The organism is Gardnerella sp. DNF01144, assembly GCF_049244245.1.
Taxonomy (GTDB): Bacteria; Actinomycetota; Actinomycetes; order Actinomycetales; family Bifidobacteriaceae; genus Bifidobacterium; species Bifidobacterium piotii.
The window spans coordinates 1,440,918-1,498,588 of sequence record NZ_CP058390.1 but is presented as its reverse complement, the minus strand read 5'-3'; the positions used below and the strand labels follow the sequence as shown (position 1 = coordinate 1,498,588).

General features: G+C 47.0%; 35 protein-coding genes, 1 tRNA gene, 3 rRNA genes and 2 pseudogenes (2 of these 41 cut by a window edge). 2 read left to right on the top strand and 39 right to left on the bottom strand.

The window, feature by feature from the left end:
- From pulA to HXT36_RS06065, 4 genes are all read right to left on the bottom strand, one after another.
- Window positions 1-4 carry the start of a type I pullulanase gene (gene pulA / locus HXT36_RS06080; RefSeq protein WP_421778788.1) on the bottom strand. The gene continues 5,780 nt to the left of window position 1, outside the view, so the window shows 4 of its 5,784 coding nt (coding positions 1-4); it begins with the start codon at window positions 2-4; the stop codon falls past the left edge of the window.
- 338 nt (window positions 5-342) lie between these two features.
- Window positions 343-9,954, bottom strand: coding sequence for a fatty acid synthase subunit beta domain-containing protein (locus HXT36_RS06075; RefSeq protein WP_421778787.1), 9,612 nt, complete (start codon window positions 9,952-9,954; stop codon window positions 343-345).
- A gap of 229 nt (window positions 9,955-10,183) precedes the next feature.
- The gene (locus HXT36_RS06070; RefSeq protein ID WP_421778786.1) at window positions 10,184-11,845 is read right to left on the bottom strand and encodes an acyl-CoA carboxylase subunit beta; all 1,662 of its coding nucleotides are present in this window, start codon (window positions 11,843-11,845) and stop codon (window positions 10,184-10,186) included.
- Window positions 11,842-13,689 (bottom strand): biotin carboxylase N-terminal domain-containing protein, encoded by a 1,848-nt coding sequence (locus HXT36_RS06065; protein WP_421778785.1) that lies wholly within the window; start codon window positions 13,687-13,689, stop codon window positions 11,842-11,844. The genes HXT36_RS06070 and HXT36_RS06065 overlap by 4 nt, the downstream gene beginning before the upstream one ends.
- Before the next feature lie 150 nt (window positions 13,690-13,839).
- On the opposite strand from HXT36_RS06065, the gene HXT36_RS06060 reads away from it, so the two are divergent.
- Window positions 13,840-14,493 (top strand): biotin transporter BioY, encoded by a 654-nt coding sequence (locus HXT36_RS06060; protein ID WP_421778784.1) that lies wholly within the window; start codon window positions 13,840-13,842, stop codon window positions 14,491-14,493.
- Window positions 14,494-14,777: 284 nt separating this feature from the next.
- Here the strand turns inward: HXT36_RS06060 and HXT36_RS06055 are convergent, their stop codons facing one another.
- The 10 genes from HXT36_RS06055 to HXT36_RS06010 form a co-directional block, all read right to left on the bottom strand.
- The gene (locus tag HXT36_RS06055; protein ID WP_421778783.1) at window positions 14,778-15,686 is read right to left on the bottom strand and encodes a biotin--[acetyl-CoA-carboxylase] ligase; all 909 of its coding nucleotides are present in this window, start codon (window positions 15,684-15,686) and stop codon (window positions 14,778-14,780) included.
- A 77-nt stretch (window positions 15,687-15,763) separates the two neighbouring features.
- The gene (gene nusG, locus HXT36_RS06050) at window positions 15,764-16,585 is read right to left on the bottom strand and encodes a transcription termination/antitermination protein NusG (protein ID WP_016802627.1); all 822 of its coding nucleotides are present in this window, start codon (window positions 16,583-16,585) and stop codon (window positions 15,764-15,766) included.
- A 28-nt stretch (window positions 16,586-16,613) separates the two neighbouring features.
- Window positions 16,614-16,829: a preprotein translocase subunit SecE gene (gene secE / locus HXT36_RS06045; RefSeq protein ID WP_004111941.1), complete on the bottom strand. Its 216-nt coding sequence runs from the start codon at window positions 16,827-16,829 to the stop codon at window positions 16,614-16,616.
- 38 nt (window positions 16,830-16,867) lie between these two features.
- Window positions 16,868-16,943: transfer RNA gene (locus HXT36_RS06040), tRNA-Trp, on the bottom strand.
- Window positions 16,944-17,078: 135 nt separating this feature from the next.
- On the bottom strand, window positions 17,079-18,383 hold the full coding sequence (locus HXT36_RS06035) for a pyridoxal phosphate-dependent aminotransferase (RefSeq protein WP_421778782.1): 1,305 nt from the start codon (window positions 18,381-18,383) through the stop codon (window positions 17,079-17,081).
- A 560-nt stretch (window positions 18,384-18,943) separates the two neighbouring features.
- Window positions 18,944-20,089, bottom strand: coding sequence for a glutamate 5-kinase (gene proB, locus HXT36_RS06030; protein WP_421778781.1), 1,146 nt, complete (start codon window positions 20,087-20,089; stop codon window positions 18,944-18,946).
- 10 nt (window positions 20,090-20,099) lie between these two features.
- On the bottom strand, window positions 20,100-21,764 hold the full coding sequence (gene obgE / locus HXT36_RS06025; protein WP_115761708.1) for a GTPase ObgE: 1,665 nt from the start codon (window positions 21,762-21,764) through the stop codon (window positions 20,100-20,102).
- Between the two features lie 355 nt (window positions 21,765-22,119).
- The gene (gene rpmA, locus HXT36_RS06020; protein WP_004106248.1) at window positions 22,120-22,371 is read right to left on the bottom strand and encodes a 50S ribosomal protein L27; all 252 of its coding nucleotides are present in this window, start codon (window positions 22,369-22,371) and stop codon (window positions 22,120-22,122) included.
- Between the two features lie 33 nt (window positions 22,372-22,404).
- Window positions 22,405-22,713 (bottom strand): 50S ribosomal protein L21, encoded by a 309-nt coding sequence (rplU, locus tag HXT36_RS06015; RefSeq protein ID WP_004111933.1) that lies wholly within the window; start codon window positions 22,711-22,713, stop codon window positions 22,405-22,407.
- Between the two features lie 178 nt (window positions 22,714-22,891).
- On the bottom strand, window positions 22,892-26,275 hold the full coding sequence (locus HXT36_RS06010) for an Rne/Rng family ribonuclease (protein WP_421778780.1): 3,384 nt from the start codon (window positions 26,273-26,275) through the stop codon (window positions 22,892-22,894).
- 320 nt (window positions 26,276-26,595) lie between these two features.
- On the opposite strand from HXT36_RS06010, the gene HXT36_RS06005 reads away from it, so the two are divergent.
- The gene (locus HXT36_RS06005; RefSeq protein WP_016636162.1) at window positions 26,596-27,537 is read left to right on the top strand and encodes an AEC family transporter; all 942 of its coding nucleotides are present in this window, start codon (window positions 26,596-26,598) and stop codon (window positions 27,535-27,537) included.
- 47 nt (window positions 27,538-27,584) lie between these two features.
- Here HXT36_RS06005 and HXT36_RS06000 read toward each other — a convergent pair whose 3' ends face one another.
- The 25 genes and pseudogenes from HXT36_RS06000 to HXT36_RS05880 form a co-directional block, all read right to left on the bottom strand.
- Window positions 27,585-27,872: a toxin-antitoxin system antitoxin subunit gene (locus HXT36_RS06000; protein ID WP_421778779.1), complete on the bottom strand. Its 288-nt coding sequence runs from the start codon at window positions 27,870-27,872 to the stop codon at window positions 27,585-27,587.
- 33 nt (window positions 27,873-27,905) lie between these two features.
- A complete protein-coding gene (locus HXT36_RS05995) occupies window positions 27,906-28,199 on the bottom strand; it encodes a hypothetical protein (protein WP_016636160.1) in 294 nt (97 codons plus the stop codon).
- Window positions 28,200-28,301: 102 nt separating this feature from the next.
- Window positions 28,302-28,625: pseudogene (locus HXT36_RS05990) on the bottom strand (KilA-N domain-containing protein); the annotation flags it as partial.
- A 481-nt stretch (window positions 28,626-29,106) separates the two neighbouring features.
- Window positions 29,107-30,537 (bottom strand): Maf family nucleotide pyrophosphatase, encoded by a 1,431-nt coding sequence (locus HXT36_RS05985; protein ID WP_421779247.1) that lies wholly within the window; start codon window positions 30,535-30,537, stop codon window positions 29,107-29,109.
- Window positions 30,538-30,636: 99 nt separating this feature from the next.
- Window positions 30,637-30,990, bottom strand: coding sequence for a hypothetical protein (locus HXT36_RS05980; protein WP_016788531.1), 354 nt, complete (start codon window positions 30,988-30,990; stop codon window positions 30,637-30,639).
- A 10-nt stretch (window positions 30,991-31,000) separates the two neighbouring features.
- A complete protein-coding gene (locus HXT36_RS05975) occupies window positions 31,001-31,309 on the bottom strand; it encodes a hypothetical protein (RefSeq protein ID WP_421778778.1) in 309 nt (102 codons plus the stop codon).
- A 52-nt stretch (window positions 31,310-31,361) separates the two neighbouring features.
- A complete protein-coding gene (gene thrB, locus HXT36_RS05970; protein WP_421778777.1) occupies window positions 31,362-32,441 on the bottom strand; it encodes a homoserine kinase in 1,080 nt (359 codons plus the stop codon).
- An 81-nt stretch (window positions 32,442-32,522) separates the two neighbouring features.
- Entirely contained in the window at window positions 32,523-33,914 is a 1,392-nt protein-coding gene (locus HXT36_RS05965; RefSeq protein WP_421778776.1) for a homoserine dehydrogenase, read from the bottom strand.
- Window positions 33,915-33,991: 77 nt separating this feature from the next.
- Window positions 33,992-35,002 (bottom strand): CPBP family intramembrane glutamic endopeptidase, encoded by a 1,011-nt coding sequence (locus HXT36_RS05960; RefSeq protein ID WP_421778775.1) that lies wholly within the window; start codon window positions 35,000-35,002, stop codon window positions 33,992-33,994.
- A 12-nt stretch (window positions 35,003-35,014) separates the two neighbouring features.
- Window positions 35,015-36,160: a D-alanine--D-alanine ligase family protein gene (locus HXT36_RS05955; RefSeq protein ID WP_421778774.1), complete on the bottom strand. Its 1,146-nt coding sequence runs from the start codon at window positions 36,158-36,160 to the stop codon at window positions 35,015-35,017.
- 174 nt (window positions 36,161-36,334) lie between these two features.
- Window positions 36,335-37,330 (bottom strand): NAD(P)H-dependent glycerol-3-phosphate dehydrogenase, encoded by a 996-nt coding sequence (locus HXT36_RS05950; RefSeq protein WP_421778773.1) that lies wholly within the window; start codon window positions 37,328-37,330, stop codon window positions 36,335-36,337.
- Between the two features lie 279 nt (window positions 37,331-37,609).
- Complete coding sequence (locus HXT36_RS05945; RefSeq protein WP_415695144.1) at window positions 37,610-38,491, bottom strand: lysophospholipid acyltransferase family protein; 882 nt, start codon at window positions 38,489-38,491, stop codon at window positions 37,610-37,612.
- Window positions 38,492-39,111: 620 nt separating this feature from the next.
- On the bottom strand, window positions 39,112-39,993 hold the full coding sequence (locus HXT36_RS05940; protein ID WP_004129803.1) for an anchored repeat-type ABC transporter permease subunit: 882 nt from the start codon (window positions 39,991-39,993) through the stop codon (window positions 39,112-39,114).
- On the bottom strand, window positions 39,993-40,826 hold the full coding sequence (locus HXT36_RS05935) for an anchored repeat-type ABC transporter ATP-binding subunit (protein WP_421778772.1): 834 nt from the start codon (window positions 40,824-40,826) through the stop codon (window positions 39,993-39,995). The genes HXT36_RS05940 and HXT36_RS05935 overlap by 1 nt, the downstream gene beginning before the upstream one ends.
- A gap of 54 nt (window positions 40,827-40,880) precedes the next feature.
- A complete protein-coding gene (locus HXT36_RS05930) occupies window positions 40,881-42,716 on the bottom strand; it encodes an anchored repeat ABC transporter, substrate-binding protein (RefSeq protein ID WP_421778771.1) in 1,836 nt (611 codons plus the stop codon).
- Between the two features lie 25 nt (window positions 42,717-42,741).
- Window positions 42,742-45,117, bottom strand: coding sequence for a choice-of-anchor M domain-containing protein (locus HXT36_RS05925; protein ID WP_421778770.1), 2,376 nt, complete (start codon window positions 45,115-45,117; stop codon window positions 42,742-42,744).
- A pseudogene (locus HXT36_RS05920) lies at window positions 45,113-46,186 on the bottom strand (choice-of-anchor M domain-containing protein); the annotation flags it as partial. The gene HXT36_RS05925 and the pseudogene HXT36_RS05920, both read right to left, overlap by 5 nt.
- Before the next feature lie 68 nt (window positions 46,187-46,254).
- Window positions 46,255-48,558: a choice-of-anchor M domain-containing protein gene (locus HXT36_RS05915; RefSeq protein ID WP_421778769.1), complete on the bottom strand. Its 2,304-nt coding sequence runs from the start codon at window positions 48,556-48,558 to the stop codon at window positions 46,255-46,257.
- 231 nt (window positions 48,559-48,789) lie between these two features.
- The gene (locus tag HXT36_RS05910) at window positions 48,790-49,344 is read right to left on the bottom strand and encodes a cysteine hydrolase family protein (protein WP_004125197.1); all 555 of its coding nucleotides are present in this window, start codon (window positions 49,342-49,344) and stop codon (window positions 48,790-48,792) included.
- 373 nt (window positions 49,345-49,717) lie between these two features.
- Window positions 49,718-49,834: ribosomal RNA gene (gene rrf / locus HXT36_RS05905) — 5S ribosomal RNA — on the bottom strand.
- A gap of 167 nt (window positions 49,835-50,001) precedes the next feature.
- Window positions 50,002-53,059: ribosomal RNA gene (locus HXT36_RS05900) — 23S ribosomal RNA — on the bottom strand.
- A gap of 372 nt (window positions 53,060-53,431) precedes the next feature.
- A 16S ribosomal RNA gene (locus HXT36_RS05895) occupies window positions 53,432-54,958 on the bottom strand.
- The 16S, 23S and 5S rRNA genes sit together here, the layout of an rRNA operon.
- A 190-nt stretch (window positions 54,959-55,148) precedes the next feature.
- Window positions 55,149-55,418, bottom strand: a complete 270-nt coding sequence (locus HXT36_RS05890; protein ID WP_421778768.1) for a hypothetical protein — start codon at window positions 55,416-55,418, stop codon at window positions 55,149-55,151.
- Window positions 55,419-55,435: 17 nt separating this feature from the next.
- Entirely contained in the window at window positions 55,436-56,296 is an 861-nt protein-coding gene (locus HXT36_RS05885; protein WP_421778767.1) for an HD domain-containing protein, read from the bottom strand.
- 147 nt (window positions 56,297-56,443) lie between these two features.
- Window positions 56,444-57,671: the end of a KUP/HAK/KT family potassium transporter gene (locus HXT36_RS05880; RefSeq protein ID WP_421778766.1), read on the bottom strand. Its footprint extends 1,304 nt past the window's final position; only the last 1,228 of its 2,532 coding nucleotides appear in the window; its start codon lies off the right edge, out of view; the stop codon is at window positions 56,444-56,446.

Genomic DNA, 57,671 nt, shown 5'->3' with positions numbered 1-57,671 from the left:
CCATCTGCATATCCTTTCCTCCGTTGGCACAAACATGCTTCTATATTGTTTTATTGCCATGCAAAACATGAAAATTAAGGGTGACACAACTATGTTTCACTTATTATTACAAACCAACTTTGGTTTACGCATAAGATTGCTTATTTTGAACGCAAATCGCCATAAGCACCTTGAATTTTCCGCAATTTTGCACGTAAAGAGCTATTGTAACACTTTTGCAATTTTTACAAAAGTCAAAAATATAGAGTATTTCCCAAAATATAGCTGCGATATTAGCGCTCAGGTAGGTCGTGGCGTTCGCGCGCGAACGCCACGACCTACCTTCAAGATTCTACCTGAGCGTTAGCAATAATAGCCGCTTGCATCTAAGCGAGCATCTGGGTTTAGCAGCATAGCTTTTTCTGCTTCATGCCCATCGTAGCGCGATCCATCTGGCATGCGCGTGCCGTCTTTAAGCAAACGGCGATTTTCCACAGGCTCAAACAGTTGCACATGACCCATCATGCCCTCTTGCAAAAGTCGATGGCCCGCAGCCAAACGCGCATTTGCCTTTGCTTGCCACTCGTTAAGCGCATCCACACCAGCGCTAGCTGCCACAGCAGCCTCAAACGCACCAGGATGTACAAGCGCCACGAATCCGCTAACGTGCCCAAATCCAAGCGATGTAGCAAGAGCCGCTTTAACAGAGCCAATGTGAATCCTCTTTCGCAACCAAACCATGTGGTCGTCGCGCGCAAGCTTAGGATCCACGCAATCAAGCGAAGCATTGATTGGGACCCAACCACTTCTAAACAGCTGAGTCAAGCCATTAATCTGGAACACACATGCGCCACCCTTTGCGTGGCCAGTAAGCGACTTTTGGCTAATCACAAATAGCGGATTTCCGCTTGTGCGCCCAATCGCGTGTGCAAGCGTATTGTGCAACTCAGACTCGTTCGGGTCGTTTGCGTTTGTAGACGTATCGTGCTTAGAAACAACAGCAATATCGTCTGGAGTAACACCAAGCGCCGCCAAATCGTGCACAAGCTTGGAATCGCGGCCGCCCAATCCTGCAGCGAGCGCACCCAATCCTGGAGCTGGAATCGAAGTGTGAATACCATCCGCGTACGAGTGAATAAATCCAACTACGCCAGCAACAGGCAATCCAAGCTTAAGCGCAATATCTCCTCGCGTAATAAGAATCGTGCCGCCGCCTTGCGCTTCCAAGAATCCTCCGCGCCTGCGATCATTAGCACGCGAGAAGAATCGCGGATTTATGCCCTTTTCGTACATTTCCTCGCTGTTTGCAGTGGCATTCATATTTCCAAAGCCAACAACGGACTCAACGCCAATATCATCAATAGCGCCTGTTACAACAAAGTCGGCTTTGCCAAGCGCAATCTTATCAACGCCTTCTTCTAGCGAAACTGCAGCAGTGGCGCATGCCGAAACTGGCTGAATCATGTTTCCATAGCCGCCAATATACGTTTGCATTACGTGAGCTGCAACAACATTTGGCAACGCTTCTTGAAGCACGTCTGTAGGAATTTCGTGATTTAGGAATCTATCCAAATACAGCTTTCGCATAGACGTCATTCCGCCAAATCCTGTGCCTTGAGTCGATGCAACAAGAGATGGATGCACAGCTTGCAAAATTTCCGAAGGCGTAAATCCTGCGCAGATGTAGGCATCAACAGTAGAGACTATGTTCCAAAGCGCAATCGGATCTACGCTTCCAACCATCGAAGCTGGAATACCCCACTTTAATGGGTCGAAGCCCTTAGGCAATTGCCCACCAACAGTACGCGTCATGGCTGCTCGCCTTGGCACGCGAATCATGGATCCAGCTTTGCGCGTAACAATCCATTCGCCAGACTCTGGGTCGCTAGAAATCTCTGTGTGCTCTTCGTCTAGCGCAACATATTCGCGCGCAATTTGCTCTGTAGCAACGTTGAAAGATACATCGTGGTCGAGGAAGATCTCGGCTTCTTCTTCGTTCGCTCCATCCTTGTAGTCGCTGCCCATACCAGTCTCAAACGGCCTTATTCCCGAGCGAGCCACTACCTCATCGCGATACTTTTCTGCAATGTCTTCTTCTGGCACAAGCGTGCCTTCCGCATCGTACCATCCTGGCTTTGGCGAGTCTTGCCAAGTTAGCAAGCCCATGCTCCAAGCCAATTCCAAAACAGCGCCTGCACAAAGCGAAACCGTTCCGTCATCTTGGATTGACTGCTCGGCACTAAAGCGCGTACGACCAGAACCCCAAGGGCCAATCTCGCCAACAGAAACTATAACGATTTGGTCTTGCGGCTTTGCTGTTACGTTCTTCCAATCTTCCAAGTTCACGCTTGCTTGAGTTGGAATATTTGGAGACGGAAGAGCCTTATTTAGAGACTTGACTTCAGACTTGATTGAAGAATCGTTTGCAGCATTCTGATTAGCCTGCTTACGACTATTCTCTTGCAAAGCTTGAGCTTTAAGCTCGTTCAAGTCAAGAGGCTCCGAGCCTAATCCACCTGTTAAATCAACATCTAGAGGTGCCTTTGCAGCAAGCTCGCGCGCATCTTTAGTGCACAAGTCAAGCAAAAGATTTGCCATCTGGCTTGTTGTAAAGGTTTTTAAGCCACGGCTTTCAACAGCTTCCACAAGAGGATCATTGCCTCCCATTAAGCCAGTTCCGCGCACCCAGCCAATCTTTGGATGAGCAAAAGTTACGCGATTCGACCACACTTTTTCTGCATGCGCGCGGTTAACAATGGCATCGAATGCGCTCTTGACTTCGCCATAAGCTCCGTCGCCGCCAAAAATACCGCGATTAGGCGATCCTGGCAACACAACGTGCATACAATGCTTTACATCTGTATCTGCTCCGATTTGCGCAAATCCTGCGATTGCGCGCTCAACACCCCAAAGCATAAGCCTGGATTGCGATTCAAAAAGCGCACCAGAATCCGCCAAAGTTCCACTAACTGGCGGAGCTGCAAATGGGAAGAATAGAGTTGGATTGTAAGCAGGCTTCAAAATGGTAGTTGTAGCGCCACTAACCTTCTTAGAAACTGTGCCAACCCACTTTACAAGAGCGTCAACATCTCTATAACTAGACAAGTTTGCTGGAACAAGCCACAATTTAGCCGAAGCTGTTGCGTGAAGTCTGTAAGCTTCTTTAGCCCACTTTTTTACACTCGGCTTAAAGCTGTGAGAAGTGGCAATAACCGTAGCTCCGCCTTCTAGAAGACCAGTCACAACTCGTGCTGCAATAGAATTTGGCGCAACGCCTGTTACAACAGCAACGTCTCCTTCAAAGCAATTTGAGAAGATTTGCGAATCGTCTCCATAATGCTCATGATTACGCAACTTTGGCAAATCGCTAGTAGACTTTAGAGCATCTTTTGCAACTTGCTCAAAAATAGAAGACAATACGTTGCGATTATTACCGTCGAATTTATTATCTTTGCACTTTTTAGCAAACCACTCAGCTTCGCGAGCGGTTGCGCTCCCTAATCCAACAAAGCTACCGTAGCGGTTCAAAATTTCGCTAACTTGCCCAAGATCTTCGGAATTATTCGCGCAAGAATCATACCCAGAATTGTAGTAGATACGCGCCAAATCTTCGCGAGCGCTAGCCCAGCGGTCGTCGAAAAGAATCGCCTTGCGCTCATCAAATCGAGGCTCCACCTGCTTTGGCCAATCCGCTCCAAGCTCAGCTTCTACAGCTGCAACAACAGCCGCATTTTCATCCGCTTCATCTTTTACTTGAGGAGTCTCAACACCAAGCTTTGATAGCACAAACTTAGCAGTAGCAGCCAAAACGCCATCCGCGCCAACAACCTGTTGCGCAAAAGCGTCAAGTGCTGCAGAATCAACAACCGCGCCACCTGCAGCGCCAGATCCTGCAGAACCTGGCTGAGCAAGAGTAATTCCGTGCTGTTTAGCAACTTGATTAATCGCAGAATCAATCAACGCTTGAGCTGCAGAAGCGTTCTTTGCTGGCTGCGTAGAAAGCTGCGCCAAATCGCCTCCGCGAACGCTTGCGCCAGAGCGCGTTTGCAAAACAAGCGCCGCCAAAACGTGCGCACGCCAGCCTTCGCCAAGCTTATAGACTTCCGTAATTCGCTTATCTACTTGAGCAGGCTTTACACCAGCTGCACCAAAAAGCGACCTTAAACTTTGCCTTACAATGTCGCTAAGAACGGCACCAAAAGCCTTGTAGCGAGGAGCTGCAGAGTTTACTAGCTTGCTAAGAGCGCTCATTGGAGCTTCCGCAGCGCCGTCCACGCTAGGCACGCCAAGCTCGGAGCTTATGTCCATTAAAAGCTGGTTTCGTCTAGAAGATACGCCGTTTGTTAACGTATCCGTTGTGTCGGCAGCGCCAATTTGGTCTGCGCGAATCTTTGCACTGTATGCAATCAGCATCTCAATAGCATCCGACGCCTTAAATGCAATATCTGCAACAGAGCCAGATGGCACATTTGGCACTGCATTTGATGCATTTTGTACAGAATTATTTGCATTATTATTTGCATTTATTTGAGTAGATGCAGAAGCAGATGCAGCACTTGCCGTTGCGGTTGCTTGCGACTTTTGTGCAGCCTCCTGGGAAGAATCGCCAGCCGCCACCTGCTCATTAGCCGCGCTTTCATCGTCTTCAAAAACTTCTGGCACAAGCGAATCTGTGTCTGTTTTATAAACACGACTCTCGTCTCGCCCAACGTTATAAACAGCAACACGCTGACTACTAAACTCTGGCAATGCAAGCGTTTTTGCACCAAGATTTGCCAAAGTTGGAGCATTCGCTAAACCAACTTCAACGTATTCTTCTACACCTAATCCGCCGCAAGAAGTGCTAGAGAACATAAGCGCTTGCGTTTCAATCCAGCGAACAGGGGAAGCAAACTGCCAAGAAAGAAGCTCCGTAAGAAGCAATCTGCCAAGCTTTTGCTCGTCTGCAGCATAAGAATCCCAAGTTGCATCATCTTGTAAAGCCGCTTCAATACGCTCTGAAGGCACAACGTCTAGAATCTTTTGCGCAAATTCGCGCGTAAGCTCAAACGGGCACGCAACCAAGTTTGGAATGTAGCGTCCAACAAGCACTGAGTAGTCAATATGCTTTGGAAGAAGCGAATCCAGCTTATCGCGGAACTCTGGCACACCTTTTCTAAGCAGCTTGGAATGGAATGGCACATCAATTCCTGGAACCAAAATAAACGGCGGCTTTCCACCATATTCTTTAGCACGCTTAGCGGAATCTTCGGCCAAAACTTTAAGACCTTTTATTGTTCCCGCAATCGCATACTGCTGACCTGCCAAATTGTAGTTTACGATTTGCAAGAATTCGCCAGTTTGCTTAGAGATTCCTTCAACGTACGCGTTTACGCCATCGTCTCCTACGCCAAACTGGTTTGGACGCAAAGCTCCCATTCTATAGTTGGATCGGCCTTGCGCATCTCGCTCAATCAAATGATGCATTGTAGATCCGCGATGGAACACGAGTTCCAACACGGTTTCTAGCGGAATAATTTGAGCGAAAGAGCTTAGCGCATTGTATTCACCAAGCGAGTGGCCAGCAAAGTAGGCAGGCCAAATATCGCATCCAGCTTCACGCAAGCGAGCAGTTTGTGCAAAAGCAACAGTAGCGAGCGCAACTTGCGTAAATTGCGTTAAGTTAAGCAAGCCTTCTGGGTGACGATACGTTACGCCATTTGCTGTTAGTTCCTTAGGATTATCTCGAACAACAGCAAGAATTGAGAATCCGAGCTTTTCGCGAGTAAGCTTATCGGCGCGCTGCCAAGTTTCGCGCACAGCTGGCGATTTTGCACGCTCATCTAGCGACATACCTTGCTTTTGAATACCCTGACCTGGGTATACAAAGGCGGCGCGCGGCGAGCCTGTAAGAGCGCTGGCCTTAGAAACAACTTGCCCATTTACGCGGCATGTTACTTCTAGCGCAAGTCCTGCGCGTCGAACTTTTCCTACGCGCTCAACAGTTATCTCAACCTTATCGTTAAGCTGCACCATGCCGTACATGTTGTACGTCCAGCCAATCAACTCGTAGCGCGCGCCTTTTTCATCCAAGGCTTGCGCAACGTGCTGAGCTGCTGCCGAAAGCCACATTCCGTGCACAAGCGGCGCTTTAAGCCCAGATATTGCAGCGCCTCTGTAAGAAGTGTGAATTGGGTTAAAATCGCCAGAAGTGCGCGCAAACGCCGTCATGTCTTTAGGCGCGCTCAAAACAACTCTTCTAAGCATTCTTCTAGGAGTTGCATCTACATCATATTCGTGCAAATCCGCTGCATCTCCGTATTGCGCAGCAGGCTTTGGCAGCGCCGCACTGTAGCTGCGACCGCGAATCGCAAATCGTTCTGTTTCGTGCGCGATTTTTGTTCCGTCTTGTGCATTGTGAATTATGTGTATTGTCACTACTCGACCAGAAGCTGATTCGGCATAATCTTCTGCCCAACCAGTGAGGTTTATGCGTGTTCCAACATATTTTTGCAGGTCGTCTGTAGATACATCTAACTCTATTAAATGGTCTAAATGAACTGCGTTAAGCAATCCTTCGATTACTGGGTATCCGTTTACCATTACGGACCCCAAAGCAGAATAAATTGTTGGCCAAGCAGGACCAACTAGCGCGTCTGGAACAATTCTAGACGGCTGCAATCCGCCAGAAAGTCGCCCAGCTGTAGCAGATTCGTGATCGATTCCAAGATTTCTAGAAAGCGTGTACGAAGACTTTACTACGCCAAATGGCGATTCTTCGCTTTGCTCGCTTTCATCTACTTTAGGCATTTCGCTTAAAGCATCTCCCGTAATCGCAACGTTTCCAATGCCTGCTGTAGCTGCAAGCATCTTATAAACGTGCTTTGGCAAGCGATCTCTATCTACTACTGGCACGCCTCCTGCGCGATTTGCATCTACAATAAGCGGAATCACAATGCTTCGCACAGCATGATTCTTATTGCTATTATCAGCCTTACTTGAATCGTTAGCACTTGAATCGTTGCCGCTTAAATCATCCCAGAATGTGTCTAATTTAATATCTAAATCAAGCTTAATTACGCTATCTTCTTCACTAACAACGCTTATAACGTAGTTTTCGCTATCATTTTGCGTTTTATAAGCAGGATTAGAAGTTAGGTGACCAATCCAAGAGATATTCGGGCATGCGCGCACGTATTCTTCAACGTTTTTTGCGCACGCGATTTGGCTAAACGCACTTTGACCAAACGCATTCTTATTGCAATTTTGCGGCAAATCGCCAGCAGCCGAACGCTTTATAACCGCATCTTCAAATCTTCCCAAAATATCTGCGATTGGCTCATCCATTGTTGTTATTCCAGCAACAGAAATCGGCCCAGGAATTACGCGAACAGCGTCTGCCGAGTAGCGCGAATCTTCCGACTGCCAAAGCTGATCTTGGCCCCACCAGCGAAGCAAATCGTTGTCGATTACTGGCACAAACGGCATTGGCTTAGGGTATTCGCGCACCAAAGTTGGGAACCATGCGGCATCCATTGGAATAACGTTTGTTTGCGCTGCATCTGGGAACTTTTCAATAAGATTGTTCAAAGCTTCTTGAGGATTTTCAAAAATGATTTTAGAAGAAGGCAAGCTTGACTCAAATTCGCCAGAATCTTGCAACGCAAAACGCGCTTCGATTCTTTTAAGCAAATGAGCATATCGATCCGCATACGTGGAATCTGCCCACGGGTAGCATAAGTCGAGGAATCGCTGAGCAAATTGCTTGTATGTCATGCTTTCAACATTGCCAAAATACGGCTTTGCTGTTGTGTTAAGAGCAGCAATAACCTCGTCTTTACGTAACTCAAGCTCTTCTGGATGCTTCATCATGTGCACAAGAAGCCTTCCACAGCGCGCAGATGCATTCTCAATCTCGTAAATATCTGCGTGCAAATGGCTTAATCCGCTTGTTACTCCGCCAACAACCTTTCCAGAAGGCACCCAGCGCTCGCCAATCGGAGCAAACGGATCTTCACTTGCGCCAAGACCTTCCACACACGCATCATTTGCTTCTGTAATTCCAGGCGTCTCCACCAACATGCGCTTAACTTGCGCGCTTGTGTGCGCTTCCTTTGCCGTCATTGCTGCAGTGCCAATCATCACAGCATCTACTGGCATATTTGGCAAGTCGTACTTATTGGACCATTCGCCACTAATGTAGTCGGCAGCTCGCGAAGGAGTGCCGATTCCGCCACCTGCTACAAGCACCAAATTATTGCATTCGCGCACTTGAGCATAAGTGCTAATAAGCAAATCGTCTAGCGACTCCCAAGAGTGGTGGCCGCCTGCAGATCCGCCTTCTACTTGCGCAATAATCGTTGCTGGCTTAACAGCTTTTGCAATGCGAATAACTTGACGAATCTGATCTACTGTTCCTGGCTTAAAAGCAACATACGGGAATCCATCTTCTTGAAGAGTTTTAACAAGTTCCTTCGCTTCGTCTAGCTCTGGGATTCCTGCAGAAATAACAACGCCGTCGATTGGCGCTCCCGAAGCGCGCTTTTTTGGAACTATACGCTTGGCGCCAAATTGCAAATTCCACAAATAGCGGTCCATAAACATGGCGTTGAATTCTACAGTTGCTCCCTCTTTTAGCTGCTTTTGGAGCATTTCCACATGCTTGTTAAACACTTCTTCTGTTACTTGGCCACCGCCTGCAAGCTCCGCCCAGTATCCCGCGTTTGCAGCAGCCGCAACGATTTGCGGGTCTACGGTTGTTGGAGTCATGCCTGCAAGAAGAACAGGAGCCTTGCCCGTTAGCTTGCTAAACTTTGTAACTACTTTGCGCCCTAATGGCGTTTCTACTACGCGTGGTGCAAAATCCGCCCAGCATCCCGTTCGCAGAGAATTTGCGGAAGAAGCATCCATTGTAGACGCATTAGCGCGATACGCCATTGTTCCAGCTTCTACGATTCCAGCGCCACTTCCCTGAACTAGCACGCTTGTAAGCTTTCCAAGCACTTCTCCAGGACCCATGTCGATTATCCACAAATCTTTAGCAGATTTGCCCAGATTTGCCAAAGTTTTTTTGATTTGACTTGCCCAATCCACTTGTTCTACTAAAACTTGATTTGCAAGACTTCTAGTAAGCTCGGCATTTAATCCAGCTTCTTTTGCCCATTTTTCAGCGTTATCTACCGCTTTGCTCATCATTGGCGAATGGAATGGCACTGTAACGTCTAAGTACTCTGCGATTGGCGCAAAAACCGATCCGCCGCGCATCTTCATATCTCGTAATTTTTTAGAATGAGCCGCTTCTTTTTGTGCTTCGCTTAAAACGGCCTCCATGTCTTGCGGATAGCCCGATAACACCATGTGATTTCGCGAATTTTTAACTGCTATCGAAACTTCGGCACGCTTACGATCCACGCGAGAAATCAAAACTTCTGCCTGTTTTTGAGTTACGCCTTTTAAGGAAAGCATTGGAGTAGCATTGCCGTTTGCGCTTATTTCCAAAAGCCGCGCTTCGCGATCTGCAGCCGCTCCGATTATGTACGCAATCGCCAAAAGTTCCGCGATTTTGCTTTGCGCTGCCTGCCAAGAACTAGCCTCTAATCGCGCTTCTACCATTTTTGCAGCAATCACACCTTGAGAATGACCAAGACTTGCGATTGGCTTGCAAACTTCAAAATTGTACCCAAGATTCGTAAAATCGCTAACAGATGCAAGCTGCGCCAATGTGATTCCTGGAACGCTTATTTGAGCGTCTTGCGTGCGCTCGTTTGCAGATTCTAAAGCGTCGAATACGTTTATGTCTTTTCCTGCGTTTGCTAAAAGCTGCGCATATATGTTGTTTAGAAGTTTTTTGGCGCAATTGTTATACTCGCGAAGCTGCGCGTTTAAGTCTTCATCTTTTTGCGCGTCTTTTAACGCTTGAACCCACGGCGTGGATTGCCCTGCAAAAACTAAAATATGTGGATTTTGTGCAAGCTCATCAAATAAGTATTTTGTCATTTTATTTCCTTTGTTTGTGGGTTTACGTTTTATTTTTAAGATTTATGTTTTGTGTTTTGATTATTTGTGACTTTGATTATTTGTGACTTTGATTATTTGTGACTTTGATTATTTGTGACTTTGATTATTTGAACTTGTTGCTAGTCGCGTCCGCGGCTGCTTGCGACTTTTGCGCGGCTGCCAAATCATTCTCAAATCACCCTAAAATCACCCTCAAATCACCCTAAAATCACATTGGCTGGTTTCCATGATGCTTCCCCGTTCTCGAAACGCGTTTTTTACTTCTTAAAATCTTCAAAGAATTAGCAATAACATCTCTTGTTTGCTCAGGATCTATCATTGCGTCAATCTGGCCAGTTTCCAGCGAAAGATTCGCGTTTACAGTGGTATTTTCGTAATTCTCAACAAGCTTTTTTCTTAAAGCGTCAACATCTTGACCGCGCTCTTTTGCTTTTTGCAAATCCTTGCGATGAATAATGTTCACAGCTCCTTGAGCGCCCAAAACCGCTATCTGGCTGGTAGGCCAAGCATAGTTAAAGTCTGCGCCCATAGACTTTGAGCCCATTACAATGTATGCTCCACCAAAAGCCTTGCGCAAAATCACGGTAACAAGCGGAACTTGCGCGTTTGCATACGCGTAAATCACCTTTGCGCCTCTGCGAATGATTCCAGCGTGCTCCTGGTCCGACCCTGGCTTGTATCCAGGAGTGTCTACAAGAGTTACAACAGGAAGATTAAACGCGTCGCACAATCGCACAAATCGCGCTACTTTTTCGGAAGAATTAACGTCTAAAATTCCCGCGTTTACCTTAGGCTGATTTGCCACTATTCCAACAGGATGCCCGTCTATGCAAGCAAAACCAACCACTGCGGACGCCGCGTAAAGCTCTTGAACTTGCACAAATTCGCCATAATCTACGATTGCGCGAATAACGTCTAAAACGTCGTACGGCTGGCGATCGTTGCTCGGAACAATAGTCGCAAGCTGCTTAGCGGTTTCTCTATCTGCGCGAGTGGCAGCGTATGCGAATGTTGGCGGATTTTGATTGCAATTTTGCGGCAAATAAGCGAGGACTGTGCGCGCGTAGTCAATGGCGTCTGCCTCGTCTTCGCCCAAATAGTGAGCAACGCCCGAAGTGGAGTTATGCACATATCCACCACCTAAATCGTCCATGCTAATCGACTCGCCTGTGGCAGCCTTAACAACATCTGGACCAGTTACAAACATGTTGGAATGCTCGCGAGTCATGATTATAAAATCCGTAAGAGCAGGGCAATAAACTGCGCCACCAGCACAAGGTCCTAAAATCAAGGAGATTTGCGGAATTAAACCGCTTGCTTCACAAGTTTTTTTGAAGATTCTGCCATATTGCGTAAGCGCGTTAACGCCTTCTTGAATGCGAGCGCCACCCGAGTCGATTAGCGCAACAACTGGAACTGCAAGCTGCAACGCCATGTCTAAAAGATGGCAAATTTTCTGGCCTTCAGCGCGCCCAAGCGTGCCGCCACGAACGGAAAAATCCTGCGCATACACGGCCACTTTTTTGCCGTACACTTCGCCAAAGCCAGTGATTACAGCACATCCTGCAACATCGTTATTTATGTCTCCGCCGTTAAAGCGGCCGATTTCTTCAAACGTACCCGTGTCAAAAAGCAAATCCAAACGCTCTCTGGCAGTGGATTTTCCTTTTGCATGCTGGCGCTCTAAAGCATTCTGCTCGGCATCTCTAGCAAGGCGAGCCGCGTGTTCTACGGCTGCTTTTCCGCGCTGAGGCTGCGTATTTTGCGTAGTTTGAGTAGACTGAGCAGACTGCGCATTTTTATTAACTTGCATATCATCTCTATTAACATCTTTTGCAACTTGTGTAGCATCTTTAGTAAGCGCACTCATTTTGCACTACCGCCTTTAGTTACGTCAATTGTTACAAGCTTTTCGCCTGCTTCTACACCATCTCCAGGCCCTACAAAAATGCCAGTAACTACGCCAGCTGCAGGTGCGTAAACGTAGTTTTCCATTTTCATGGATTCAAGAACAGCAAGTAGGTCGCCTTTAGCTACGCTCTGACCTTCTGCAACGTTTACGCGCGTAATCACAGCTTGCATTGGAGCAGAAATCACGCCAGGAGCGTCCTTTGGCATTTCCGACTTGTGAGTATCTCCTCTTAAGCCTCGCCCTCTAAGCGGCTGCGATGCGCGAACCGTGCTTCTAACTCGTGCAGAGCCAGTAAGATTGTCTACAATATCTTGCGGAATCGTAAGTTTTACGCGCTTATTATCTACTTCTATTACAAAAGACTCCATTTTAGTTGGCTTATTTTGCGCGTCTTCACCATACTTATTGGAATCCAAAGAAGCAGGCTGTCCGCCATTTGCCGCTGCAGCAGTGCGGTTCAAATACTTGCGCTCAAGCCATTTTGTAGAAATATCAAAATCGTGATCTTGCGCTGTAAAATCAGGGTCGTTAAAAATCTGATCAAAAAGCTTAGCAGGAGTAGGCACTCCCTCAATGCAAAGCTCCTTAAGCGCGCGCCTTACGCGAGCAATCGCCGCATCGCGATTTTGCGCCGTAACAATAAGCTTGCCCATCATGGAGTCGAATTTTGGAGACACGCTATCTCCAACTTCTACGCCAGAATCCACGCGGATTCCAGGACCAGATGGCCACTCTATTTTTGTTAGCGTGCCTGCGCTAGGCGTAAGATTCGTTGCTGGGTCTTCCGAAGTGATTCTAAGCTCAAAACTGTGCCCGCGCGAAGGGTGATTTTGCGTAAGCTCGCCGCCGTCAGCAATCGTAAGCTGTTCGCGCACAAGATCTAGTCCGCTAACTTCCTCACTAACTGTGTGCTCCACTTGCAATCGTGGGTTCACTTCCAAGAAGTAGACTTTATGTTGAGATGTCACCATATATTCACACGTGCCCAAACCAACGTAGTCAACAGCTTCAAATAGGTTACGAGAATATCGGTGAAGCTGCGCGTTCTCGTCATCGGTAAGGAATGGCGCTGGTGCTTCCTCAACCAACTTTTGGTTTCGGCGCTGCACCGAGCAATCGCGCGTGGAATATATGGTGAAGTTTCCATGTGAATCGCGGCCAACTTGCGTTTCCACATGCCTGGCCTTGTCTATAAAACGCTCAATAAAGTACTCGTCAAGGTCGCCGCCTTGCAAAGCGTCGTGGTTCATGTAGAATCCGCGAAGCTCGTCATCGTTGTGCACAACGGTTATTCCGCGGCCGCCGCCGCCATCCGTGCGCTTCATCATAACTGGGTAGCCGTGCGTTTGCGCAAAAGTCAGCAATTCTCTAATGTCTTTTACAGGCTCCGATATGCCTGGTACGGGCGGCACTTTAGCGCGAGTTGCAACGCGGCGCGCGGTTATTTTATCCCCCAAATCAATAAGCGCTTCTGGCTTCGGGCCAATCCACACAGCGCCAGCATCAATCACCTTTTGCGCAAAACTCGCTACTTCCGATAAAAATCCGTAGCCTGGGTGTACAGCATCTGCGCCGCTTTTATGTAAAATGTCTATAATAGCGTCTTCGTTTAAATAGGTGTCTCTGTACGTGTCTCCAGAAAGCGCGTACGCTTCGCTTGCCATCTCAACAAACTGTGCTTGACGGTCGGATGCCGCATAAATAGCAACAGTTGGGATTCCCATCTCTTGAGCAGTGCGAATCACTCTAAGCGCGATTTCGCCGCGATTTGCCACAAGTATTTTTTTGATATTCGTAACCATACGTTACAAGTTATAGGAAATTTGGCTTATAGTATCCGTGAATCTGAACAAAACATTATGCGATTTTTTGTAAACTTCTCCAACGCGCGGCTGGTGATTTTTGTCTAATCTTTGATTCAGCAACGAAAAACAATACGAAAGAAGGATATCGTGGCTAATTTTGAATCTAACTCTGGTGCAAACTCTAGCGCAGTTGCATCTAAGGCTTTTGACGTTAATCGTTTGGCTGTTCCATTTGCTAAGGCGTTTTTGTTTACTGTTCTTATTAGCGCTGCCACTATGGCTGGCGCATTGCCAATTCCTGGAACTCCTGTTCCTGTAACTTTGCAAACTTTGGTTTTGGCTTTGGCAGGTCTTACTTTGACTTGGCGCCAAGCCGTTAGCTCTGTGCTTATGTACCTTGCGATTGGTGCTGCTGGAATGCCAGTGTTTGCAGGCGGAAAGAGTGGCGTTGTGGCTTTTGCAGGCCCTAGCGTTGGATTCCTTGTTGGATTCGTGTTCGGTGTAGCTGCGATTGCGCTTGTAAAGTCTGCGCTCGAAGGCGTTGTTAATGCCGCTATGCCAGAGGATTCTGTTGCTAAGAAATTTGCACGATTTGGCGCGTATTTTGCAGCATCTGTTGTTGGTTCTCTTGTGATTTACGCATTTGGATTTGTAGGCCAATCGCTTATGATGCACTTGCCTGTTTGGGCAATCGCCGTGGCTTCTACTGGCTTTATTGTGGGCGATATTATTAAGGCTGCAATCGCTAGCGGAGTTTGCGCAGGATTGTATGGCGCGTTTAAACGCAATCACAATGCATGATCGTGAAGCGTGATTATGCGTGATTATGCGTGATTATGCGTGATTAATCGCAAGCGTAACGCGCTAACTATTCTAAGGCCGCAGTCTCGTCACTGCGGTCTTTTTGTATCAAAAGCAAGCGAAGACGTGAGCGCGGCTAATCCGCGCGAGCGACACGACCTGCCTTTTCCGCTTTTTGTACCAAATTTGACCCGAAAATGGTACAAACTCGGGAAAAAACTTCCGCACTTTGTACCACATTTGACCTAAATCACGTACAAAATGCGGAAATATCGTTCGCGCGGTCAAAGCGCGCAAACATCTCCCGTGTGCACAATCGCAGATTCTCCCGAGTCTTTAAGAATCAAAAGCGAAGCATCATCATTAATGCTCTGCGCAACGCCTTCTACGCATTCACCGTTATTTAGCTCACTATTAACTTCTGGCGCATATACGCTAACTTTGCGCCCAAGAGTCCAACAAACTGCGCTAACTTCCTTACGCAAGCACAATGCGCTTTGCGCAGGATTTTGCACAAAACTCGCGAGTCTATTGTTTAAGTTTTTCGCTAAACGCTTAGCAATAATATCCCTTAACTCCATAGCGTCTGGAAGATTCGCGTAATGCATTTGCAAAGATGTTGCCTGCTCAATTGGAAGCGACTCTTTAGACACATTAAGATTAAGGCCGATTCCAAAAATCACGCCAATATTTTGTTGCGAAGATTCATGATTTTCAACATAGCTATTATTTGCAATAGCTGCGATTTCGGTTAAAATTCCGCCTTCTTTGCAATCGCCAATAAAAATGTCATTTGGCCATTTGATTTTTATTTCTTGACCAAAATCGCAAATTTTACTTTCTACTTTGCCAACTTCTACGACTTCGCCGATTTTGCGCGCACCAACTTCTTTAAGCGCGCCAATCAGCGCATCTCTTGCGCAAAGCCCTGCAATCATAGGCAGCCAACCGTTGTATTTTGAATCCATAACAACGCTTTTTGGCAAAATAGCACCATAAGACGCTAGAAAGCTTTGCCCCGATTCGCTAACCCACTTGCGACCAAGACGGCCTCTGCCAGCACTTTGATTGTTTGCAATAATCGCACAAACAAGCGGATTCAAAATTGAAGAGCTTTCAAAATCGCAATTAAGAAGCTCTTTTCGCGCAATATTTTGCGTAGAATCAACAGAGTCTAAAAAGATAAAATTCATCGAGAATTAAATCCCTTAAAATCCATAAAATCGCCTAAAAGCCTAAACCTATTTAATAGCTATTTAAACAACAACTATCAAACAATAGGCTCTACCTGGTCAAAGCCAAGCTCCACAGGAGTCTCTCTGCCAAAGATAGAAACAAGAACTGTAAGCTTTTGCGTTGTAGGATCTACGTCCGAAACTACAGCAGCCATAGTTGCAAATGGGCCGTCTGTAACTGTAACTTGATCGCCAACCTTGTAGGCAACTTCCACCTTGCGCTTGCGAGCAGCAGCTGGCTTATCTCCAGCCTTCTTCAACGCCTCAGACGCAATCATAGGAGCCATCATATCAATAACTTCCTTGCGGCTAAGAGGCGCTGGTTCCTTAGATGGGCCAACAAAACCAGTAACGCCTTCGGTCTCGCGCACAATGCGGCGAGCATTCTCGTCTGGCCACATGCGAATAAGCACATATCCTGGAACGCGAACGCGCGTAATAACCTTCTTGCCCTTGTCTGTGTGCTTTTCAACCTCTTCCATTGGAACTTCAATCTGGAAAATCTTATCTTCCAAACCAAAGCTTTGAACGCGAGATTCAACGTTAGTTTTAACGCGCTTCTCGTAGCCAGAGTAGGTGTGAAGAACGTACCACTTGCCTTCAAGAGTTCGCAAAGTCTTGGAAAACTCGGCGACTGCGGCGGCGCCAGCGTCTGTAGGATTTACGTCCGCGGAATCTTCGGAATCTTCAGCAGAATCAGCAGAATTGTCGGCAGAATCAGCGCTATTTTCCACTGGCGAATCGCCAGCAACCGTAGATTCAGCCTGCTCAGGCGCATCTGCAGCAGCAGAAGCTGCATCTAAATCAGCAAAATTCTCTACAGACTCAACATTTTCGAGATTCAACTCGTCAGTCATATTTGCACACCCTCAAAATTCGTTTAAATCAGCCAAACAGCCACATAACGGACTTGCCTAAACCGAAGTCCATAACAGTGACAAAAACCATCAAGAAAATAACAAAAATAAACACGGAAGCAGACCAAGCAAACAACTCTTTGCCGTGTGGAGCTACGACTTTGCGCGTTTCGTCAATAGTTTGCTTAATGAACATGCCAATACGCATGAACAAATTTGGCTTCTTCTCTTTTGCCTTGGCCATGCTTGAATCCTTCGTTTGAAAATTGTTAACAATAAAACTGGCAGGGACGGCGGGACTCGAACCCACAACCTACGGTTTTGGAGACCGTTGCGCTACCAATTGCGCCACATCCCTAGGTGAACTTGCTAATCATACCTTAAAAAGATTGACTTGGCAAAACCGCCGAATATTCATGATAGCGGAAGGGCAAGATTTAAGGGGTTTTATTATGATTAGCGAGTGTCGCTAAATGCGCGGAAGCTTCCGACTTTAAAGCGCGCTACCGCCTTCAATCCACTGCTTCATGCGCCTCATGCCCTCAGCAAGCTGACTATCCGCCAAAGCGCACGAGAATCGCAAGTAACCAGGCGCGCCAAAAGCCTCGCCAGGAACAGCAGCAACATGCGCTTCGTCAAGAAGCATTTGTGCAAACACAGACGATGTGCCTGGAATCTTAGAATCCTTGCCAAGTGGGCGCTCAAGCAGCGCCTCAACATTTGCAAACGCGTAGAAAGCTCCGTGCGAAAGAGGGCAAGTTACGCCTTCCATGCTGTTTAACGCTTGCACAATCGCCTTGCGACGAGCGTCGAAGGAATCACGCATTTTTGCAACTTCATCTAATGGTCCGCCAACTGCTGCAAGAGCTGCGCGCTGCGAAATATTAGAAACGTTAGACGTCATGTGACTTTGAAGCTTAATCGCGGCCTTCGCAACGTCAAGCGGCGCAACCATCCATCCAACTCGCCAACCTGGCATTGCGTACGTTTTTGCAACGCCGTTCAAAACAAGCAGCTGGTCGCGCACTTCTGGCACTTCCACGCCAATGTACGAAGTTTTTACGCCATCGTAATGCAAGTGCTCGTAGATTTCGTCGGAAAGCACCCAAATATGGTGTTTTACAGCCCATTCGCCAATCGCGCGAATCGTTTGCTCGCTCCAAATAGCGCCTGTTGGATTAGAAGGCGAAGTTACAATAATCGCACGCGTGCGCGGTGTGCGAGCCGCCTCAATCGCCTCAATATCTGGCTCAAAACCGCGATCCGCGCCAGACATAACAGGCACAGGAACACCGCCTGCAAGTTTTACTGCCTCTGGGTAGCTTGTCCAATATGGCGCTGGGATTATAACTTCGTCGCCGTCGTTTAGCAAAATCTGGCATGCTTCGTAAACAGCCTGTTTGCCGCCATTCGTTACAACAACTTGATTTGGGGAAACGTCGTAGCCAGAATCGCGCTTAACTTTGCGCGCAATCGCCTCGCGCAGCTCTGGAAGGCCAGCCGTAGCTGTGTACTTGTAGTTTTTTGGGTCTTTGCATGCGGCGGCTGCGGCTTCCACAATGTAGAGCGGCGTTGGAAAATCAGGCTCGCCTGCGCCGAAGCTAATAACGTCGATTCCTGCGGCTTTCATCGCTTTTGCTTTGCCATCTACAGCAAGGGTTGCACTCGGTGCCACTTTGTTAATGCGATTGCTCATAGAGCGCCATTGGGAGTTTGATGTATTTGCTGCGATTTGCTGCGAACCTTCTGCGATTTGCGATTCGTTTTCTGCCATATTTGCTGCGATATTTTCTGCCATACTTACAGTTTAACCATTACACGTTATTTCCCGATTTTGTTTACGTTTCAACCAGCGCGGCTTCCTATTTAACGTTGTAGGAGGGCTGGGTAATTCTACGCTCGCGCGTTACAGCGCGCTCACGCCCTCGCTTGCGTTGAAAGCACACTGTGCTTTCAACTTTGAGCAAGCTCAGCGAATCGAGGTGACTTCTCGCGCGCTATGCAGCTCGAAGTCGTCGATTCGCACAACGCTCCGCCTCTTACGTGTTGTCGGTTGTTGCGGTTGTTCCGATTTGGCTTTGATTTTGTTTTTGGTTTAAGTTTGTTTGTAGGCGTGTGTCATTGGATTATTTGGTATCGGCTGCCGCTCTTATACTGTTCGACCAAGAATCACCCAGCCCTCTTGCATGCTAGAACTTTTGCGTGGTTTTTATCGCCGAGATTCTCGATTTTTCTTCTTCATTCGATGAATCACCATTTCATGCTGAGGTTCATCTCATTCAGGGCGAAAAATCTCGAATCTCTACCTAATTTGGCGAAGCTCTAAGCGCACACGCAAATCGATTAGCAAATAGAAGATTATAAAAGCACAAGATTGTCGCGATGAACCACAGGATGCGCGTATTGCCGCCCCAAAGTGGCCTCTAAATCGTCCGTAGTAAGCCCCATTACCTGCGGTATCTCGTCTGAATCAAATGCAACTAGTCCTTTGGCTAAGTGGTTTCCATGCTCATCATCAATCCACACTGGGTCGCTCGCACAAAAATCGCCAGTAACCCCTACGATTCCAGCAGCCAACAGGCTTGCTCGCCCTGCGCAAACGGCTGCAGCAGCACCAGAATCTACAATAATCGCACCATGCGGATTAGACGCAAAACCAATCCAAAGTCTTCTAGAAGACGCGCGCGAGTTTAGTGGCGCAAAAACGGTTCCAACCGAATCGCCAGCTAGCGCACTCTCCGCGCTACTCGCACACGTCAAAAGCGTTGGGATTCCAGAAACAGCAGCAATATGCGCCGCATCCATCTTGGTTACCATTCCGCCTGTACCAACGCCCGATCCGCTTTCGCCAACTTTAACATCGTCTAGCGCGCGCGTAACATCTGCAACAAAGCTAATCCGCTTAGCACCTGGCTCGCTGGGCGGAGCAGTGTAAAGCGCGTCTACGTCTGTTAAAAGCACCAGCGCATCTGCGCGAACAATGTTTGCAACAAGCGCAGCCAGCCTATCGTTATCTCCAAAACGTATTTCGTTACTAGACAAAGCATCGTTTTCGTTTACGATTGGCACAACGCCTAATTCCAGCAGCCTAAGCATTGTGCGCTGAGCATTGCGATAACGAGACGGCGAAATAGTAACGTCTGCCGTTAGTAGCATTTGCCCTACTTTTAGACCATATTTTGCAAATGCTTGCTCGTATTGCGCCATAAGCAAGCCCTGACCAACCGAAGCCGTAGCTTGCTGCGTTGGAACGTCTTTTGGCCTAGAATCAAAGCCGAGCAGCCCAAATCCTGCTGCGATTGCGCCAGAAGACACAAGCACAACATGCGCGCCGTTAATTTGCGTGCGACTAATGGCATCTACTAGCGAGCGCAACTTTTGCACATCTAAGTGACCATTTTGCGAAGTTAGCGAGCTAGACCCCACTTTTACGACTATTGTGCGCGCATTGCTAATTGAACGCCGAACCCCGTTTTCGGTAGGCTCAATTGCTTTATTAACCATTATTAATCAATTACTCTCCACGCCCAAATAGGCTCTGCTCATCGTGTTTATCGTCATCTACCGATGGATCTGCCCAATGCCCTTGCTTGCGTTCCGCCATCATAGCGTCTCGCACGGCACTCTTTGCATCCATCATTGTGTGGTAGTCGCGGCGGCGCTCCGCATTAGTGCGCCTTGCGCCACGCGGGTCATTTGCCTCAAGTCGCAAGTCTTTTCCGCGCGCACCAAGGCTTGCGCCATCCAAACCTTCCGCGCCTGCTGCAATGCTTGGATCCCAGTCGAAGCAAACCATGCGGTTTCCGCGGCCAATCCTAATCTCGTCTCCTGGTCGCGCGCCCTTCTTGCGCAACTCGTCTTCTACGCCAAGCTTCGCTAAGCGATCCGCCAAATAGCCCACTGCCTCGTCGTTGTCGAAGTTTGTTTGCACAACCCAACGCTCTGGCTTAGCACCCGTAACAGTAAACCAAAAGTCGCCATTTTTGTCTTCTTCGCGCTCGATTGTAAAGTCGCTAGCACTTCCGCGTCCATCATCTCTGCGGCGTCGTAATGCTGGCTGCTCAAGCGGCTGAATAACAACGCGTTCTTCTTCTCGCGCAGCCTCTTGCTCGGCAAGCTTTTCGCGCATACTAGCCACCATCTTTCCAAGCGCAAAACCAAGCTCTTTCAAGCCTTCGTGAGAAGCAGTAGAAATCTCAAAAACTGGCATGCCCATTTTTTCAAAGTCGCTTCGCACAAATTCTGCCAACTCTTTTGCTTCTGGCACATCAATCTTGTTGAGCACAATAATTCGCGGACGCTCGGGAATTGGAATCGCTCCAAGCGGCAAATCAAGCTTGTTTGCGTATTGCGAAAGCTCGTGTTCCAAAGCCTTATAATCGCTGATTGGGTCGCGATTTGGCTCTAGCGTTGCACAGTCGATTACGTGGGCGATTATTTCCGTGCGCTCAATGTGACGCAAAAATTCTAGACCAAGTCCTTTTCCTTCGGAAGCACCTGGAATCAATCCTGGCACGTCTGCGATTGTGTAGCGGTATTCGCCAAAGCTGACTACACCAAGATTTGGAACAAGAGTTGTAAACGGGTAATCTGCGATTTTTGGCTTTGCAGCACTGATTGATGCTACAAGACTTGACTTTCCTGCAGAAGGGAATCCAACTAGCGCAACGTCTGCTATCGACTTTAGCTCTAGGATTACGTCTCGCTCTTCACCAGGCTCGCCAAGCAGCGCAAATCCTGGAGCGCGACGCACCTTGTTTGCAAGAGCTGCGTTTCCAAGGCCACCAGCACCTCCTGCTGCGACTACGAAAGTGTCTCCTACGTGTTGCAAATCCGCCAAAACGTTGCCAGGCTTTTTTTGCGCGCCCGATGCGCCCTTCGCCTCAAAAATCACGGTTCCAACTGGCACTGGCAGTATAAGGTCTTCCCCTTTGGAGCCGTCTTTTGTATCTCCCAAGCCCATTGTGCCACTTTGCGCTACTCGATGTGGCATAAATCGGTAATCAAGCAAGCTATTTGCATTGCGATCGGCTACGAATATAACGCTTCCGCCGTTGCCGCCATTGCCGCCATTTGGCCCTGCAAGTGGCTTGTATTTTTCTCTACGCACGCCTGCGGAACCGTTGCCGCCGTCGCCGCCTTTAACATGTACTGTTACTCGATCTACAAAATCGCTCATAACTTTTACCTTACTTGATGCTCAATACTCGCCAGATTTGCCTGCGCTTTGACTGAGCTTGAAATTGCATAACGCATTTCAAGCTCCTTCAAAGCGCTGAGCCGCTTAAGCGTAAAGTCCAGTGGACTTTACGCGCGGCGAAGACGTTCGCGCGCTGTAACGCGCGAACGTCTTGACCTGCCTTTCCGCATTTTGTACGTAATTTAGGCCAAATTTGGTACAAAAGCGGAAAACACTTACGCACTTTGTAGCTCAAAACGCCAAAATCAACAACAAAAAGCGTCAATACTCGCCAGATTTGCAAAAACAAAAAAGCCGCACCGAACGGGGTGCGGCTAGAAGATTAATGAGTTACTCAGGCGGTAACTACGTCAACAACCTTGCGATCGCGACGAATGCCAAACTTCACATTGCCGTCTACCAAAGCATACAGCGTGTGATCCTTGCCCAAAGCAACGTTCTGTCCTGCATGGAACTTTGTGCCGCGCTGGCGAACAATAATGTTTCCAGCCACAACAGCTTCTCCACCGAACTTCTTAACGCCAAGATATTGCGCCTGCGAATCGCGACCGTTGCGCGAGCTGGACGCACCCTTCTTATGTGCCATCTTGCTGTCCTTTCAGGTTTATAACACCGTCAATCAGGCGATGGCCGTGATCTTGACGAGAGTCAACTTCTGACGATGACCCTTGCGGCGAGCCACGCCAGTCTTGTTCTTATACTTCATAATGCTAATCTTTGGACCCTTAGCTTCGTCGTTAAGAACTTCTGCCTTAACTGTGATCTTTGCAAGATCCTTAGCGCTTAAGGTCACCTTAGCACCGTCAACAACGAGCGCGACCGGGAATTCCACGGTATCGCCCTTCTTTGCATCGAGACGGTTTACGAGGATGGCGTCTCCAACCTCAACCTTCTCTTGATGGCCACCGGCCTTCACAATCGCGTACATAATTCGTTCCTTAGCTAAATTGAAAGCTTTACTTTTGCCTCGCACGCAGCATTGAACATGCGGCAAGACACCGACTATCAAAAATACACCTACCCCTGTACTAACGTCAAGAGCTAATCTATAAAGTCGAGCTAAACAGTAGAAACTATTGTACTCAAGCCTTATACTTTGGGCGTTTTTAGTTTTCTGATTCGTCTGTTTTTTCTTGTGACTCGTCTTTTTCTTGCGACTCGTCTGTTGCTTCTTGCGATTCAACGGTTGCTTGCGACTCTTCCGCTGGCTTATCTACTGGCTCATCTACTGAAAAATCGCGAGCATCCGCAACATCCGCAGAATCCACACTAATCGCAGCATCCTCACTAATCGCAGCATCCGCAGCATCCGCAACATCCGCAGAATCCGCATCATCCTTACCGCCGTCCAAACTTCTGCGCAAAGACTCCTCAAAGAACGCCGAAGACGCAGCCGCAGCCGCAATCTTCGCCAACTTAGCGCGAACATCCGCACTAGACTCCTGCTTAACTGTAGGCGCAGTGTCTGCAATGCTTCCGTGGCCGTGCTTATTGGTCTTAATAAACGGATCTCCGCCCTTAAGCGCGTACGGATCGGCGTATTCCGAAGACACAGTCGGCTCGTCGTGAAGAATAAACCCACGGCCTTTGCACGTTGGGCACTCCTCCGAAAACGCTTCAACAAGCCCCTGCCCAACTCGTTTACGCGTCATTTGCACAAGACCAAGAGACGTAACTTCCGCAACTTGGTGCTTTGTGCGGTCGCGCGCAAGGCACTCAACAAGCCTACGCAAAACAAGATCACGGTTTGCCGGCATAACCATGTCTACGTAGTCGATCATAACCATGCCGCCAATATCGCGAAGTCGCAGCTGGCGCGCAATCTCTTCGGAAGCTTCCAAATTGCAACGAGTCACAGTCTCTTCCAAAGACTTTCCGCGGCCAATAAAACGACCCGTGTTCACATCAATAGTTGTCATTGCTTCCGTTCGGTCAATAACAATCGACCCGCCTGCAGGAAGATAAACCTGGCGCTCCATGCCTTTTCTAAGCTGGCTGTCGATTTGCCACTTGTCAAACACGTCTTTACCTTCATGCTCTGCAGGATCCCAGTACTCAATCTTGCTTTGCAAATCAGGCGCCATCATCTCCAAGTATTCGCAAATGCGGTCGTACGCGCCCTTGCCTTCCACAATCATCTTTTGGAAGTCGTCGTTAAAAATGTCTCGAACAACACGAATCGCCACGTCTGGCTCTCCTTGCAACAGCTTTGGACGCTTTCCGTGCAAGAATTCCTGGCGCTTTGCCTCTATGCGATCCCACTGTTTTACAAGCGACTCAAGGTCTTTTTCAATCGCATCTTCACTAGCACCATCGGCAGCAGTTCTAATGATTATGCCCATGTCTTTAGGCGCGATTTTGCTTACGATTGCGCGAAGTCGGCTTCGTTCGCGGTCGGACAGCTTGCGACTTACGCCCGTCATCGCTCCAGACGGCACCAGCACCAAGAACCTTCCAGCAAGCGTTACTTGCGATGTTAATCGCGCACCCTTATGGCCTATAGGGTCCTTAGTAACCTGCACTAAAACAGGGTCTCCCGCCTTAAACGCAAGCTCCATTCTTCGCGGCTGACCTTCTAGCCTGGTTGTATCCCAGTTGACTTCGCCAGCGTAAAGCACGCCGTTTCTAGCCTGACCAATGTCTACGAACGCAGCCTCCATGCTTGGCAAAACGTTTTGCACGCGGCCAAGGTAAATGTTCCCAACGGTTGCAACTTCTTGAATGTCGGAAACGTAATGCTCTACAAGAATGTTGTCTTCGATTACAGATATTTGCGTGTGACGATCGCGCTCGCGCACAACCATAAGTCTGTCAACGTTTTCACGCCTTGCCAAAAAGTCTTGCTCCATAAGCAAGTTCTGGCGGTTGCGCTCTCTGCGATTATCGCGGCGGCGCTGCTTTTTGGCTTCCAGCCTTGTGGAGCCTTCAATATCTGTGATTTCGTCAATATATTGCTGTTTTCTAGACCTTCGACTTTGCGAATCCGTCTCTGCAGAGTCAAATCGCGATTCACTCGTGCTTGAGTCATCTGCAATCTTGGATCTGCGACGCCTGCGCCTACGCGTGTAAACTTCTTCGTCTTGAGATCGCAATTCTTCTGGGTCTGGAATCAAATCTCGATCTTCTTGAGAAACCTCAATTTCGTCTACGCTGTACTTGCTAGACGTTGAATTAAAGGAAGAAGATTCTTCGGATTCGGTAGATTTATTGGCATTATCTGCTCTATCTGCCCTATCTACTCTAGAGGAGCGCCTGCGACGCCTACGCCTTGTTACAACGCCATCCTCGTCGTCTTGCAAATCGGATTCTTTTGCGTAGACTTCATTTGAATCTGCGCTATCTGCGCTATAAGCGCTATAAGCATCGTCAACGCTATCAAAGTTATCAACGCGATTTCTAGCAAAATCTCCACTAAAATCATCCTCAAAATCGCTATAGTCAAGTCTTCTAGAGGCTTTTCCAGCTTTACGATTTTCTATTGGCGCGTAAGTTATATCGTCGTATTCAAGGTCTTCTTCGATTTGCTCAACCTCGGCAGCAGCTCTGCGCTCTGCAGCGTTAAGTCTGCGATTTTTGCGCGATTTTCGGGCGTTTTGGCTTCCATACTCGCCGCGCTCACTTGCTTGCGATTCATCTTGATTCGCATTTTTATCTCGCTCAATTTGCGCGTTTTTCTCGTCTCGATTTGCTCTAGAACGCACACGAATCAATTGCGTATCGTCGTCTTGCAAATCATAATTATCGTCAAAAGTTTCGCGGCCGCTTTTAGCTTTGGCATAAGACTTGTTCGAGCGAGTTTTACGCGATTTTTTAGAATTGCGATTTGTGTCTTCACTAAAATCGTCTTTGTTTTCAAGTGATTCGCTAAAGTCTAAACTGTTGTCTGTTGACTTGCGATTATTGCGTGACTCTCGGCTATTTCGCCTACTCTCGTCTTTGCTGCGCAAATCACGAGAATCACGAGAATCACGCGAATCACGACGGCTGCGCGAATCGCGCTTATTACTGCTTGAATCTTCGTAATCCGAATCCGTCTCGCGGCTTTCAGCAGAATGCTCGCGCTGAGGCAAAACTGGCTCTTGGAACAAAAGCGATGTTATTGGGCGTAAATGTGCTTGAGATTGCTGCTGTGCATAAGAACTATCTGCCGCAGAATCCGCAACAAAAGGAGCAGAATCCGCCGCCGCTACGCCATTGCGCAAATCCTGATTATCTCCGCCTTCAACGTGCAACTTCATCGATTCGCCAGCAGCTCCTGCAACCCTAACTACACGCCTTCCAGCGCGCCTGCGACGCACGCCGTTAGCAGCATCTTTAGAGCCCGAAACAACATTAACAACGCCGCCAACTCTAGCGGAAGTAGCATTAGGATTTACGCTAACATTAGCACCAGCATTCTCGCTAGCACTAGAATTAGCATTTTCATTTTTATCTTTTTTATTATCGTCTGCTTCAAATCCGTTGAAGCTTTCTCGCGTTACTCTGGGCACAATGCTCCTAGCGAAACGCTGCAATCGTCTCGCGCTCTTAGCCTGGAATGGGCACGCTTGTGCGAGCCACCCCTCGGGCTGTTAATAAAGTCTAGCTGCGCGACAGCGGACACCTGCCTCGATTAAAAATCATGCGATAAAACGCGCGAGGGGATCGACGCCGTCGAATGCTTTGGCGGCTTGCAGCGCCACCGTTCTCTAGTATGCCATATTGCAGCGTCAAACAACATACGCGTGCGAATCATAGCGCTGCGAATCGTTGCGTATGCGCGGAGCCACACATTACCCCATTTGCAAAAATCAGCGCTAGAATCGTTTACATGGGTTTAATCAGCGCTATGCAAGGCTTTTGCGTAATCGGTATCGTGATTGCCGCTGGCTACGTAACTGCGCGTCTTCGCATCGGCGGATCGCAAGCACAAATGGTGCTTAATCGCGTAAGCTTTTTTGTTTCTAGTCCTTGTTTAATGTTTGCAATCCTCGCAAAAGAGCCAATTTTTGAGATTTTCCACTCGTCAATTTTTGTTGCGTTTTTCTCCGCAATGATTGTTGGCGTTGCGTTTATTCTGCTTAATCGCCTGTTTTTCCACCTTCCTGCGGCAGATTGCACAATTGGCGCGCTTAACTCGCTTTACTTAAACTCAAACAACATTGGCTTGCCAGTTGCAACCTATATTCTTGGAAATCCCGCGCTTGTAGCCCCGATTTTAGTTATGCAACAAGCTGTTTTTACGCCTGTTGGACTAACTGTTTTAGACGTTACAACCACTGGAAAGTGCTCTCTTAAGCGCATTGCTCAGCAGCCACTTAAGCAGCCACTTTTAATCGGATCGCTTGGAGGAATTATTATTTCGGCAATTTCCGCAAAAGTTGGCTATTTCCCTGTTCCGAATTTTCTTTATGACCCAATCAAGATGATTGGCGATTCCGCGGTTCCTATGATTTTAATGGCGTTTGGAATGTCGCTTTACGGCAGTAAGCCTCTACAAAAAGATTCTAACCGAGCTGCGATTGCTACAGTTGCGATTCTAAAAAACTTGATTATGCCAATTGTTGCGTTTTTGCTGGCTTATTTTGTTATGGGTTTTCGAGGCGCCACTCTTTACGCATGCGTTGTGCTGGCGGCTCTTCCGACTGGCCAAAACGTGTACAATTACGCTGCAAGATACAATGTTGGCTTGAGTTTTGCGCGCGACGGAATCCTGTTTTCTACCACTACAAGTCCGATTTTTATTGCGCTAATCGCAGCAGTTTTAGGGTGACTAATTCGCGCGCAATCGCAGCATTTTGCAATCGCAATACTTTTCAATCATCGTGCTTGCCTAGCAAGAAGCAGTTTGCACGCTTCTCGAACAACGTCCCCAACTTTCACACCCTGCTTATCAGCAGAAGCCTTTAGAGCCTCCGCATCTTCAGCAGATATGCGGAAAGTTATAGGCAGCATAGCTTCTTTATAAATAGGCGGTCTGCCAAGCGGCTTTTTAATATGCAAATTACCAGCTTTTCCATGATATATGCCTTTTTCAGCATCATTTTCCCACTTATCAAGCATTTCATCGGTAACGTCAACGCCACCTTCACCACGAAAATTAGCCATAATCACTCCTAATATTTCTTAACTATATTCTACTTATCTTCTACCAAAAATTTGTCTAATTTCTTCTTGGCTAAATCCCATTTCAGCAAGAAACTTTTTAGTTGCAGGCGCTACGTGAAAAATAATCCATTCCCCATCTTCACCTTTATAAGCAATAAGTTCCGTAATAACACCACGCGAATCCCAAGCAAGTGAAAGCATCTGACTGGGCTCATACTCGCCTTGTCTGGGAAGCTCTCTACATGATGAGTTCCACATATTTATTACTTCAGTTTCATCGAGCCAGGGTCTTTTACGAATGACTCTAGGATGTACTAAAACCTTCATAAATATTATCTCCCACTCCTAATATTTCGTATACGAAATGTTATCACATTGTGCCAGAGATTATCAAAATATTTATTGAGCAAAACGAAAGCAGCAAACTAGCGCAACTATGCCAATAGCATTTGTTGATTCTACCCATCTTTTAGGAGATAAAGTAAAAGAATTAGAACCAGCCTCGTTCTTAAAGGAGTCGAATTCGACCCCTTTAAAATTCGGATTGTTAACACTCTCCCACAATCCCAAGAACTCAATAGTATTCTTCACTCTCAGCCAATTTTTAACAACATCTTTAGGTTCTTCTTTGTTTTTATATCTCGCAATATCGGTTAAACTAACGTAATCATTCCTAAAATCTTCCGTATAAACCTGAATTGTAAAGCCTTTTGCCTTAATAATATCTTTTTTAATATTTGACGCATTAGACATAATTGCTCCCTAGTTTTTGCGCAAGTTTTTTACGTAATTATTTTATTTACTTGCTTAGTTTGCTTTATTTTTATGCGCTTAGCACAAAACCCATTAATCACAAACAAAACTACAAAATCTCGCAAAGCCACAAAACATCTAACAACTAGCAGAAAACTAGCATGCATCAGCGCATAAACGTCATTTTATAAGATTTCACAGATAAGAATCAACAAACTCGGATTATGATACAAACACACTACACAAACACACAAAACCGTAGTGCGATTGTACTGAATTTTGGCGTTTTTTAATACAAACGCACTACAAGGCAGGTCATCGTTCGCGCAGGTTAGCTGCGCTCACGTCTTCGCCGCACGTAAAGTCCACTGGACTTTACGTTTGAGCGGCTCAGCGAATCGAGGTGATTTCTCGCGCATTATGCAGCTCGAAATCGTCGATTCGCGCTACGCTCTAAGAGGAAAGGCAGGTCGTCGCGCAGCTACATTTGCGATGCAAGAGAATCAAGGCGAGCGCGGAAAGACGGCCAATCCGTGCGCATTGCCGTAAGCAGCTTGAGCTTCGGCACATCGTCAATCGGCACCCACTTAATTTCCATACTCTCGTCGTCGTGCGCGCACGGATTCACACAATGCCCCGGCTTTTCAAACGCAAAAACCGTTGTATAACGCCAATTCCCGTGATTTTCGCAATACGCTCCAACAACATCAATATCTTGAGACGTTATGTTCGCTTCTTCAAACGACTCGCGCAACGCGCCCTCAATCGCAGTTTCGCCATCAGATATTGCGCCGCCAGGAATCCCCCACGTGCCGCCTTCCGCGCTCCAAAGCGCGCGATGTTGCATAACAACATGAGTCACGCACCCAGTGGCATCGTCTCGCCTAGCAAGCAGCACGCCAGCCGCACCATTATGGCCCCAATGCTTGCGCCCACAATCGCACATAACCCATCCATCTCCTGGCTGATGCACGTTTTCTTTAGGCACTTCTTCGGAAGCTGGATCGTCTTTAATCGCCTCGCCCTCTAGCTTGCGACTATTCCACAAATCTGGCCAAGCGTACCCAAGATCGCAAACCATCTGCCTTAGCAGAGGCAAGCTGATTCCAAGAACTCCATGCGGATCGCCCTGAATTCCCTCAATAAACGCCCCGCCAAAGCCTTCTAGCGTAAATGATCCTGCCACTTCCAGCGGCTCGCCAGTTTCTACGTACGCGCGGATTTCCTCATCGCTCATATGTGCAAAAGTCACGCTTGCGCGACTCACCTTGCACACTGTTTTGCCACTTTTTGCATCGATTAAGCAATGGCCAGTAAACAATTCTCCAGTTTTTCCGCTCATTTGCTTAATCCGCTCAAATGCCACTTCAGGAGTATGCGGCTTGCCGTAGCATTCGCCGTCTAGCAAAAACATGGAGTCGCAGCCAACAATAAGCACGCTGTTGCAATCGTTACAAGATTCATTCGTATGCGCAAAATCGTGAATATCAAAAGTCTTGGTAGGCACTTTTACGCCAGAAAAATCGCGAGTTTGCGCAGTATCTACGTTATGCGTTACGTCTGATTGCGAATCGTCTGCCAAAGCTTTTACAGAAGATTCAGATTCAGCATTCTCAGCCTCATCCTCAGCCTCCAGCGGATACCCCACAACCAAATCGCCACTAGCCGAAGCTGCTGCATCTGCCACAAGCTTCCACGACTCATACACCGCAAAAGCCTTTGCTCGCGCCAAAATCGAAACGCGCTCCTCGGCGCTCATCTGCTCTACGCCAACACCTTGCGCATTTGCAGCATTACGCAACGCCGCTGGCTCATCTACCTCGCTCACGTGAATCACAGGAATCACGCCTGCAGCTGCCAACACCGCTCTTCTTGCAGGAGACTGAGAAGCCAAAATCAATGAAACTTTCATATTCCCTCTTTTTGCGATTTCACTTGCGATTTCACTCATAACTTCACTCATAACTTCACTCATAACTTCACTTACAGCTTCACACAAATTATTCGCGAGTTATTGCAACGCCGCTTGTAATTGACATTGCTCATTATGCATCTGAGCGTCTCTCAAAATCAAAGATTGCAAATATTTGCTTTTATTTGGCATGCCATCTCTCTTAGCTGCGCGAGAAATATATTCACTCCAAGATTTAGGAACACGAAAACGCTCTTGAACACTGTTTTCGCGCCTTTCTTTTGAATTTGGCCTTCCTGGTCCAGATAAAGATGCAAATATCTCAGTTGCATTGGAATCTTCAGAAAGCAGAGTTTGCATAATTTTTGCAGCGTCTTCTCCTGAAAATTGAGCTGCAGGAGGATTTTTTGGAGCAGACACATTTTCATCAGCTAAATTCTCATAAATATCCATTTCAATCACCTCATTTGCTCCACTTTTTCCAATATTTAAGCCATTTATCAGTCAAATGCTCTACATGAAACACAAGAAAATCTTTACCTTGTGGTCTTGCAAGCACTTCAATTAAATCATCTTCCCATGCACCTGAATGTCTTAAACATATAATTAAAGCAACGACTGTTCCATTCGAACTAGGCGGTTTTGATGCGTCATTAGGATTAACTAAGGCAAACCATACAGGCTTAGCCATAGCTTTTAGTATCTCTTCCTCATTTAGATGATCTTCATCAAAATGTTTGTACGCAGATTTGGGATCAAATCTAATAGCCATTGACTAATTGTACCACAATTTATTGACTTGATAATCCTCAACTTCACACAAATTATTCGCGAGTTATTGCAACGCCTGTAGAATCAACATGCGCGTGCAAAATTTTCCAATCGAAGCCATCCAAAAGTGGCTTTGCAATTTTTTCTATTTTTTCGTTTATATTAGTGGCGTTATTTTCCTCTTCGGAAGCTTCCGACTTTTCCGCGTAGAACACCGCTGCGCAAGATCCAGCTCCCGATATTGCAGCCGCAAACCCCTTGTCTCGCAAAGCTTTTACCAAATCCCAAGTTGGTTGCATAAGACTTGCTCGGTATTGCTGGTGAATAGCGTCTTTAGTAGCTGTAAAAAGCAAATCGTTTCTAGAAAGAGTGGATTTTACGCAAGAATCGCAAGAATCCGCAGAGTTGGCAGAATCCGCAGAATCGGCAGAATTGCAATAATTAGCAAACGCGCTAAAATCACCAAAATCACCAAACGCAATCGGCAATAAGCAAGCGCGCGAAACGTTAAACACAGCATCTGCATATGGCACTTTTTCTGGAAGAGCTTGACGAGCCATTTGCGTTGAAAGAGTAAAGTTCGGCACAAAAATCGTTGCACGAATTTGCTTAGAAACGCCGTATCGAACAGTGTGGAACTCATCGCCATTCTTCCAACTGGTTGTTAATCCGCCAAAAACTGCCGGAGCAACATTATCTGGGTGGCCTTCAATCGAAGATGCAAGCTCAAAAATAGCTTGCTTATTAAGATCCCCATTATGTGCAAAAGCCCAAGCTGCAGCCACGCCCGAAACAATCGCACTGGCAGAAGACCCCATTCCGCGCGCTTGCGGAATGCGATTATGCGCTTCTAGAGTAAAGCGCAAACGCGGCAAGCCAAATGCTTCGCACGCTTTGCGAAACGCGCGAACAACAAGATGCGTCTCGTCTTTTGGCAACGTATCTTCGCCTTCGCCGCTAATAATCACGCGAACATCTTGCGAATCATCAAACGAATCATCAACCGAATCATCAAGCGTAAAAACTAGCGAATCCGAATAATCAAGCGCAATTCCTGCAACGTCAAATCCAGACCCAAGATTTGCGCTTGTTGCTGGCACGCAAACTGACACACTATTGCATACTGGTTTCATTTCGCACCTTTTCCACTCGAGCAGCCTACTAAATTACTTAATTACTTAACTATTCGATTACTAAATTATTCGATTACTAAATTACTCAATAATTCGCAATGCAAGAGGCTTTGCACACACAGCATCCACCTTTTGCAAATCAGCAAGAATTGCGCTCAAATCCGCCTCTGTGCAATCTTTTACAAGCACGCGCAAATCGCCAGGGCCGCCGATTCCGCAAGCTCGGCAATCGCCTTCACCATCGTATTGAGTTTGGCAAAGCATAGGCAATCGTTCCGCGTTAACTCCGTGCTCCGCAAACACGTCCATCACTTCGCTGCAAAGAGCAAGCGAAGTATCCTCCATGCTGCATCGCACAACAAAATCCGCACGAATCGAGCGCGTAGAAGCCAAAGATTTGGCGTTATACATTGGCACGCTAGCATCGTTGCAGCCGCGCGCTATGTTTCTAGCAGCTCCAACAATATCTCCAACAACCGCGCTTGCTGTTGGCGCGCCACCAGCGCCGCGGCCGTAGAACATAAGATCGTCCGCCGCTTGCGCTTTAACAAAAACGGCGTTAAAGCTGCCATGAACGGAAGCCAGTGGATGCTCTTTGCTAACCAACGCTGGGTAAACGCTTGCGCTCACTGCGCCACTCGAATCGCAAGCAACCGCCGCAAGCAACTTAATCACGCGATTTTGCGCACTTGCTGCAGCAATATCTTCAGCCGTAATCGCGCTAATTCCTTCAACACTAACGTCATCAATGCTTATTGGCATTTGGAATGCAAGTGTTGCCAAAATCGCAGCCTTGTTTGCTGCATCAAATCCTTCAACGTCTCCTGTAGGGTCCGCCTCCGCATATCCCTTTTCTTGAGCTGCGCGCAAAGCCGAGTCAAAATCAAGCCCGCGAACCGTCATCTCGTCAAGAATGTAGTTTGTAGTTCCGTTTACGATTCCAAAAATTTGCGTGATTTTGTCGCCCACAAGCGACTCTCTAAGTGGACGCAAAATCGGGATTGCGCCTGCCACAGACGCCTCAAAGCTTAAATCCACTCCGTTTTTTTGCGCGCACTCATAGAGTTCTGGGCCAAACTTTGCAAGCAACGCTTTGTTTGCTGTTACAACCGATTTTCCGCATTCTAGCGCAGTTTTTACAAATGTGTGCGCTGGCTCTAAGCCGCCAATTAGCTCAACAATTATGTCTATATCTTCGCGTTTACAAATCGCTCCTGCGTCTGCGCTTAAAAGATCTTTGGCAATCCATGGCGCGTCCACTTCTTCTGGATGCAAGCACGCAACTGCAGCAAGCTCTAGCGGAGCGCCGATTCTTGCAGATAGTTCAGCGTTTTCTTCCACTATTAGACGCGCTGTTTGCGATCCTACTGTTCCAGCGCCTAAAAGACCCACGCGGATTGGATCTGCTGGATCTGCGGCAAAGCAATCGTCATCTGCACTATGCGTGATTTCTAAATTGTTTTTGTCTAACATAGACGCCTCCTAACTTAAATCAATATTCAATTAAATAAATTCAATTTACACAAACAGATTCAGCCTACGAAAATAGCCTACACAAACAGCATAAGCAAATTTAGCAAAATAGACACCACTAAGAATCCAACAACGCCAACAGTTCCGTAAAGCGCTCTTGTTCCAGCACTTCCGCGAATCTCCAGCGGCGAATCGTAGAATTCAAGATACCTCTTGCGACGAGCAAGAAGCACAATTCCAAACACAAACATAACAATCATAAACATTGCGTAAAGGCCTATAAACATAAATCCAGGAGCCAAATCCGCAATCTCTTGCGTGTTCAAGTTTTCAACCTTAATAAGATCTCCGTTTGAATCCATCATGTTGTTTGAAATCCACATTGCTATAACGCTTCCTTGGAAGTTTACAATCATGTGTAAAAATACGCTGTACCTAAGCTGCGACGTGCGAACGTACATGTATCCAAACACAAGACCAAGCCCAAAAGCGTAGAAGAACTGGAACATGTTCATGTGGAAAAGCGCAAACGCCAATGCAGAAAACACAATCGCGCGCTTTTCGCCATACACGCGCAACCTGTCTATAATTTGCTTTCTAAATAGCCATTCTTCCACAACTGGCGCCAAAAATACCACAAAAAGCAGCGTTTCCCACACGTTTCCGCCTGCTACAACGTCTGCAATCCTGTTCTCGGCTTTTCCGCCAGAAATAAGCGCAGAAGCCACAAGCCCAATGTAACTTCCTGCATACATTATTGGCACACTAACGGCAAAGAATCCGCCAAATTGGCGCAAAGACATAGTAAACTTGCGAGTTTCTATTGCTGGAGTGCGTCTTAGAACAAGCATTGCAAGCGGCAACGCTATTAAGTATTGCGCAACGTCCGAAGAAACAAAGGAGCTTAGCGAAGGACTTAAAACACCTTTTGGAACAAAAATGCTAATCAACTCGCCAATTAAAAGCGTTGCAAGAATCCACGTAAATAGGAACACGCACAGCGACACTCCTACAGATCCTTGACGTCTGCGCGCAATCGTGTACGCGTCTGGATGCTGTTTGTTTGCAAGCTTACGCTGTTTACGCATTTTTACCTCCGACTAGTCTAAAATCACGCCTTCAATAAGCTTTGTGATTAAATCGCTGTAGCTTATTCCTGTTGCTTCCCAAGCTTTTGGATACATGGAAATTGGCGTAAAACCAGGCATTGTGTTGATTTCGTTAAGGATTACGCGGCCGTCTTTAGTTACAAAAGAGTCCACGCGACTTAGCCCTCTGCCATCTGCCGCCTTAAATGCTGCGAGCGCCGTTTTGCGAACGCGTTGCAAAGTCTCTTCTGGCAAATCTGCTGGAACTTCAACGTGCGAAGCTGCAGAATCCATGTATTTGCTGTCAAAATCGTAGAACTGGTCTTCGCCAGCCTGGCGCTTGTCGAGCACAACTTCTCCAGGCCAGCTGGCTTTTGGCTCTTCACCATCGCGCGCTGCAAGAACCGCGCACTCAATTTCTCGCGCGTCAATTCCTTGCTCTATCAATACTCGCCAATCGTGCTTTGAAGCCTCAAAAACAGCATCTGCTAAAGCTTTAGCATCGCGCGATTCAACTTTTGTAACTCCAAAACTAGACCCTGCTCGGCTTGGCTTTACAAAAAGCGGATACTCTAGTTTTGCTTCTTCAACTTGCTCAAGAATTTTGTTTGCGTACGCTACGAAGCGATTTGCCGCGTCACTTTTAAACTTGCGCGCGTCCAGTGCTATTCCAGGAGCAACATTAATTCCTGCTGCCTTAAAAAGCTGCTTTGCGTAATACTTATCCATGCACGCAGCAGATGCCAAAACTCCGCAACCAACGTACGGAACTTGCATCATTTCTAGCAAGCCTTGCAAAGTGCCGTCTTCGCCATTCGGGCCGTGAAGAACTGGAAAAACTGCGTCAATATGCCCTAGGCTTGTAAGTGTGCCATCCGCTTCTCGCACCAAAAATCCGTCTGCGCCCTTTGCTGGGTCTAGCACAACATCGCGCGTTTGCGCGGTTTTTGTGATTACTGGCAGCTCGCCTTGTTCCATGCGGAAGTTTCGCGGATCTTCGCCGCCAACAATCCACTCGCCTTGCTTTGTGATTGCAATTCGTACAATCTCGAATCGACTTTCGTCTACAGCACTGAGCACTCCAGCAGCAGATATGCAAGAAATCGAATGTTCGTCTGCTTTACCGCCATACAAGAACACTACACGCTTTTTCGTCATTTTTTTCCTCTATATATTTTGAATTATTTTAGCTATCTTAGATTATTTTAGTTATTTTGAATTATTTTGGATTATTATTTTTGCTTACGATTTACGCGACCACGACTAACGCACTTACGATTTGCATGCTTACGATTAACGCGCGGCTTTCGCAACTGCTACTTTCGCGCTTCGCTACTCCTCGCAAACATCGTTATCAAAAAGCAATGCAAGCATCTCTTGGCACGAGATTCCTTCTTCTAACACGCGAGCCATTGCGCTTGCAAGCGGAGTTGCAACTCCCAAACGCTTGCCCATTGCCACAACCGCGCTAGTAGTTGGAACGCCTTCCGCAACGCCATTGCTCACAGCGGTTGCTTCTTCAACGCTCATGCCTTTTCCAAGATTTGATCCAAAAGTGTAGTTTCGACTTAGCGGAGACCCACAAGTTGCAACTAAATCGCCAAAGCCTGCAAGTCCTGCAAATGTGCGCGAATCTGCGCCTTCCGCAACGCCCAATGCCGTCAACTCTGCAAGACCGCGAGTTTCGATCATAGCGGCCGTGTTTTCGCCGTAACCTGCTCCTCGAGCCATGCCAACTGCAAGCGCAACAACATTTTTAAGCGATCCGCACATTTCTACGCCGATTACGTCACTTGACACAAACGCCTTAAAATAGCTGTTTGAGCAAGCTTTTGCTACAACTTCGGCATTCTCGCGATTCTCGCACGCAACTACCGCCGCAGCATGCTGCCTTAATGCCACTTCTTTGCTTAAGTTTGGCCCCGATAATGCTGCAAAACGGTTGCGCGGTAAGTTCAAGGCCTCGCACACAACTTCGTCCATGCGCTTTCCTGTAGCTCGCTCAATGCCTTTCATAAGCGAAACAACAATCGCATTTTGCGGAATTTTGCCAGCAAATTCTTCGAGTGCAACGCGCGCAAATTGTGCTGCAATCGCAACTACTACAATGTCTGCGTTTGCTACAGCTTCTTCGCGATTCCCCGTAGCCGTCATGTTTTCTGGCAAACGCTCTACGATTGGCAGTCTCACTTCGTTGCGGTGATTATCTCGAATGCCTTCAACAATTTGCGGCTCTATTGCCCACATTGTCACTTGATTTCCCGCGTCTGCAAGCACCTGCCCAAACGCCGTACCCCAAGCTCCAGCACCCAACACCGTAACGTTCATGTTTACGCCTAGCCTTTCGGTTTATTAGTGTAAACCGCTTTGGTCGTAAGACATTTGTAGCGATTTACAACTAGTCAACTCATAGTCAACCTAGTCAACTCATAGTCAACTTTTAATCACACTATTACATAATTCTACACAGTGCGCTTTACGGGCATTTTGTGAAGACTTTATTAGTGACTTGCTAACGATTCGTCAATGATTTATCTATGATTTCGTAACGATTCACTAACGATTCGCCAACGCACTACGACTTATCGAATCGCAAATTTACAATCGCTATTCTTTGACTCTTTTCATAAGCTTGTAATCGAAGTATCCTTCTGGCGATTTTTCGCCGCGAATCTCTTCCATAATTTCCGTCATGCGCACGCGTACGCGACGAGCCAATTCGGCAGCAGACTCCATAGGCGGCAAATCGCCCCAATGCTCCATATCTTTTAGAAGATCCGAATAGTCAAGACGCGCATCGTAGCACATTACAACGTTCTTCCTTGGCCACGGCCACCAATGATTAATGCTTGCAGCACCCCATGTAACAGCGCAAAATAGCGGAATTTGATGCCCCAGCCTGCGCGATGCTTCGAGTGCAATAACTCCGATTCCTGGCTTCATGCTCATAGGCCATTTTTGAGGGTCGCGCGTAACTGTTCCTTCTGGCCATACGCTAAGCGGCCTGCCGTTTGTAAGGATTTTAATCGATTCTTCTTCGATTTCGCGCGCTTTTCCACTTCTGCGTGGAACTGGTTGCATGCCAACAAGCTGGAACCATTTTCCTAAGATTGGCCAATGCGCAAGTTCTGCTTTTGCCATGTATCGCGGACGGCGACCTTGGTGGAATAGAGACGTCATTGGCACAAAAACGTCGAACATTGTAACGTGCGTGCAAGCGGTTATAAACACGCCTTCTTCTGGCACGTTTTCTAGTCCCCATGCGCGCACTTTGCAACGAGATCTAAGCACTCTAGACGTTCCTTCGAGCAGGCGCTCGGTTGCCTTTGGATTTTGCGCGTTGATTTCTGCTGCGTTTGGCGTACGCGCGCCAGTTGGGTAGTAATAAGTAGGATCAACTAACTTGTGTGTGCGCGCTAAGCGTTCTACTTGCTCATCGCTGAGCGGCTTAACTGCGCTTCTAGGCGAAGGTTTTCCTTTAGATACCATACGTCTATTGTGCCGCAAAGTATAAACCGCAAAATCTTCCATAAGCACACTACATGATTACGCCAGGCGCTGTAGAGATTCGAGATTTTTCGCAGCGGATGAAGCGTTTCGTTCGCGCGGTCTAAGCGCGCGAACGTCTTCGCCGCACGTAAAGTCCACTGGACTTTACGTTTGAGCGGCTCAGCGAATCGAAGTGCATTCGCGCGCTACGCTTTAAGCGCTCATGCAAGTCGATTCGCAGTCCTCCGATGGTGATTCGCTGAAGTAGCAAGAAAAATCGAGAATCTCGGTGATAAAAGCCACGCAAAAGTCCTAGATATCCAGAAGGTTTGATGTATTTCTCTACGAGCAATAAATAGCGCCGTACTAAAACCTAAAACCTTAGAATATTAACGTTCATAAGCTATACGCAAAAGTGTTTCGTTCGCGCGGTCTAAGCGCGCGAACGTCTTCGCCGCACGTAAAGTCCACTGGACTTTACGTTTGAGCGGCTCAGCGCTCTATTCCTCGCGGCTATTAGTAGCCGCTCGGCTGATTTGGCGCATAAAGTCCACTGGACTTTATGCCTTAAGCCAAATCACGCTTTGAAGGAGCTTGAAATGCGTTATGCAATTTCAAGCTCAGTCAAATCGTGCAACGACTGAGCGTAGTTTCGGCACAATTCTCGCTACCAACCCGTGTTTAGGCGAGCACACCCACGCTAGAACAAACATAAAAGTGGCAACCAAAACGATTGTGCCGCCAGTAGCAGTGTCTAAACTCCAAGACAAGTACATTCCAAGAATCGAAGAAGCGCACCCAATAGCAGGCGCCAAAATCATCATCTTTCCAAGTCGGTCAGTAAGCAATCGCGCAGTCGCCGCAGGCGTAATCAAAAGCGCTAAAACAAGCACGTTTCCAATTATTTGCACAGATACTACTACAGCAATAGCAACTAAAACGTATAGCATTCCATCCAACCACGCTACTGGCAAGCCCATTGCGCGGCTTGTTTCTCGGTCCATCGAAACGCATACTAGCTCTTTGTGGAACATCATTAAAAGCGTTACGATTATTAACCCTGTTATTGCCACTACAGCAATGTCGGAGTCTGGGATTCCCGTAATGGAGCCGAATAGGAACGATTCCAGGGATCCTGCATAGCCAGAAGCTTTTGATATTACTACGATTCCGAGCGCAAAGGCAGACACAAAAAATACGCCGATAAACGAGTCTTCGCGAAGCCTGCGATTTTGGCTAAAGATTGATACTATTAGCGCGGTTGCAACTCCTGCGAGCGCGCCGCCAAACAGCAAGTTTCCTTGCAGAACAAACGCGATTGCAAGTCCTGGAAACACGGAGTGCGCCACTGCGTCTCCAATAAACGCCATTCCGCGTAGCACCACGTAGCATCCAACTACGCCGCAAATTACGCTAGAAAGGCACGCCACTATAAGCGCTTTGAGCAAAAACCAAAGGTCTGGGTTTGTAAGGTCTTGTATAAAGTCGATTGGAGATAGCATTATTTTTCTGCCCCACTTTCATGCGCCATAACGCGCTCTACAGCTTTGATTAGTGGATTTTGCGCATCCACATGGAATGTTTGCACCCATTGATTTGCGTTTAACGATTCTGGAGCGCCATCTCCTACTATGCTTCCGTCAAAAAGCATGATTCTAGAACACGAGTTTATAGATCCGATTATGTCGTGCGAGCTCATCAAAATCGCTTCTCCCGACTTTGCTAAATCCAAAAAAAGACTCGTGAGCAGCTCTTGAGTAGGCATATCTAAGCCTGTAAATGGCTCATCTAAAAGCATTAATCGCGGCTGCCCAGCAAGAGCACGCGCAACAAGTACGCGCTGCCTTTGGCCGCCCGAAAGCTCGCCGATTGTGCGATCCCTAAAATCCGCCATTCCTGTGCGCTCAAGAGAAGCAAGCGCTATCTCGTAGTCTTCTGTTTTTGCGCGACGAACGTAGCCAATGTGACGAATGCGACCCATCATTACTACGTCTAGTACAGAAAGTGGAAAATCCCACGCAATATCGTGGCGTTGCGGCACGTAACCAACGTTGTTTACTCGCGAATTAATCGAAGATTCACCGCTTTTATTAGCGTGCACTTCCAGCTTTCCAGAATGCGGTATTAGCCCCATAATCGCGCGGAAAAGCGTTGTTTTACCAGCTCCATTTGCGCCAAGAAGTCCCACAAATTCGCCACTTTTAATCGTAAACGAAACGTCTTTTACAATCGTGCGACTGCCGTAACTTACGATTAAGTTTTGCGCGCTTATAACAGCATTCGCGTCCATATTCGCATCCATATTTGCGTCCATATTTCCCTCGTCAATCCTCATCGCTTAAATCCAACTTAAATCCAACATCAATCTCACTTAAATCCAACTTAAATCTCACTTTAAGCACTTTGCTAAAGAATCCGCATTCGCTCGCATCATATCCGCGTAAGTTCGCACTTTAGAATCGAAAGCGTCTCCATAAATCGGGCAAACTTTTACGTTCGCTTGCGCCGCAAGCTCTTTAAGCACAGACGAACGCGAGATCAAATTTGGCTCCAAAAACACAGCTGGAATCTCTAAATCGCGCAAAATCTGCTGCAATCTACGCCTATCTTGCACGCTCGGCTCGCTCGAAGGATTAATCGTTACAAATCCTGCAATGTTCACGCCGTAAGTCTTACCCAAGTACGCAAAAGCGTCGTGCGTTGTAACCAAATTGCGCTTCTCTTTTGGTATTGACGCAACTTTTTTGCGCATATACGCGTCTACATCTAACAACTTGTTAATGTATCGATCCGCATTTTCGCGATATTTACGAGCATTTTTAGGGTCCACTTCGCAAAGGCGATCTGCGATTGTGCGCACGTATGCTATGCCATTTTTTACGGATTGCCACAAATGCGGGTCAATGTCTCCGTGAACGTGCTTTCCTAAAACTGCTTGCGGCAGCTGATAAATCTTTTGCCTTGCAGCTCCCAAAAACCTGTATCCTTGTTCGGCTGGTATCTCTTTTAGCGCGTTAGTTGGCACTTCTACAACAACATCGCGCGGCTTGTAATACACTCGTTTTGGAGCAGCGGAGCGTTTTTCTTGCAAAGTATCTACGCGGTACACAAATCCGCGTTTTGCTAAGTCGTAAGCTAAATCTGCATGACCTTTGTTCAGCACTACACTAGCTCCACGTTTTTTGGCTATTTTTTGCGCGTTTACGCCTACAGCAAATCGCATTTTAGCGTTTCCAAGACTAGAAACTACCTCATTTTGCGCGTTTAGCATGTCGGCGTGCAATTCAAGTGTGTACTCGCCTGGCTTGCTAAATGCCCAGCTTAAATGCGTGTGCGCGTCTGCTGGCAAGTCTATGTGGTCTTCTGCGCTTATGCCGTTTGCGCTGTTAAAGTATGTTTCTACGCTTCCAAAAGTGCCAGTCAAGTATGCAAATAGCGCGCCTGGTCCGCTTACTTTTGTTGCTGTTAAGCGTATTCTGTCGGAACGCTTCATGTTGTATGCGTTAGGCTTTATTACAGTTGCGCGACCTTCTTTTGTTGCGGTAGAAGGCGCGTTTGATTGCAAAGATTGACCTGACTTTTCTAGCTGACTATCTTGTTTTGAATTTGTTTTTGTTTTATTGAGATTGTTTAGCGAAGCTAACTCACCAGCCGCCGCCGAGGGCGATTCTTCCGCACGCTTTTGCGTATTTGCACTTGTAGCGCCTTGCGCGCTATGCGCTTCCTCGCTCGGCTGCGCAGCCATGCGTTCTGTAGCAAGCCCTAGCCAAATCGTGTCTAAAGACACGTCTTCTATCATCGGAATAATATCTGCCGCGTGCTTCACACTTTCTTCCGCAAGTTGCACATTTGGCACGCCTTTTCGCAAGTTCGCGTCCAAAGCTGTAATTACGCCGTGTTCTTCAAGCATCATGTAATTGCTAAAAGCAACATCCGCGTACACAACGTCTCTAATTGAGCGCAAACGCGGCTCGTACGAATGCGGATCCGCGTTGTCTGGCACAATCGCACTCACATTTGCTGCGTCTCCTGCAACATTCGCAACCATATCTCGCAAAACGCCAGTTGTTGTTACAACGTTAATTTTGCCAGATTTTGCGCTATTTGCGTGAAGTACACTATTAGGCGCACCGCACGCGCCCATCGGCAGCGCTGTTAAAACAGCTAAAGCGGCCGCAGCAGCACGCATCGCACTTTTTTTACCTACTAAATCAACGAATTTCATTAATTTTACCAACGTTTTCTACGCACTATTTCAAACCCATAAGCGCGCTAAATAAGCCCCCTGCAGGTATTAGTCCGCGTTTGCGTAGAACAAACAATCCAGCTGCGCAAGTTCCAGAAATCGTTGCAATTCCAAGGCTTAAAGCAGTGTATGCAACTACTGGCTTGCGTTGGAACAAGCCTATAATTCCACTAGGTTCTTCGCTTTTAACTCCGCTTCTAAGGCTTTGGCTTAATCCTTTAATTCGCTTTGCGCCGTACTTTGATTGCAAGCCCTTTGACTTTCCTAAAGTGCTTCCAGAAAGACTTACAGACCTGCCAGTTTTGCCCGTTTTAGCAGACTTTGCAAGACCAGAGCCAGACCCAAAGAACGACGATCCTCCGCCAGAATAAGATCCAGCTAACGCAGTTGAACCGCCGTTATTGTTGCCATTGTTACCATTATTTGCATTTGTATTTACATTGGTGTTATTGACGTTACCATCATTCTGGCCATCTTCCTGGCCATCTTCTTGGCCATCTACATCTTCATCATCACCATCACCATCGTCGCCATCTTCATCGCTTCCAGCGCTACAACTCATAGGCTTTTCCATTGGATCCACACCAATCGCAAAATGGAAATCCTTTGCAACTGTTTTTCCGTTAGCGCTTACAGCAAGACGAATCGTGTAGTACCCAGACTTTGAAAAATCCCAATTCAAATGCATATGCGTGTTTGCTGGAATAGTGTACGTGCGGTTTCCGCCGCTAGACATAAGCGTTTTAGCTTTTCCGCCTAACGAACCTTGCAACCAAATGCGCACGCTACCTGGCCCTTTTACAGATTTAAGGCTGATTTTACTTGGCTTGTGTGGGCTTAAATTCTGGTTACTCCAGCCAACCCATGGTACGCTACCTTTTTGTGTTTGTGGCAGTCTCCACACGCTACCGTCTTTAGCTGATTTTCCAGCATAAAACACAACTTTGCTAGGGTCACGCTTTACGTGGCTTCCAGTCACGTCTTCTTGTACTGCAAATCCTATTCCGTTACCAGTTGAATAGGTCGCTAAATCAACGTGACCATGTTTAATAACTAGCTTATTTCCTTGTAAATCCTTAAATTTTGAGCATTTTTTACTTGACTTTTGCTTTTTATTTTTGGATTTAGATTCAGCTTCAGACTCGCCACTACCACTATTTTCGCCATCTTCACTGCCATCTTCACTGGAGCTATGATTTGCTAATCCATCTTTTGGCTTTGCACCAGGCCATGGCGTTACGTAAACTCTGTTGTTGTTTCCGTTTATGACTATCGAAGTGGAAGAATCTTCATCATCTTCATCTTCGTTGTCTTCAGATTCTTCATCTTCATTGCCATCATCTTTTTTATCTGAATCAGAATGCATAAATTTGTTAAATCCGCTGTAATCGTTAAAACTATTGTCGTCCGCAATAGCTGATTCTCTACTATCTTTACTATCTTTAGAATCCGCGTTTTTCATATCCACTTCAAACGTGTAGTCTTGAAGGTCTTTAACAATACTTCCACTTTCAGTTATTGCAGCGGCTTCCATGCTAAGAACATACTTGCCTGCTTTTGTAAACACCCAGCTAACGTGCATATGCTTTTCTGCATCTACATACATTTTGTTCGGAAACTTTGTATTAGGCGTTCCTATAACAGGCGTTATTTCGCTATGAGCGTCTTCTTGGTACGCATACACAGCTCCACCCTTCGGCATAACTGCCTTTTTTATTGCAAAGCGAACAGCAACTATTCCAGCTTTTTTGTCTAATGTTTCTGTTGCAAAACCAGGCCACAATTTACTTGTATCTTGTGTTTGAGGCAATCCCCAAACTGGCACATTTGCACCATTTTCTGGCAAGAATTTTAAGCCTTCACTAGACTGCTTAGTGTTACTTCCAAGTACAAATATCAATCGACTTGTACTAAACCTAATATGATTACCACTATTGCCTGGGAAGTCATCTCCGCGCGTAGATAAAACAAACTTTCCGCTTTTGCTAATATACGTTGCAAAAGCGTCTGTATGACCTTTGTATACTCTACATTTTGCAATTATGGAAGAATCATCGACCTTTTCATCATCGTCTTTCATAGAAGCATATTTGCAAGCTTCTTCATTTTCAGATTGATTAGAATCTTCATTGTTCTTACCTTCAGCATTCTGATTGGAAACTGTAGAAGAATCTTCTTGTGCATCAGATGTATCTTGCCCACCTTGCTCAGCAGACTCCTCTTGCGCAGCTTCACTCGCATACGCACTACCGCAATTGCAGCAGCACATTGATGCCAAGAATCCAAAAGATATTATTGCGCTTATAATCGCGCTTATTAGTCTAAAGCAAATTAATGTTTTGTTACGCAAAGTTTTATTACTCAATGTTTTATTACGCATTGTTTTGTCCTAAATTATTAAAAATCGAAGTGTTTTGGTGCGAGTTGGAATCATGCTGATTAATCGCCATTTGGCGCGCACGCTTGCTCTTTACTACAGCGAATGCAATAAACGCAATAATTATGATTGTTAAAATCGCAAATACAATCATCACAATTTGCGCGATTGCTACAGTGTCGTCGGAGTTGGACTTATGCTTTTTTCTCGAATTATTTGCAAATTTATTGCCATTATTGTTTTCGCTATTAGCTGCGTTTCCGTCGCCATTACCATCCGCGTCTTCGCTGCCATTAGCCTCATCTTGCGCATCCGTTTGCGAAGCTCCGCCTTGATCTGCACTACCAGCACTTGCGCTTGGCAAAGCCGCTTGCGCATCCGTTTTATCTCCTACAGCAAAGTTAAGAACGCGAGTATCGCTTACAGCGCGACCATTCTTTAGCTTTCCAGAAAAAGTGAGCTTTACGTGGTAGATTCCAGGCTTAGAGAACACCCAATTTACATGCGTGTGCGCGTTCGCTTCAATCCAGCTGTTTTGCGGATATCCTTTAGTGCTATCCCATAATTGCTGTGGAGCATTATTGCCATTTTCCAAGTAAACATGCAATTTTCCAGGGCCACTTACGCCATCAAGAGAAAGATTTGCTCCGCGGTCTAGCTCGTTTAGCACTCCGCCTTCTTGAGTGTTCCACCCAAGCCATGGAACGTCAGGATTTTGAGTTTGCGGAATCACATAAAGCTTTGTTCCTGGCTTTTCGCCAATAAAACTGTAGGTAGAATCGTTTGGCATTGGAATAATCGAGTTGCTGCCAAGCTTAAATACAACGTTTTCTGGGTCTCTCCAAACTGGCTCATCACCAGTATCATCGCGGATTTTCATCTTCCAATTTCCGCCCGAAAGCGTTGGCCCAAAATCGGCGTGACCAGCTTGAATCATCACTGGCTGATTGCTTGTTACAGCATTCGCTGGCCCAACAAGTGGAGATGGCATTAAAACTGTTGCAATCAACGTAATCGCCGAACATATTGCAGCAATAAACGCAATTGCTACGTGATTCTTATTTCTAATCATTTTTTATCCTTAAGTCCTAAATTTGATTTTGTTATACTAGTGTTTTCTAAAGTTTTGCGAGCGTCTTTCTACAACAGCTTTATGCGTGGCTTCATCAAGAATGCGCCAGCTCCCGTTATTGCACACAAGCTCACGCTTGCAGTTCCAACAGCTGCTGCCACCCACTTTGTTTTATGGCTGTTTTCTTCGCTATTTTCTTGATTATCGTCTAAATCACTGTCGTTATAATCGCTAGAATCATTAGAATCTTGGTGACTATTTTTGACCTTCTTGCTACTACTCTTAAGTGGCTTAGACTTTTTTATTGCTTTAGATTTCTTTGACTTTCCAAAGCTGCCAAGTCCTGCGAATCCACCGCCTAATCTTCCTGATTTTCCAGCGTTAACAAGCGCTCCGCCTTTACCAGCCACAGCAGCAAGTGGCGTTACACTCTGTATTTTGTTTTCGCTTTTATTTTGGCTTCCGCTGTTATCGTCATTTTCATCTAACTTTTTGTCTGACTTCTCGTCTGACTTCTTTTTATTCTTCTTGCGATTCTTTTCTAAATCGCTATTGCTGTTAGAATCTTGACTATTTTCATCTTCTGCATCGGTTTCATCGCCATTTTCATCGCCATTATTATTTTCGTCATTCTCATCCGTTGCAGATTCATGACTCTTATTCTTCTTGCGATTCTTTGTGTTCTTGCGATTCTTCGCATGCTTACGATTTTGCTTACGATTCTTATGCGCCCCAGAGCTGCCAGCTTCCCCAGAATCTCCAGCATCGCCATCCTTCCTATCTCTCTTTATGTTCACACTCCAATCGCAAAAATCGTCGTATCCAGCATTCCTATACAAAGTTCCATTATCCAAAACAAGCGAAGCGCGTATAACAGCATCTTGCATGCTCTTATCAATCACTAAATCAAGTGTTTTTCCTTCTGCCATTGGTATGTTCTTAAACTCTTTTTCGCCGTCTTTTTTAATCATCCACCTGTATTTTTTGACTATGGATGTAACAGGCTTTTCTGGTTCTCCTGCCTTACCATTTACAACAGGCACGCGAGGCGAATACAGCTTTGCATTAAGATGTACGGTTTCGCCAATCTTAACCTTGTTTTTGCCCTTAATTGCAACAACTGGCCTACCGTCGGCTCCGTGATCTTCTACAACAATTTTTGCAGTTGCGCGTTGTTTTTCATAATCAAAAGTGCCTTCAAAAGCCGTAACAATAACAGAAACTTGCATATTATTCATTGCAGGCTCTGGCGGAAGTATAAGCCTTTCTCCAATAAAGCAAGTTCCTTCCGTCCCCTTTTGCTCATCTGCACGCGTTATGCACCATTCATATGTAGGCCTTTTTATTTCTCCACTTGCGATTTTTTCCTTTAAACCATCCATGTATGTGTAAAGGTTTACGTCGCCGCCTTCTTCGTAAGAATGATAGTGAGGATGAGAGCCCGTTTTTCTAACTCCTAGAATGCATAACTGACCATCTTGGCACTCAGGGTTATCGCTAGGGTCTTCGTCTTTAGTATTTGCATCCAAAACTGGGATTTCCGCTTTTCCGCGTTCTCTAACAACCGAATCGCTCGAAACCATATGGCTGCTATTTGCATCAACTTCAAAAGTATATTTAGCAGTGTCTGTTTTAAGCGTTTTTTGAGTTACTCGATTCTTAATAACCGCATAAACCTCTAAAGTATAAGTTCCAGGCTCTGTAAATACCCAATTCGTATGCTGATGCGTAACCTGCGGCTGATGAATTACGCCTGGAAGCTCAAAACGACTACCTTCTTCACCTTCAACATCGTCTTTATCTTTGTATTCAAAAGACTTAGCTATATGCTCACCCTGCTTATTTTTATCCGTCTCCCATACTAAGACTTTTCCGCCTTTAGGAGCTGTTACTTTTTGCACAACAATGTCTGCAGTTGCTCCATCTGGATTTTCTGCGTCAACAGCGTATCTTGCTATAGACGTATCCCATCCTGGGAATAGCTCTTTATCTTGTTTATTACCAGATTCGTCTAAAAGCCAATAACCTTTTGATGCATCGAATGGTAACTTGTTTTTGTAATTATCAAAAGGCTTAGTGCTATACGAAGAGTTCCCAACCCTCATTGTTACGTTTTCTGGATTGTAAAGCATTGAGTTGGCTTCAAAACCCATTATTAGCTTGTCATTGTGCATAAACGGATAAAAAATATCCATATGACCTTTTTTTAATTCATCCGTTTTATTTTCATAATACTTATAAGACGTTTTATGATCATCCGCGTACGCAGGATTTGCAGCACTGAACCCCGATACCAGCACTGCAAACGCAAGTATTCCAACGCCGCACATCGCGAACGCGCGTTTTACCATATTCTTAATGACCTGAGTCATATTACTGTTTCGCTCTCTACACTTCATCTTCTCTATTTCGCCTATTCGCGCTCTTCTTTCACGAATGACTATTGAAGATATCTTTACAACGTCTATCAATAATAATAATGATTCTCATTAATAGTCAAGTCGACACTCCGATTAAACAAAAACGCTGGCAGCTCAAAGCAACCAGCGTCGATTATTTAATAATTGATTATTTAATAATTATTTATATTTTTAGCTAAGATCTTAGCCTTCTACAATATCTGCATTAAGGCAAGTCTTAAAATGACGAAGCGCCCACTCATGACCTTGCGGATCAAAGCTTGCGACTGCATCTTTGTGAACTACGATTTTGAAGCCAAGATTATACGCGTCAACAGCAGTGTGAAGCACGCAAATATCCGTGCAAACTCCCACCAAGTGCAGCTCCTCAATATGACGCTCGCGAAGCTTAATCAGCAAATCCGTGCCATTAAACGAAGAGTAGCGAGTCTTGTGAATGTAATACACGTTGCTTTTATCTTTATTTGCCTCATAAAAATCACCAAGAGTTCCATAGAGCTCCTGGCCATGAGTTCCAGCAATATTGTGAGGTGGGAAAAGCTTAGTTTCAGGATGATACGGGTCGTTTAGATGATGCGTATCGATTGCAAAAACAACGAATTCGCCAGCGTCTAGAAATTCTTGCGATATCTCTGTAATTCGCTTCTCGAGCTTTTGTGCAGGCTCACCTACTGTAAGAGAGCCGTCACTTGCAACGAAATCATTCGTATAATCAATGTTAATAAGAGCCTTTTTCATACATACTTCCGTTTTTAATTGTGTTAAAGCTACACTTACACACTACTCTTTACGCTAACAAGATTCTTTACACTAACATGTTTCAGCGCAATCGCACTACAGATTTGTTATATTTGCATCACGCGCGCGACGTTTGTAACGTTTTTTAGCTGATTTTCGTTACATTTGCATCATTGATGAGACAAATCTAAGCAAAGCGCTCAGTCAGCTCGTCGCGCGCTAACGACGCAACACGCTGATTAGAACTACAAACCACGTCAATCTTTTCCGCTTTTTGTACCAGATTCCACTCATTTTACGTACATTCTCGGGGAAAACAACATATTAAATAATAAAAAAGCGGGGAACAATCAAGTTCCCCGCTAGAAGAATAATGCGGCAGCGTGTTAGTCTCCCACACCCTATCGAGTGCAGTACCCTCACCGTATCAGGCCTTAGCTTCCGGGTTCGGAATGGGGCCGGGCGTCTCACCTGAGCCATGACCACCGCAAAACTAGATTATACACTCACTATAAGCGAGTGGCAAGCTGGCGGTTTGGGAACCGGACATGAACGCGAGCAACAAGAAGAACAATCATCAAAATCAACAACTTAACCATAATCATGACCGTTTAACACTCCATACTATCTAAGAGAATTAAACGATAAGCAATACAAGTAGTATCACAATCGCCCATTAGTACTGGTCAGCTCCACCCCTTACAGGGCTTCCACATCCAGCCTATCAACCACGTGTTCTACATGGGGGCTCACACACAAAGTGCAAGGAATGCTAATCTTGGAGCAGGCTTCCCGCTTAGATGCTTTCAGCGGTTATCCCTTCCAAACGTAGCTAACCGGCAGCGCCACTGGCGTGACGACCGGCATACCAGAGGTTCGTCCACCCAGGTCCTCTCGTACTATGGGCAGGTCTCCTCAACATTCCAACGAGCGCAGAGGATAGAGACCAAACTGTCTCACGACGTTCTGAACCCAGCTCGCGTGCCGCTTTAATCGGCGAACAGCCGAACCCTTGGGACCTGCTCCAGCCCCAGGATGCGACGAGCCGACATCGAGGTGCCAAACCATCCCGTCGATATGGACTCTTGGGAATGATCAGCCTGTTATCCCCGGGGTACCTTTTATCCGTTGAGCGATGCCACGTCCGTACGCCGGCACCGGATCACTATCTCCGACTTTCGTCCCTGCTCGACCCGTCAGTCTCACAGTCAAGCCCGCTTGTGCGATTACACTCAACACCCGATTGCCAACCGGGCTGAGCGGACCATTGAGCGCCTCCGTTACTCTTTAGGAGGCAACCGCCCCAGTTAAACTACCCGCCAGGCACTGTCCCTAACACGGATAACGTGTCGAGGTTAGACGCCAGATATGGAAAGAGCGGTATTTCACTTGTTGACTCCACGCAAGCTAGCGCCCACGCTTCACAGCCTCCCGCCTATGCTACACGATCCACACCTAACGACAATACCAAGGTATAGTAAAGGTCCCGGGGTCTTTTCGTCCTTCTGCGCTTAACGAGCATCTTTACTCGTACTGCAATTTCGCCGGGCTCCTGGCCGAGACAGTGGGGAAGTCGTTACGCCATTCGTGCAGGTCGGAACTTACCCGACAAGGAATTTCGCTACCTTAGGATGGTTATAGTTACCACCGCCGTTTACCGGGGCTTAAATTCACCGCTTCGCCAAAGCTAACGGATCCTCTTAACCTTCCGGCACCGGGCAGGCGTCAGAGCGTATACAGCGGCTTACGCCTTCGCACGCTCCTGTGTTTTTGGTAAACAGTCGCTACCCCCTAGCTTGTGCCACCCCCAACAGCTCCGCTTGTAAAAAACATCACCATCAAGGGTCTCCCTTATGCCGAAGGCACGGGAGTAATTTGCCGAGTTCCTTGGCCAGGATTCGCCCGATCGCTTCGGTATACTCTACCAGACCACCAGTGTCGGTTTAGGGTACGAGCGGAATCACACCTCACGTTGAAGCTTTTCTCGGCAAGCAGGATCACCGGAATCAGCCATACGGCCTACCCATCACGCCTCAGCTTAAACATCCCCCGGATTTACCTAGAGGACAGCCCACACGCTTAGCCACGGAAAACCACCTCCGCAGCCGGCTACCTACCCGCGTCACTCCCACGCTAACCTACTACCGATACGCTCCCAACACTAAACCAGAAGAAAACCCCGAAAGGCAATCAACCAGAATAACGAAGGTTAGTACTCTCAGATTCAGTTCGAACGGTGTAACACCGGTACGGGAATATCAACCCGTTCATCCATTCGACTACGCCTGTCGGCCTCGCCTTAGGACTCGACTCACCCGGGGACGACGAACGTGGCCCCGGAACCCTTAGTCATTCAGCGGACAGGATTCACACCTGTCTCTCGCTACTCATGTCTGCATTCTCACTCCCGTATAGTCCACGACAAGTTCACACTGCCGCTTCACCCCATACAGGACGCTCTCCTACCCCGCGTGAAAAATCACGCAGTCGCGTCTTCGGTGGCGTGCTTAAGCCCCGCTACATTGTCGGCGCGGAACCACTAGACCAGTGAGCTGTTACGCACTCTTTCAAGGATGGCTGCTTCTGAGCCAACCTCCTGGCTGTCTATGCGACTCCACATCCTTTCCCACTTAGCACGCGCTTCGGGACCTTAGACGACGATCAGGGCTGTTTCCCTTTTGACGACGGAGCTTATCCCCCGCCGACTCACTGCCATGATAAACCTAACAGGTATTCGGAGTTTGGCTGCTATTAGTACCCGGTATGGGCCCGCAAGCATCCAGTAGCTCTACCCCCTGTAAGCAATAACATGACGCTGCACCTAAATGCATTTCGGAGAGAACCAGCTATCACGGAATTTGATTGGCCTTTCACCCCTAACCCCAAGTCATCCCCCCAGTTTTCAACCTAGGTGGGTTCGGTCCTCCACACGGTCTTACCCGCGCTTCAACCTGCTCAGGGCTAGATCATCCCGCTTCGGGTCCAGGACATGCGACTAAAACGCCTTTTAAAACTCGCTTTCGCTACGGCTCCCCCACCCGGGTTAGCCTCGCCACATACCACTGACTCGCAGACTCATTTTTCGATAGGCACGCCGTCACCCCACAAGAAGGCTCCGACGGATTGTAAGCGCACGGTTTCAGGAACTATTTCACTCCCCTCCCGGGGTGCTTTTCACCTTTCCCTCACGGTACTAGTACACTATCGGTCAGACAGGAATACTTAGGCTTACCCAACGGTCTGGGCAGATTCACGCGGGATTCCACGAGGCCCGCGCTACTTGGGAATAAACATAAAGAGACATCGCACGACCTGCTACGGGGCCATCACCCTCTACGGCTGGGAATTCAATCCCATTCACATAACACGACGTTTTATCACTCTCCTCAACCCCGTCAGAGGCTGAACAGTCAATCCCACGACCCCGAATACGCAACACCTGACGGTTATCACACGTACTCGGTTTAGCCTGATCCGCTTTCGCTCGCCACTACTCACGGAGTATCCTTTCCTGCAGGTACTGAGATGTTTCACTTCCCTGCGTACCCCCCACAAAAACTGTGGTGACCACCCATAACAGTGGCCGGGTCTCCCCATTCGGAAATCCTCGGATCAAAGCCCACTCGGCAGCTCCCCGAGGCATATCGCAGCCCGTCACGTCCTTCATCGGTCCTGTCTACCAAGGCATCCACCATACGCCCTTACCAGTGATACACCAGTAAAAAGCCTATCGCTTAACTCTCTAGACAATAAATCATCACACTAAACGATCACAAAACGATCAAGCGACTCCACCAAAATGGAGCCGGTTGAAATTGATAAAAGTAAAAACAAGCAAAACCAAAAATAGTCTCACTATTCTTACTCGCGTCCACTATCCAGTTCTCAAACCACCAAACACCAAGAACACAAGCCAAAAACAATAAAGCCTCAACCTGTAATCCAAGGGCTAGGACCGCAACCCCAAACAAAAAGGGGGGTGGCAATCCGGGAACCCAAAAGCATGCCCAACACACTCACAAAACGTTAACTATTGTTTTCCACACCAGTAACCACACTCAACTGAGCGTGCACAAAAACTCCGTAGAAAGGAGGTGATCCAGCCGCACCTTCCGGTACGGCTACCTTGTTACGACTTAGTCCCAATCACGAGCCTCACCTTAGACGGCTCCATCCCAAAAGGGTTAGGCCACCGGCTTCGGGTGCTGCCCACTTTCATGACTTGACGGGCGGTGTGTACAAGGCCCGGGAACGCATTCACCGCGACGTTGCTGATTCGCGATTACTAGCGACTCCGCCTTCACGTAGTCGAGTTGCAGACTACGATCCGAACTGAGACCGGTTTTAAGGGATCCGCTCCATGTCACCATGTCGCATCCCGTTGTACCGGCCATTGTAGCATGCGTGAAGCCCTGGACGTAAGGGGCATGATGATCTGACGTCATCCCCACCTTCCTCCGAGTTAACCCCGGCGGTCCCCCGTGAGTTCCCGGCATAACCCGCTGGCAACACAGGGCGAGGGTTGCGCTCGTTGCGGGACTTAACCCAACATCTCACGACACGAGCTGACGACGACCATGCACCACCTGTGAACCTGCCCCGAAGGGAAACCACATCTCTGCAGTCGACAGGCACATGTCAAGCCCAGGTAAGGTTCTTCGCGTTGCATCGAATTAATCCGCATGCTCCGCCGCTTGTGCGGGCCCCCGTCAATTTCTTTGAGTTTTAGCCTTGCGGCCGTACTCCCCAGGCGGGACGCTTAACGCGTTAGCTCCGACACAGAACCCGTGGAATGGGCCCCACATCCAGCGTCCACCGTTTACGGCGTGGACTACCAGGGTATCTAATCCTGTTCGCTCCCCACGCTTTCGCTTCTCAGCGTCAGTAACAGCCCAGAGACCTGCCTTCGCCATTGGTGTTCTTCCCGATATCTACACATTCCACCGTTACACCGGGAATTCCAGTCTCCCCTACTGCACTCTAGCCCGCCCGTACCCGGCGCAAACCCACCGTTAAGCGATGGGCTTTCACACCAGACGCGACGAACCGCCTACAAGCTCTTTACGCCCAATAATTCCGGATAACGCTTGCGCCCTACGTATTACCGCGGCTGCTGGCACGTAGTTAGCCGGCGCTTATTCGAAAGGTACACTCACCCGAAAGCTTGCTCCCAATCAAAAGCGGTTTACAACCCGAAGGCCTTCATCCCGCACGCGGCGTCGCTGCGTCAGGGTTTCCCCCATTGCGCAATATTCCCCACTGCTGCCTCCCGTAGGAGTCTGGGCCGTATCTCAGTCCCAATGTGGCCGTCCGCCCTCTCAGGCCGGCTACCCGTCGAAGCCTAGGTGGGCCATTACCCCGCCTACAAGCTGATAGGACGCGACCCCATCCCATGCCACTAAACACTTTCCCAACAAGACATGCGTCAAGTTGGAGCATCCAGCATTACCACCCGTTTCCAAGAGCTATTCTGGAGCATGGGGCAGGTTGGTCACGCATTACTCACCCGTTCGCCACTCTCACCAACCAGCAAGCTGGTCGGATCCCGTTCGACTTGCATGTGTTAAGCACGCCGCCAGCGTTCATCCTGAGCCAGAATCGAACCCTCCACGAAAAACTTCAATGAAGAGCCAACATAAGGCTCCAATATAAAAGAAAAAGACGAGACATTCTTTAAGGAAAGAACATCCCAACAAAAAACCTCACCATCATTTAACCATCTCTCAGGCACCCCACAATCTGTGAGGCTGACAATGAACTGGCAATAATTAACTAATAAGTAGTACAGACACGCTCTTGAGTTCTCAAACCACCACCACACCAGCCGGCTCATCAACCTCAACCGAGGAGAACCAGCCGCGCTGAGCAGCAAGAGATAAACTTACACCAAAGCAAGCCCAAAAGCAAATCACACACAAGCCAACAAGCCAAAACCATTGAAACAAAGCCAAAACATCGGCGTGTTGAAAACACGATAAAAACACGATCAAAAACGCCACGCAACCAAACACCAACAAAAACACAACAAAAATAATCCAAAAAAACAAGAAAAACACCCCCAAAAACCAAAACACGGGAGTGTCGAAAACAACTAATCAACTTTAAGCCCAAAGAAATCTGCAAGCTTGCAAACGCTCACTCTTCCATACTTATTAACCAAGCACATCCATCGCTTTGCATTCTCTTCACCAAAGCGCACAGCCTTACGCCTATACGTATCTACAGTTAAAAATCGCGGCGGAATCGACTTACTGTTGTATTTATCTGCAACCATCACAATTTCTTGCTCAACCGTACGCGGAACATAATCGCCAGATGGAAGCGGCAAATTTTGCGCAACAACTTGCTCGCTAGTTAGTCCAACGCCCGTATGGTTACGCGCAAATTGCGCAATATCTTCACTAAAGCCGTTATCAATCAAATAGTTGTAGCCGCGCAAACCGTGCAAAATATAATTCGGCCCGTCAAACTCCAACTTGCCATTCGCTGCTTTTGAACCGTCTTTAGCTAAAACAAAATACGTTCCAATATCGTGCAACAATCCGCCAGCAAACGCCGCATACTCGTCTACATAATCTTTCGGCGCGATTCCGCCACTAACTTTAGGAAGCTCTAGCGGATTTACGTCAATCAACTTTCCAAGACACGACTTTGCTAAATCACACCTGTTTTTTAGATCTTCATTGATTTTAGACATTTGACGAAGCATAATTTGCTCAACATCTGCTTGCGACTTATCCGCAAAATCAGCAAAATCCGCAAAATTCTCAAAATCATTATTCAAATTAAGCTGCTTAAAAGCCAACAGCTGATTTTGGTGTCTAGCAAGCATCCAAGAAATCGTAGCAATAACAACACAATGGCAATGAATCAAATTGTACGCAGCTTCACTTGGCGCAGTAGCGCGATGCAACTTTTCTATCCTATTAAAATCAGGCAAATCTGCAAGCATAATAATCGCGCTCCTTAAACCCTAAATCACAAAACGGCCGTTATTGAAAGCAAGCGCACAAGCAAACATAAGCACATGTGCAAGCCAACGCAAACGGCCGATTAGCAGTAAAGCAATAAAGCAGTAAAGCAATAATATGGATTTTAGTTATTTTTTAACTGCTTTAATCTGACCAGTATCTATTCTAGCGATTTTGCCAGTGTTAGATATTTTAGATTCCTTAGTCTCTTTATCCTTAGCCTCTTTATTTTCGGACTTGCTCCCAGACTTCTCAGACTTCTCAGACTTGACTTCTCCAGAAACATTCACTGCAGCAATATCTCTAGCGTTCATAATCGCAGTTTGCTCAGCATCAACCGAAGCTTGCGCTGCAACATCATTGCCTTGCAAAGACTGAACAGCTCTAGATGAAGCAACCTCTTCTCGCTTTAATCGCGGAGGTCTACGAGTAGAAACAAACAACGGCTGAACTTCTACAATCGGATTGTACGGAGCTAAACCAAACCACTTAACTGGCGTTCCAGCAATATGACGAATCGCATACTTCATTTTTAGAGACAATGCGCCGCGCAAAGAAATATTCGACTCAGGCATCAAAGCCTTATGCAAAAGCACGTAACGAATTGGGCCAATATCTGGATCCGCATCTACCTTAGGGTACACAGACTGCTGTTGTGGCAGCTCTCCCGTATGCGACAAATCGTGCATAATTTGATGCAAATATGCAGGAATCGAAGGAGAAACCTTAAATCCAAGCTTGATTTTAACGCGGAATAAATAATCCGTGCCAAAATTCTCCACGCAATATTCGCGAGTAAACGGAGCGTCATCAGTTTCTACAGAAACAGCCCACCACGCACGAGCGCGCTTAGGATGATCCGCAAAAATCGAGAAGAAAATACCAGTATCTAGACGCTTCATCTCCTTATCGGAAGTCAAATACACAATATTGTCTGCAAAATAAGGGATTCTAAAATCACTGTGTAACTTATCTAGAACAGGCAAAAAGTCCTTAGGCTTCATGTGCAATCGCTGCGAGCGCTCAATCTTAGTGCCATCTTTCCAAGTGAGCATAATAATCAAAATCGAAGCACCAAGAAGCATGGTAAACCAGCCGCCATGCATAAACTTTGCCATAGATGCTATAAAGAACAAAATCTCAATAATCAGGAAGACTACAGCAAATACTAAAGCGCCAAGCTTCTTATTTTGATACCACATGTGAACCGTAAGAAGTATTGTTGTTGCAATCATGGTAAGCGTAAGCGCAAGACCGTACGCTCCAGATATATGCTCAGAATCCTTAAACACAGCCAAAACTGTAAGAGTTGCAAGACAGAGCACAAAATTAACAACAGGAATATAAAGCTGACCG

Coding starts and splice junctions, on each gene's coding strand:
- HXT36_RS06075 (WP_421778787.1), bottom strand. CDS start 9,954: ATGACAAAATACTTATTTGATGAGCTTGCACAAAATCCACATATTTTA.
- HXT36_RS06070 (WP_421778786.1), bottom strand. CDS start 11,845: ATGAGTGCGCTTACTAAAGATGCTACACAAGTTGCAAAAGATGTTAAT.
- HXT36_RS06065 (WP_421778785.1), bottom strand. CDS start 13,689: ATGGTTACGAATATCAAAAAAATACTTGTGGCAAATCGCGGCGAAATC.
- HXT36_RS06055 (WP_421778783.1), bottom strand. CDS start 15,686: ATGAATTTTATCTTTTTAGACTCTGTTGATTCTACGCAAAATATTGCG.
- nusG (WP_016802627.1), bottom strand. CDS start 16,585: ATGACTGACGAGTTGAATCTCGAAAATGTTGAGTCTGTAGAGAATTTT.
- secE (WP_004111941.1), bottom strand. CDS start 16,829: ATGGCCAAGGCAAAAGAGAAGAAGCCAAATTTGTTCATGCGTATTGGC.
- HXT36_RS06035 (WP_421778782.1), bottom strand. CDS start 18,383: ATGGCAGAAAATATCGCAGCAAATATGGCAGAAAACGAATCGCAAATC.
- proB (WP_421778781.1), bottom strand. CDS start 20,089: ATGGTTAATAAAGCAATTGAGCCTACCGAAAACGGGGTTCGGCGTTCA.
- obgE (WP_115761708.1), bottom strand. CDS start 21,764: ATGAGCGATTTTGTAGATCGAGTAACAGTACATGTTAAAGGCGGCGAC.
- rpmA (WP_004106248.1), bottom strand. CDS start 22,371: ATGGCACATAAGAAGGGTGCGTCCAGCTCGCGCAACGGTCGCGATTCG.
- rplU (WP_004111933.1), bottom strand. CDS start 22,713: ATGTACGCGATTGTGAAGGCCGGTGGCCATCAAGAGAAGGTTGAGGTT.
- HXT36_RS06005 (WP_016636162.1), top strand. CDS start 26,596: ATGGGTTTAATCAGCGCTATGCAAGGCTTTTGCGTAATCGGTATCGTG.
- HXT36_RS06000 (WP_421778779.1), bottom strand. CDS start 27,872: ATGGCTAATTTTCGTGGTGAAGGTGGCGTTGACGTTACCGATGAAATG.
- HXT36_RS05995 (WP_016636160.1), bottom strand. CDS start 28,199: ATGAAGGTTTTAGTACATCCTAGAGTCATTCGTAAAAGACCCTGGCTC.
- HXT36_RS05985 (WP_421779247.1), bottom strand. CDS start 30,537: ATGAAAGTTTCATTGATTTTGGCTTCTCAGTCTCCTGCAAGAAGAGCG.
- HXT36_RS05980 (WP_016788531.1), bottom strand. CDS start 30,990: ATGGATATTTATGAGAATTTAGCTGATGAAAATGTGTCTGCTCCAAAA.
- HXT36_RS05975 (WP_421778778.1), bottom strand. CDS start 31,309: ATGGCTATTAGATTTGATCCCAAATCTGCGTACAAACATTTTGATGAA.
- thrB (WP_421778777.1), bottom strand. CDS start 32,441: ATGAAACCAGTATGCAATAGTGTGTCAGTTTGCGTGCCAGCAACAAGC.
- HXT36_RS05965 (WP_421778776.1), bottom strand. CDS start 33,914: ATGTTAGACAAAAACAATTTAGAAATCACGCATAGTGCAGATGACGAT.
- HXT36_RS05960 (WP_421778775.1), bottom strand. CDS start 35,002: ATGCGTAAACAGCGTAAGCTTGCAAACAAACAGCATCCAGACGCGTAC.
- HXT36_RS05955 (WP_421778774.1), bottom strand. CDS start 36,160: ATGACGAAAAAGCGTGTAGTGTTCTTGTATGGCGGTAAAGCAGACGAA.
- HXT36_RS05950 (WP_421778773.1), bottom strand. CDS start 37,330: ATGAACGTTACGGTGTTGGGTGCTGGAGCTTGGGGTACGGCGTTTGGG.
- HXT36_RS05945 (WP_415695144.1), bottom strand. CDS start 38,491: ATGGTATCTAAAGGAAAACCTTCGCCTAGAAGCGCAGTTAAGCCGCTC.
- HXT36_RS05940 (WP_004129803.1), bottom strand. CDS start 39,993: ATGCTATCTCCAATCGACTTTATACAAGACCTTACAAACCCAGACCTT.
- HXT36_RS05935 (WP_421778772.1), bottom strand. CDS start 40,826: ATGAGGATTGACGAGGGAAATATGGACGCAAATATGGATGCGAATATG.
- HXT36_RS05930 (WP_421778771.1), bottom strand. CDS start 42,716: ATGAAATTCGTTGATTTAGTAGGTAAAAAAAGTGCGATGCGTGCTGCT.
- HXT36_RS05925 (WP_421778770.1), bottom strand. CDS start 45,117: ATGCGTAATAAAACATTGAGTAATAAAACTTTGCGTAACAAAACATTA.
- HXT36_RS05915 (WP_421778769.1), bottom strand. CDS start 48,558: ATGACTCAGGTCATTAAGAATATGGTAAAACGCGCGTTCGCGATGTGC.
- HXT36_RS05910 (WP_004125197.1), bottom strand. CDS start 49,344: ATGAAAAAGGCTCTTATTAACATTGATTATACGAATGATTTCGTTGCA.
- HXT36_RS05885 (WP_421778767.1), bottom strand. CDS start 56,296: ATGCTTGCAGATTTGCCTGATTTTAATAGGATAGAAAAGTTGCATCGC.